Origin of the sequence: Citrobacter sp. R4 (assembly GCF_026719175.1) — a bacterium.
GTDB classification, from domain to species: Bacteria; Pseudomonadota; Gammaproteobacteria; order Enterobacterales; family Enterobacteriaceae; genus Citrobacter_A; species Citrobacter_A sedlakii.
Genome location: NZ_JAPPSU010000001.1, coordinates 1091773 through 1135986, shown reverse-complemented (window position 1 = coordinate 1135986; position 44214 = coordinate 1091773). Strand labels below are relative to the sequence as shown.

The following is a 44214-nucleotide window of genomic DNA, read 5'->3' as shown; positions in this document are numbered from 1 at the left end:
CTGGTCTGACGGCGCTTACTGCTGAATTCACTGTCGGCGAAGGTAAGTTGATGACTCATGATGAACCCTGTTCCATGGCTCCAGATGACAAACATGATCTCATATCAGGGACTTGTTCGCACCTTCCCTAATCGCTGCCGTGTAATCGGGCGGGGAATGGCACAAATCTGTCAATTTTCCCGTACTGAGCTTTTTTCAGTTATGATTATGAAACTTATCGTTAAAAGAGGTGTTCATGCTGTCGATTGCAAAACGTACTGCAACAGGTGCGGGATTATTGCTGGTTATGCCCATCGCCGTATGGGTTTCTGGATGGCGCTGGCAGCCGGATCACAGTGGCGGGTGGTTGAAAATGCTGTACTGGATAACCGAAACGGTAACTCAACCCTGGGGAATCATCACGCACGTTATACTCTGCGCCTGGTTTCTGTGGTGCCTGCGTTTTCGTCTTAAGGCAGCGGTGATGCTCTTTGCTATTCTCGCAGCGGCGATCCTGGTGGGGCAGGGTGTTAAGTCGTGGGTTAAAGAGAAAGCCCAGGAGCCGCGTCCTTTCGTTATCTGGCTGGAAAAAACGCACAATATACCGGTCGATGAGTTCTACACTTTAAAACGTAAGGATCGTGGGAATCTGGTGAAGGAGCAGCTCGCGACGCAGGAGAATATTCCGCTGTTTTTGCGTCAGCACTGGCAAAAAGAGACCGGCTTCGCATTTCCTTCCGGACATACCATGTTTGCCGCAAGCTGGGCGCTGCTGGCTGTGGGCCTGTTGTGGCCGCGCAGACGTACCGTCACGATTGCGATACTGCTGGTCTGGGCAACCGGGGTAATGGGGAGCCGCCTGCTGTTGGGGATGCACTGGCCGCGTGATTTGGTGGTTGCAACGCTGATTTCATGGGCGCTGGTAACCGTCGCGACATGGCTTGCGCAGCGGATTTGCGGCCCGCTTACGCCGCCGCCGGAAGAAGAGCAGGAGATTGCGCAACGTGAGCAGGAAAGCTGATCGCGGTTGAATTTCCGTCATTAGCCCTCAAATCCCTGTATGGCCTGACGCTTTTCCATTTCGCACACGCCGTGAAAATGGTAATTTAAAAGGCTAAATGCGAAACGTTGAACACGATTTATTCGCTTAAACCACATAACGGGAAGTAATGTGAAATATTTACTCATTTTCTTACTGGTGTTGGCGATTTTTGTTATCTCGGTAACATTAGGCGCGCAGAATGATCAGCAGGTGACGTTTAATTACCTGCTGGCGCAGGGGGAGTACCGTATCTCTACCTTGCTGGCTGTGTTGTTCGCCGCTGGTTTCGCTATCGGTTGGTTGGTCTGCGGCCTTTTCTGGCTGCGGGTTCGTGTTTCCTTAGCGCGCGCTGAACGTAAAATTAAACGCCTGGAAAACCAGCTTACGCCTGCCACTGACGTGGCGGTCGCGCCGGGTGCACCGGTCGTGAAGGAATAATCGTTTATGCTGGAGTTGTTGTTTCTGCTGTTGCCTGTCGCGGCCGTCTATGGCTGGTACATGGGCCGCAGAAGTGCGCAACAAACAAAACAGGAGGAGGCTAACCGTCTGTCTCGCGATTATGTCGCGGGGGTTAACTTCCTTCTGAGCAACCAACAGGATAAAGCGGTGGATCTGTTCCTCGATATGTTGAAAGAGGATACCGGCACCGTTGAAGCGCATCTCACCCTCGGAAACCTGTTCCGCTCCCGTGGCGAAGTCGACCGCGCTATTCGTATCCACCAGACACTCATGGAAAGCGCCTCGCTGACCTATGAACAGCGCTTGCTGGCCGTTCAGCAGTTGGGCCGCGACTACATGGCCGCCGGGTTGTACGACCGGGCGGAGGATATGTTCAATCAGTTGACCGACGAAACGGATTTTCGTGTCAGCGCGCTGCAACAACTCCTGCAGATTTATCAGGCCACCAGCGACTGGCAGAAGGCAATCGACGTTGCAGAGCGTCTGGTGAAGCTGGGCAAGGATAAACAGCGGATCGAAATTGCCCATTTCTATTGTGAACTGGCGTTGCAGCAAATGGGCAGCGACGACATGGATCGGGCGATGGCACTGTTGAAAAAGGGCGCCGCTGCGGACAAAAACAGCGCCAGGGTGTCTATCATGATGGGGCGCATCTGGATGGCGAAGGGCGACTACGCCAGGGCGGTGGAGTCACTCCAGCGGGTTATTGCGCAGGATAAAGAACTGGTCAGCGAAACGCTGGAAATGCTGCAGACATGCTACCAGCAACTGGGCAAAAATGACGAATGGGCGGAATTTTTGCGTCGCGCAGTCGAAGAAAACACCGGCGCTGCTGCCGAGCTGATGCTTGCCGATATTCTTGAAGCCCGGGAAGGTCACGATACCGCGCAGGTCTATATTACCCGTCAACTGCAGCGCCACCCGACGATGCGCGTTTTCCATAAGCTTATGGACTACCATCTTAATGAGGCGGAAGAGGGGCGCGCAAAAGAGAGCCTGATGGTGCTGCGCGACATGGTGGGCGAGCAGGTGCGCAGTAAGCCGCGCTACCGCTGTTCGAAGTGTGGGTTTACCGCGTATACGCTGTACTGGCACTGTCCGTCCTGTCGCGCCTGGTCAACGATCAAGCCAATACGCGGCCTTGACGGTCTGTAATTATTAAAAAAAATCGACTTTAGTTACAACATACTTTTCTGCTTTTCCTTGCCACTCCTCCGGCATCGCTGCGCTGAGGCGTTACAGAGGAGTAAAAGGCGTCTGTTAATTTCGCCTTTCGGCAGGTAGAATGCACGCCGTTTACCCATTTTCCCCCTCGCAAAAGGTCTGGTTATGACGGTTACTGCATCATCTACATCCCGCGCTGTTACTGATTCTCCCGTGGTTGTCGCTCTCGATTATAATAACCGTGACAAAGCCCTGGCATTTGTTGACCGTATCGATCCGCGCGACTGTCGCCTGAAGGTCGGTAAAGAAATGTTCACGCTGTTTGGCCCTCAGCTGGTTCGCGACCTTCAGCAGCGTGGCTTCGATATCTTCCTCGACCTGAAATTTCATGATATCCCGAACACCACCGCTCATGCGGTTGCCGCCGCGGCAGATCTGGGTGTGTGGATGGTAAACGTCCATGCGTCGGGCGGTGCGAGAATGATGACCGCCGCTCGCGAGGCGCTGTTGCCGTTGGGCAAAGATGCGCCATTGCTCATCGCCGTGACTGTGCTGACCAGTATGGAAGCCAGCGATCTGGCCGATATTGGCGTGACGCTGTCGCCCGCCGAGCACGCGGAGCGTCTGGCGGCGTTGACCCAGAAATGCGGTCTGGATGGCGTGGTGTGTTCCGCGCAGGAAGCGGTGCGTTTCAAACAGGCGTTTGGCGGCGCGTTTAAACTGGTCACGCCGGGGATTCGGCCGCAGGGCAGCGACGCAGGCGATCAGCGCCGCATTATGACGCCAGAACAGGCTTTAGCCGCAGGGGTGGATTTTATGGTCATCGGTCGTCCTGTTACTCAGTCCGCCGATCCGGCGCAGACATTAAAGGCGATCAATGCATCACTGAAGGCGGGGGAGTAAATGAACGATTCGAACAGCCGGCTGGTCTATTCAACAGACAGTGGGCGGATTACTGAGCCGAAAACCGCACCCGTACGGCCAAAAGGCGATGGCATTGTTCGTATTCAGCGCCAGACCAGTGGCCGGAAGGGCAAAGGGGTTTGTCTGATTACCGGCATTGATCTGGATGATGCAGCTCTGAACAAACTGGCCGCTGAGCTAAAGAAAAAGTGTGGCTGTGGCGGGGCGGTTAAAGAGGGCGTTATTGAAATTCAGGGCGACAAACGTGATTTAATTAAAACGCTGCTGGAAGCCAAAGGCATGAAGGTCAAACTGGCAGGCGGATAATGAAAAAGCCACGACAGAAATATCGTGGCTTTATAATTAATCGTTTACTAATGTGTAGCTCAGACCAGAAAAGATAATCGTATTATTATATCGAGCCGGTCAACCGTAGATATTTTACGATTATTTACCTACCTGATGGCCGATAACACCACCGACAGCGGCGCCGCCCAGCGTGCCCAGCGTGCTGCCATCAGTTAACACTGCGCCGCCTAATGCGCCGGCACCCGCACCGATAGCGGTGTTACGGTCACGTTTGGACCAGTTAGAGCAGGCGCTCAGAGACATTGCCAGAGTAATTGCCAGAACCGCGGCGGTCATTTTTTTGCTCGTTACTAACATAATACTTTCTCCTGAATTAACGATTCACGAAAGTTAGTTCTTTTTAACTATAGTTTACATATCCAGTCTTCGAAGAACATTCGTGAAACTTTATTGCGCAGGGTAATATCACGCAGGTGATAGTCACTTCCTGTTATATCGCTAATAATAATTTTACCTCGTCTGTCCGCAGGCAACAGGTAAATAGTCTTAATTCAGGTGTCGGAATTGTCTCAAGCGCAAATGATTTGCAGCGACAAATCATTTGCCCACCGATGCGCTAAGCCTCAACAATATTTACACGCAACCCTTTTTGTTCCATCAGCAGGCGATCGTCCCCGCTGATGCCGGAATCAGTGATGACCCGACTAAAGCGCTCAACGGGTCCCAGAGTATAGGGATGGACCACGCCGAATTTCGAACTGTCGGTCAGAACAATGGCTTCCGAGCCTTTTTCCAGTACTGCATTGACTACATCCGCACGCATCATATCGCGTCCGGTAAACCCGGTATCTGCCAGCCAGCCATCGATGCCGATAAACGCTTTACTGAAATGGACCTGCTGGATGAACTGGCGGGTCAGAGGGCCGACCATGCTTTCGCTTTTTTTCTGGTAAATGCCGCCAAGCAAAATGACCTCGCAAGGCGTCTCCTTTAACAGGTGAGCGATATAACTGCTTACCGTAATGATGGTGACATTTTTTTGCTCGGCCAGCGTTCTCGCTAACAGGGCATTACTGCTGCCGTTTTCAATAAACACCGTTTCGCCGGGATTTACCAGTGAAGCGGCAAACTCGGCAAGCTGACGCTTAAGGGTGAAGTTGGTCATCATTCTTGTTTCGACGTCTTCACTGTCCAGTGAAACCGCGAAGCCGTGGGCACGACGCAAATAGCTTTGCTTTTCCAGGGTATTGAGATCCTGGCGAATGGTCACTTCAGAAACACCGGTGATTTTTGCCAGTTCGGAAACGCTCATCTGGCCTTTATCGATCACCATCTGCAAAATCGATTGTTGTCGGGAATTCATAGTATTCGTTTTAATTGAGGTATGTATACCGGGGTTTAAAAACAGGCGGCGATGGCTCGCTCAGGTCGCCACCGCTTTCACAACGCGCGTAAAGGTCAGATCTCCCATGGCGCTTTGGGTTTGCCTGGCGATGACCCGCTTTCATCCTGCGCCAGGCTAAGTAATTCCGCTTTAAGTATTTCAAGATTGTGGATGGCGGAGTGGTAGTCGCCGGCGACCAGGATATCCAGCACGGTATCAATACGTTCGGCAACCCGTTTGGCGTCGATATCTGACATGGGGGATCCTTCGTGAGTAAGAGTATGGATTCAATGATGCAAAAAATGGCGACAAAAGAGAAGGGAAAATTACGCCGCGGCAGGATAACCGATATCAGGATATATTCTGCTATAACAGGCAGATACGGCGTGATTTCCTGCCGGTCAGCGCTGTGTTTTGTTGCGCCAGCGTTTGTACCAGCGTTCAAATGCCGCGGCGGGCATCGGCTTTGCAAATAAAAATCCTTGTCTTTCATTGATACCGTTTTTAGTCAGGTACGCGTCCTCTTTGGCGCTTTCCACCCCTTCGGCGATGACCTGAAGGTTGAGCGCCTGCGCCACGGCGACGATGGCGCGTACCATGGACTGGGAAGCGGTTTTTTTATGAATATCTCTGACGAACATGTGATCCAGCTTGATAGCGTCAATCGGAAAACGCGTCAGTTGTGAAAGCGACGAGTAGCCGGTACCGAAATCATCAAGATGAACCTGAGCGCCCAACTGGCTAAACTGCTCAATGACCGACAGGGCCAGCGTCTCGTTTTCAATCAGGCAGCTTTCCGTTAACTCAACGTCGATCGGGCAGTATTCGAAATTCAGCTCGTGTAAAACCTGTCTGAGGTCGGTGAAAATCGTCTGGTCGGCAAGCTGACGCGCCGAAATATTAACCGCCACGCGCAGGTGAATGCCTTTATCGCGCCATTTTGCCACCTGACGCACCACGTCGAGCAGTACCCACCGTCCAAGCGGTACAATCAGTCCCGACTCCTCGGCATAGGAGATAAATTCTCCTGGCGAAATCAAACCGCGCTCCGGCGACTGCCAGCGCACCAGCGCTTCAAGGCTGCGTACTTCACCGCGCCAGGTAATCTTTGGCTGATAATGGATCAGTAGCTGATCGTTTTCGAGCGCTTTGCGCAGATGCGTATCGAGCCAGAGGTATTCAAAGACCCGCTCATTCATTTCCGGTGAGAAGACGCAGAACTGACCGCGGCCGCCTTCTTTGGCCGTGTACATGGCGGTGTCGGCATTGCGGATCAGACTGTCACTGTCCTCGCCATGCAAGGGCGCCATCGCGATGCCCACGGAGCAGCCGGTATAGACCTCGATCAGACCGATGCGAAAGGGCTGGCGAAGGCGGGTCAGAATACGCGACGCGACGGCCTCAAGCGCCCCCTGAGAGGTGTGGGTGGCAAGCAGAATGAATTCGTCGCCGCCCAGCCGCGCCAGCAACTGGTTTTCTTCCATACAGCTCAGCAGAGCCAGGGAGACCGCCTGTAATAGCTGGTCGCCGAACATATGCCCATAAGCGTCGTTCACCTTTTTAAAATTATCCAGATCAAAATACACGATCCCGACCTGACCTGCGTGCGCATCCCCAACAGCGTCGTTGATCAGCTCATGGATGGCGTTGCGGTTAGGCAGTCCGGTGATAGTGTCAGTATTCGCCAGTACCCGCAAACGCTCCTGGGCGCGCCGCTCTTCGGTAATGTCGGTACCTGAACAAATGAGAAATATTTCATTCTTCCCGCTACCGCTATGGACGAACTTATTGCGAAATAAAAACAGACGCTGACCCTGGCGGGTTTTTACCCACCGTTCGACCTCATAAGAATTTCCGTTACGAAAAAAGCCGCTGATATTGCGTCGCGAAGCAGCGGCTTCACGGCGGCTCATAAACAGCCTGAAGACGCTCTGACCAATGACATCCTGCTCTTTAAGTCCGGTATATTCTTCGCACAGGCGGTTGAAGCGCTGAATATTGCCACGGCTGTCAAGGATCACAATGACCGAATTCGCTTCTGAAACCACCTGTTCGGCGAAGGACAGCCCCTTAGCCAGATCGCGCGCGACGGAGGGCGTGTCATGCCAGGCTGAGGCACTGCCTGCCCACTCGTGCTTATTGATTTTCCGACCCACCAGATGTACCTGCACCTCGCTGCTCTCGAGGGGTAACGTAATCAACAGGCTGGACGTGATAACGGTCATTTCGCGAATTCGTGCGGCCTGCCCGGGGGCGAGCGCAAGCGCCTCATCATGTTCTGCGGCTTCGGTAAGTGATAAATGCAGAACGTCGGCATCATCTGACAAGCGCCAGTAAGGACAGTGTGTGCCCAGAAAACGATACAACGTCGCGGATTCCCGACTCTCTTTCATGTTGCGCACCATCCCGTTTGACCGCCCGAACTTCGCAATGGAAAGGTTAACCGCGATAAATACAGGGTTTACCGTCGCTGCAGATCTTGTTTTATCTATCTCTTCATTTGTAATTCAGAACCGGGAAAAAGCACAGGCGAGGCGGAAAATATATCCCGATAGCGTTGATCGCGTGGCACAGGAAAGGTGTTAAGAGGGGAAGGCGAAAACCAGCAAACGGCCTTTCTTATTCAGAAAGGCCGTGTGAAAACTCAGGGTCAGGCGGCCGGACGGGCGATGATGCTGCGCGTTTCCATCCGCACTTCGGCGATGGTCACATCGATCACGTCCGTGACTTTATACACGGTCTCGCCTTTAATCTGTACGGTGCCGTTTTCCTGGCTGCAAACCATTTCGTCGCGGACGGCATGGAGGAACGGCGCCGGAATAAAGGCAACCGCGCCGTTATCCACCAGACGAACGCGCATACCGCCACGGCTGACATCAATGATTTCAGCCGCAAAACGGATGTCCGTGCCGGCTTTGTCGTTCAGGAAACGGGCGTACAGCCAGTCGCCAACGTCGCGTTCCGCCATACGGTTCAGGCGACGGCGTTCCGCCATCTGCACGGTGGTGTCGTCGTGCGGACGGGCAATGGTTTCACCTTTAATGACCGCTTTCAGCAGGCGATGGTTGATCATATCGCCATACTTACGAATCGGCGATGTCCAGGTCGCATACGCTTCAAGACCCAGACCAAAGTGCGGACCCGGCTCAATGCTGATTTCGGCGAAGGACTGGAAGCGACGAATGCGGCTGTCGAGGAAGCCGGACGGCTGTGCATCCAGTTCGCGACGCAGTTTGCAGAAACCTTCAAGGGTCAACACTTCTTGCGGATCGACATGGACGTCGTGATTTTTCAGCAGCGCCGACAGCGCTTCCGTATTCGCCGGATCAAAACCGGTATGCACGTTGTAAACGCCAAAGCCCAGTTTGTCACGCAGAACGCGGGCGGCGCATATATTGGCGGCGATCATCGCTTCTTCAACGATACGGTTGGCGATGCGGCGCGGCTCCGCGACGATATCCAGCACTTCACCTTTTTCACCCAGGATAAAGCGATAATCAGGACGGTCCTTGAAGACCAGCGCGTGGTGATGGCGCCACTCGCCGCGACGCAGGCAAATTTGCTGCAGCAGACGAATTTGATGCGCGATATCGTCGCTTTCAGGCTGCCAGCTACCAGCGTTTTCCAGCCAGTCAGAGACGCTGTCATAGGCCAGTTTGGCTTTTGACTCGATGGTCGCCGCGAAGAAAACCATATCGTCTTCAAGGGCGCCATCCGCCGCAATGGTCATGCGGCAGGCCAGCACAGGACGGACTTCGCGCGGACGCAACGAGCAGAGATCGTCAGAGAGTTCACGCGGCAACATCGGGATGTTGAACCCTGGCAGATAGTTGGTGAACGCGCGTATTTTCGCAGCGTTATCCAGTTTGCTACCTTCAGCGATCCACGCGGTCGGGTCGGCAATCGCAACGGTCAGCTGTAATTTACCGTCAGCCAGTTCTTCGGCATACAGCGCGTCATCCATATCTTCGGTGCTGGCGCTGTCTATAGTGACGAAATTCAGGGCGGTCAGATCCTGACGCGTTAAGCCTTCGTCGAGCATTTCAGTGGCCACGCCGTCCGGGGCTTCTTTTTCCAGATTGTGGCGCGCCAGCGTTACCCACCACGGCACAAAGTGGTCATCTGCGTAGGTAATGTACTGGGTTAACTCGGCATAGAAGGTGCGATCGCCTTTTAACGGATGGCGGCGCATCTCGGCGACCGCCCAGTCACCTTCTTTAAAGTCATGCTCTACGCCACGCGCGGCGCGACAGGGGATAGCATCTTTCAGCAGCGGGTGATCCGGAACAATAGACAGGCGATCGTTTTTGCCCTGAACTTTTCCGACAAAGCGGGTCAGGAAGGGTTCAACCAGTTCTTCCGGCTCAGCGGACTCGCGATCTTTTTCGCTGTGGATCACCGCGACAATCCGGTCGCCATGCATCACTTTTTTCATCTGCGGCGGCGGGATGAAGTAACTTTTTTGCGCATCGACTTCCAGGAAGCCAAAGCCTTTTTCCGTGGCTTTTACCACCCCTTCAGCGCGCGGCGTCTGGGAATGCAGTTGCTGTTTAAGCTGCGCTAGCAGCGGGTTGTCCTGAAACATATTTGTCTATTTTCGTGGCCAAAAGAGCGGCTGACAGTTTTACGCGAAACTACCTGGTGCGGCAAGCGCTCTTTATCTCTTTGCCGAGGTTAATGTGTCTCACCCAACGCGATTTTCAGGCGATTCAGCCATCCGCATAAACCGCACCACCCCAACAGGTTGATAGCATCAATGACGGACGCGCCGCGCTCGACGACCGGGGTGAAATGTGCGGCGCTAAAGCGGTCTGGCGCGCGCGTCAGTAATTGTAGCGCCTGAAACAAGGGTCGCTCAATCGGATGTTGTCGCTCCCAGCGTTCAATCTCATGTTCGCTCTGGCGCAGCATGGTGAGAGTCTCTGGCGAGATGCGCGGCGGCAACGCCTGCTCATTGAAGCAGCTTGCGCTACCGTTTATCCTCGCGGCCAGCAGCGCCGCGAAGTTATGCTCTGCGGTATCCGCACGGAGCGTACTGTGCAGCAATTTGCCGAGCAGTGTCAGCAGTACCGGCTGGTGCGCCAGAGCAGGGGCGAGCATCTGTAGCGCGGGCTGTGGTCGATCATGCGACGGATATTCATCTTGCTCCGCGCTGGCGTAGCGCAGTTTCACCAGATCCGGGTTTGCGACCCACACGCTCTCTTCCCGCTGAAACAGGTCTTCAGCGGCAAAGGCCTGAGTATTGAGGCCGGGTATCCAGCGCACAGCCTGACCGGACCAGGCCTGAAAAATCGCCACCATGCGCGCCTGGAAACCGACAAAGCCAATGATCTGATTAAACAGAGCCACATCCCAGGCGGACAGGCCGACGTCGGCTAAATGCTGGCGGGCACGCTGGTCGATCACCGAAGGTGAGCAGGCGAGTTGACGCGCATACTGCGTGATCTGCGCCAGCCGATGATTGCTTTCACGCGACGAATCCGGACCCGGCAGCGGCGTCAGGCGCGCGGCGTAATGATTACATAGGCGTTGCACGCCACACGCCTGCGCCACGGTTAAGGCGGTGCTCATGCGTTCATAAGCGCTAAAGGTATGCAGGCGGGTAAGTGGAACGTGATCGGGAAACAGTTCGTTCGCCAACTGGCGGGCGGGTTGCAGCCAGGAGTGAAAAGAATGCAGCATCTCGTCGGGAATCGTCAAATCCAGCAAAAAGCGGTCTTCTACGTGAGCCGCTTCCGGCACCAGTGGCAAAACGTCCTGCGGCCAGGTGCTGGACTGGGTCTCATGATACCACTGGTTTTTGCCGTTGAATTGGCGTTGTTCCATGGGCGTTCCTTGGTCTGTATGTGGCGACCCGGACACGTCGTGGCTATCTCACGCCGGATCGTTTTTGCTGCTTTATCCTGGCGTAAGCGGGGGAAGGGGAAAAAGATTGTTACGTGATAACAAAGATCAAAAAGGTATATTGCCGGGCAGAACGTGTTCATGGGCGGCAGAACGCCGCCCACAGAAAGGCTGAAAGCTTATTTCAGTTCCAGTTCGTTCATCGCGGCGATGCTGAAACCGCCGTCAACGTGAACGACTTCACCGGAGATACCACCGGACAGGTCGGAGCACAGGAATGCGGCGGAGTTACCGACATCTTCAATGGTGACGGTACGACGAATCGGGGTAACCGCTTCGCAATGCGCCAGCATTTTACGGAAGTCTTTAATGCCGGAAGCCGCCAGTGTACGGATCGGACCCGCAGAGATGGCGTTTACGCGCACGCCTTCCGGACCCATTGCATTCGCCATGTAACGCACGTTGGCTTCCAGAGAGGCTTTCGCCAGGCCCATCACGTTGTAGTTCGGGATCGCGCGCTCTGCGCCAAGGTAGGAAAGGGTCAGCAGGGCAGAACCCGGATTCAGCATAGCGCGGCACGCTTTCGCCATCGCCACGAAGCTGTAGGAGCTGATGTCATGGGCGATTTTGAAGCCTTCACGGGTTACCGCATTGACATAGTCGCCGTCCAACTGGTCGCCCGGAGCGAAACCGATGGAATGAACAAAACCGTCAAATTTCGGCCATGCTTTACCCAGTTCAGCGAACATGGCATTGATGCTTTCATCTTCCGCCACATCGCACTGCAGGACGATGTTCGAACCCAGTTGTGCGGCAAATTCTTCCACGCGGCCTTTCAGTTTGTCGTTCTGGTAGGTGAACGCCAGCTCAGCGCCTTCGCGATGCATCGCCTGAGCGATACCGTAGGCGATGGACAATTTGCTGGCAAGACCGGTGACCAGAATACGCTTACCGGAAAGAAAACCCATAGCTTAAATCCTTATGTTATTGTTGTGGCGCCCAGCCGCGTAAAGGGACGGGGCGTCGTTAAAACGCGGCGATTCTAACACGAGACGCCGGGAGAGTTAATCCGACCACTGCATGAAGCCGTTTTAGCGGTCTTTTCGCCACGCATCCGCGGTGAGCGCTTCGCCAAAATGACCGGCAATCAGTCGCTTTGTCAGGTCGTGGAGCGGTGAAGCCAGCACATCAGCGGTACTGCCGCGCTCCACCACTTCTCCCTGATGCATCACTAAAACCTGGTCGCTGATGTGCTTCATCATGCCAAGATGCTGGGTGACGTAAATATAAGAGATACCCTGTTTCTCCTGCAATTCCAGCATCAGGTTTATTAACTGCGAGCGCATCGACATATCGAGCGACGCCAGCGCCTCATCGGCAATGATCACTTTCGGGCGTAATATCAGCGCGCGCGCCAGTCCCAGACGCTGCTTTTGCCCTGGCGCCAGCATGTGCGGGTAATAACTGACGTGATCGGGCAGCAGACCGACCATGCGCATGGTTTCAATGATCTGTTTACGCCGCTGTTCCGCCTCCAGATTCGTATTCAGACGCAGTGGGAAATCGAGAATTTGCGAAATCCGCTGACGCGGGTTAAGCGACGTTGACGGATCCTGGAAAATCATGCGGATGCGCTGGCTGCGAAACGAATAATCGCCGAATTTAAGCGGGTGATCGTCGATCAGCAGTTCGCCGCCGCTCGGCTCGACCATCCCCGCCAGCATTTTCGCCAGCGTCGACTTACCGGAACCGTTCTCGCCGATAATCGCCAGCGTCTGGCGTTCACGCAGGGTAAAACTGAGTGGCTTTACCGCTTCTACCGTCTGGCGACGAAACCAGCCGGTGCGGTAGCGAAAGGTTTTACTCAGGTTGCGCACTTCGAGCAGGGTCTCAACCATGTCACTCTCTCTCCATGTTCAGCGGGAAATGACAAGCGTAGAGATGGTTTTTCGCTCCGGTCAGACGCGGTGTTTCAATACATTCTCGCTGCGCATACGGGCAGCGCGGCCCCAGACGGCAGCCTATCGGTAATTGTTCCAGCAACGGAATCGCCCCGGGCATGGTGTTCAAACGACTTTTATGCGGCATCGCGCTGCCAAAGTCAGGAATGGCGCGGATCAGCGCCTGGGTGTAAGGATGATGGGGAATAGTCACCAGTTCTTTACTTGGCGCCGTTTCCACCGTCTGCCCACAATACAGCACGTTAATTCTGTCTGCCCACTGGCTGAGCATCTGCAGGTCATGGCTGATCAGCAAAATGGTGGTATTGCTGTTCTGGTTCAGACGCGTCAGCAATCGGAAAATTTGCGCCTGGGTGGTCGGCTCCATCGCGTTTGTCGGTTCGTCGGCAATCAGCAGGCGCGGCTGGTTAGCCAGCGCGATGGCAATCATGACCTTCTGACACTCGCCGTCGGTCAGCTCATACGGGAAGCTGCGCATGGCGTCTTTATGATCTTTGATCCCAACGCGGTGCAGCAGTTCAATGGCACGACGCTTGCGCCAGCCGACACGTTGCCACCAGCGGCCTTTATAGGTCCAGGCCGGAATATTTTGCATCAACTGCCGACCGACGCGTTCTGACGGATCCAGACACGACTGCGGCTCCTGAAAGATCATCGAGACGTTATGTCCCACCAGCTTGCGCCGTTCGCGCGGAGAGAGGCGCAGCAGGTCGATATCGTCGAAGCGCATACGATCAGCGGTCACGCGCCAGTTATCTTTGGCGACGCCGCAGATCGCTTTGGCGATCAGACTCTTACCGGAGCCAGATTCACCCACCAGACCGCGGATCTCGCCTTCACTTAAGGTCATGCTCACGCGGTCGACGGCTTTTACCCATTCATCACCGGTTTTGAATTCAATGGTCAGGTTGCGGATATCCAGTAACGGCATTATTCGACCCCCGCAATAATCGCCCGGCGTACGCCGTCACCAAGCAGGTTGACCAACAGAACGCTAATCATGATCGCCGCGCCGGGCAGCATGACTGTCCAGGGCGCAACGTAAATCAGCTCCAGCGCATCGCCAAGCATCGCGCCCCATTCAGGAGAGGGGAGTTGCGCGCCAAGGTCGAGAAAACCGAGCGCGGCAATATCCAGAATCGCCATCGACAACGCGCGGGTGATTTCCGTCACCAACCCGGCGGTGATATTAGGCAGTACGGCAAACCAGAGAATGTTCAGCGTGGATGCGCCATCGAGGCGGGCGGCAATAACGTACTCTTTTTCCAGTTCGTCGTGCACCATACTGTAAACCGAACGTACCATTCTGGGCAGCAACGCCAGCCAGACGGCAAACATGGCGTGAACCAGATGCGGTCCTGCAAACGCCACGACGATAATGGCCAGCAGCAGTGACGGAATCGACAACAGCGTATCAAGAATATGGTTCAGCACGGCGGAGCGCAGGCCGTGTGTCGCCCCCGCAATCACCCCCAGCAGCAGGCCGCAAAGCGTCGCCGCCACGGTGACGATAAACGCGCCGCCCACTGTCGGCGCCGCGCCGCTTAACAGGCGACTTAGCACGTCCCGTCCTAAATCGTCGGTACCGAGGAAGAACGACACCTCGCCGTAGCGGGACCAGGACGGCGGCAACAGTTGATAGCCGAGGAATTGCTGGTCGATGCCATACGGCGCAAACCAACCGCCAAAGACGCACAGCAGCGCCAGACCCGCACAGCCGTACAGGCCAACCATCGCCGTGGCATCGCCATAAAATTTCCGCCACGCGGTGCGCAGCGTACCTGGCGGGCGCTTTTCGCTATAAACGCTATCGTAAGGCATACCATTCCTTATGTTTCAGAGGGTTAGCCATAGCACCCAAAATATCAGAAATCACGTTGACGATAATGACCAGCGATCCTATCACCATTACTCCTGCGGAGATCGCCGCGTAGTCCTGCTGGCGTATCGCATTAATCAGCCAGCGCCCCAGCCCCGGCCAGCTAAAGACCATCTCGGTAATCATTGCCAGCGTCAGCATGGTGGAAAACTGGAGGCCAAGGCGAGGAATCACCGGCGGCAGCGCATTGTGCAATACATGACGGCGCAAGATCGTGAAGCGGGAAAGACCGCGCGTGGCGGCGGCTTTGACGTAGTTCTGGTCGAATACCTCGATGGTGCTGATGCGCATTAAGCGGATCACTTCCGTGGTTGGCGCGACCGCCAGGGTTAACACCGGCAGCACCATATGGCGCAGCGCGCTCATGATCATCTCGTCGCGCCAGGGCGAATCAGAAATCCAGGCGTCGACAATCGCCAGCCCGGTAACGGGCTTCACTTCGTATAGCAGATCAAAACGACCGGATACCGGCAGCCAGCCGAGGGTCAGCGAAAAGAACAGCGTCAGCAACAGCGCCAGCCAGAAGACGGGAATGGAAAAGCCGAGCAGGGCGAGTGCGCTAATCAGTCGATCCTGCCATTTATTGCGCGTGATGCCCGCCAGCATCCCTACCGGGATCCCCACCATCAGCGCGAAGCCAAACGCCAGCGTACACAGCTCCATCGTGGCGGGAAACACCTCTTTAAGCTGTTCAGAGATCAGCTGTCCGTTAATGCTCGATACGCCAAAATCCCAGTGAAGAAGACCGCTGAACCAGAAGACCCACGCATTCCACAACGACGCGCCCTGAAGCGGCGCGTGTGGAGTAAAGTAGCTCAGGCTGAAGCCGATAAAGGTCAGGAAAAAAAGCGTGACCATCAGCAACAGGATGCGGCGTAAGGTGAAAATAATCATGGTTTACTCACCTCAACGGTTTTTTCACGCGAAACGCCCGCGAACGAGGCGTTGCCAAACGGACTCAGCACCAGCCCTTTAATATCGTAACGGTAGGCCTGCAGACGCAACGAAGAGGCCAGCGGCAGAATCGGCAGCTCTTTGGCGAGAATCGTTTGCGCCTCATCGTAGGCGTCAATGCGGGCGGAAAGCTGTTGCGATGACAGGGCTTTTCGCAGTACCCGATCAAACGTCGGATCACACCAGTGGGCGAAATTGGTTTGCGACTGGATTGCCGCACAGCTTAACAGCGGACGGAAAAAACTGTCCGGGTCGTTACTGTCGGTCGCCCAGCCGGACAATGTCAGATCATGATTCATGTCCATCAACCGCGCCTCCTGGAAACGCCCTTCAACCGGCACAATCACCACTTTCACGCCGACCTGCGCCATATCCGCCTGAATCAGTTCTGCGGTTTTCAGCGGGCTGGGGTTCCATGCCTGAGAGCTGGTCGGCACCCACAGATGCAGGGTGAGGTTTTCCAGCCCCAGCGCTTTCAACTGCTCGCGAGATTTCGCTGGATTGTATTCGGTAATTTTAGCCTCGTTGTCATAGGCCCACGAGGCGCGCGGCAAAATAGAAGCCGCCGTTTCCGCTGTGCCGTAATAAATTGACTGCATCAGACGTTGGTTATTGATCGACAACGCCAGCGCATGGCGGACCGCGGGGTTATTCAGCGGCGGTTTATCGGTATTAAACGCCAGATAGGCGATATTCATTCCCGGACGCAGGGTCAGGCGCAGACGGGGGTCATCGCGCAGAATTGTCAGTTGACTGGCGGCGGGCCAGGCCAACACATCACATTCGCCGGTGAGCAGCTTCGACAGGCGGCCAGTACCGCCGGACCCTAAATCCACGACCACCTGTGGCATCAACGGTTTGCCGCGCCAGAAACTGTCGTGCCGTTGCAGACGAATGAACTGGCCGGCGCGGTATTCCGACAGCTGAAACGGCCCGGTGCCGACCGGCTGCCTGTCGAGCAACTCCTGACGATCCTGCTTCGTTAACTGCGCCGCATATTCCGCGGACATCACCGACGCATAATGTGTGGCGAGGTGCCATAAAAACGAGGCGTCCGGCTGCGCCAGGCGAAACTCCACGGTATTACCGTCGATTTTGCGGACGCTCTGGACGTTATCCGCAAACTGCAGACTGTCGAAATAAGGGAAGTTGCCGCCGTTGACGTTATGCCATGGATGCTGGCGATCAAAAATGCGCTGGAAGGTAAACACCACGTCATCGGCGTTCAGCTTACGGGTTGGCGTAAACCAGGCTGTTTTCTGAAACGGGACGTCGCGGCGCAGATGAAAACGGTAGGTTGCGCCGTTATCCAGAACCTCCCAACGTTCCGCCAGTTCCGGCACCAGGCGATAGGTATAAGGATCGACATCCAGCAGTCGGTCATATAACTGCGCGGCAAGCGTGTCGACGATCAGTCCACTGCTCGCTTTTTGAGGGTTAAAGGTGTTGACCTGCCCACTGACACAATAAACGAAGCCGCTGTCGCGGATATCTTCATGCGAAGGCGCTTCAGGCGCAGCAGCAGCCTGACCACGCAGGAGTCCAGCCATCACGATCAGAGACGATATAACCAGGCGCATAATTTTTAAGGGATTATATATAAAGTATCTATCTTACTAATATTTAATAACATTTGCTATTACCGTTTGTATTTTGGGGCATCATGGGGCAGACGTGTTGGCAATCGCGCGTTCAGCATCGCGACCTGATCAGCATTCATACCGGCTATCCATTTTGACTATACCTCATAAACCATCTTAGCATTCTCATGCCCCATATGACTCGCAATAAACGATAAGTTGGCTTTTGCAGACAGCAACCAACACGCGTAAGTATGCCGAGATTGATATGGCGGATGCCGCCGAATACCTGAACGCCTGGTTATGTCAAAATGGCGGATCGTTCGGGTTGAGAGAGACACCCAAACGCACCATACAGGAACTTTCTATTGAAACCTTTGCTTTGCAATGTGCGATTAACGCAGAAACTGCCTGCGAAAGCCAGATTGCGGAACGTTCGGCCCTCATGTCTGAAATGGCCTTGTGGGTCGGCAAAGGGTAAACATAAACGCGGAATTGACAGTAAAGCCCGGCCTGCCGGGCGATAATTATCTCCGCTGTCGCGCCTGATCACCTTTCCATTCTTTAAACGATGCCTCCAGTATCCAGAGGCACTGTGCACCTTCGAAAGTCCTGAGTAGCGCACTACGCGTTCGCATATAAAAAACGTCAATTTCTTCAACGGTTCTTTCAGTTGGGACGGTGCAGACAAGATTGCTGCCAATCATGTGCGGCCAGTCATGTGCATCGATTTTTTGCAATGCCCGTAACGCGCCAGGTGTGTTTGATGTGAGCGCGCTTGCAAGGGCATCCTCCAGTTCCTGCGCCTGCTTGACATTTGCCGTCGCTGCGAGAGATGCAATCTGCTCCAGACTTGCCGGATCCCCGCTGGCAACACCACTTACGATTTTATCCCAGTCGCTTCCTTTCGACAGCGCCGGAAATGAAAGACAGGCCGACAGTAGCAGAGCAAGCCGCAGCCTCATCGCACCACCTCTATACTTCCCCCGTCACGCAGAATATTTCGACGCGTTGAGAGCGACATAATAATGCAGCCCTCAGAGGCGAATCCTGCCGGACCGTGCTTGCGTTCGCCATGTATTCTGAATTCCGAACGCCTGAAACTTTCACCCGACGTTTGTTCAAGAATAATAGTGACCGGGCCTTTTGAATTAGAATGCCCCGTGATTTTATATGTCCCGCGAGGGAGTGGACCCAACCCCTTAACATGCTGACGATCCGGATTGTTTTTGTTTGTCAGCGCACCGGAATAGCCAGTCTCGATCAACTTCCCGTCCTTGTACATTTTCCCCGTGCTTTGCTCATATTTCCAACCCATATTTTTGCTCCTATGCGGTTTTCCTGTCATTCCAGCTATCCGAGTGAATAATATTTCCGTCAGCAAAGCGCCAGGTGATTTTCTCGTATAGCAATTCGACGAGTTCAATGTGATTATGTCTCTCATAATCAGGGCTTTTGACATCGAGCATCATCGGACAAACGCTCACAATCGTTACTCCCTCCATCAGGACTGAAAAATACTCGACCTCCTGTCCGGCATCGTTAATTTTATATAATTTAACCTCAGCGGATTTTAGCCGCTGACCTGTGGTAACGGCCTTGTAAAGATACGGGCTGGAAGAGTCTATTTCTTTATCAAAAGAAAACGGGGAATGAGCGCGCAAACTGGTCGCCTTACCAGTGTGTTTATCTGTAGGCTGCAAAACACCATGATTAAAGCCGATGATTTCGATACTTCCGTCACGATCCCTTACGTCTACCGAACCCTTAATATCTTCACCGCCATCGTCTTTCAGCCAGAGATAGGCTGGTATCGCCATTCTTAAAACTCCATTTCTGCTGTTAAAAATAGTAATAAACACTTTATTATTCGAACGTGCAGCACACTAAATGCTATAGCTTTGACGTATAGCTTTTTGATATTCATATAAAAAATGTAAAACTTGAAATATATAAACCCTGGCGGATTGTTGTGCAAAATTGAGAGTTTCGAAGGGTGGATTGTGTGGGGGGGGGAAACGCGATTGGGGCAGGAAAAGGGGCACTAAAATGACTCGCATTGTCTTCGTGTCAATTATTATAACTCTATTTTTAATAATAAAATGTTGATTTCTAAGGGGCGTTAAAAAATAATTTTTAAGGTTTTTAGATTCGATTTGCAACGTGTATCGCACTTTGGCCCGTCAGGTAAAAATGGCTGTAGGTAACTGACGCAAAACTGCGCAAATTCGCCGTGAAAACGCTAAATCTGATGCTTTTTAAGCAACGCGCGCAACTGGTGGTAGGTCAGACCGAGCAGTTCAGCCGCCCGTTTCTGATTAAATCTCGCCTGTTGCAGGCTCAGTTGCAGCAGGTTTTTTTCCTGCTGTTGCTGATATTCGCGCAAATCCATAGGCAGGGAGGGGACCGACGCGGGAGCGTCAGTCTGTGACGGGAGGCGGCTTTCCTCACGTTTGAACGGATCGAGAACGATCTCATCGAGCGGCGCGTCGCTGGTGCCATGACGGTATACAGAACGTTCAACGACGTTTTTTAATTCACGGATGTTGCCGGGCCAGGCGTAGGTCATGAGCGTTTCTCTGGCGTGGTCGGTGAAACCGGGGAATAACGGCAGACGTATTTCACGGCACATCTGAATGGCAAAATGTTCCGCCATCAGCATGATATCGGCCTGCCGTTCGCGCAGAGGCGGCAATTGCACAACATCAAACGCCAGGCGATCCAGCAGGTCTGCGCGGAATGTGCCTTCTTTCACCATCGCCGGTAGGTCGGCGTTGGTCGCACAGACCAGCCGCACGTTCACCTGTAATGGCTGGCTGCCGCCGACACGCTCCAGTTCACCGTATTCAATGACGCGGAGCAGCTTTTCCTGCACCAGCATCGGCGCGGTGGCGAGCTCATCGAGAAACAATGTCCCGCCATCGGCGCGTTCAAAGCGGCCGGGATGCCGTTTTTGCGCCCCGGTAAATGCGCCAGCTTCGTGACCGAACAGTTCGCTGTCGAGCAAATTTTCATTGAGCGCGGCGCAATTGAGAGAAATAAACGGCCCCTGCCAACGGGAAGAGAGATAATGCAGGCGGTTAGCGATAAGCTCTTTACCGGTGCCGCGTTCACCGATGATCAGGACCGGTTTATCCAGTGGCGCCAGACGTGAAACCTGTTCGAGAACCTCGAGAAAACTGTTGGCCTCGCCTAAAAGATTGTCTTTGTATTCTGTCATGATGAATTTCGCCACTTGTTGGTGTATTTCACCACTTTACGCTGTTTTTGTGCCGAGGTAAAACTGTACGTTACTTGATATTTCAGTGAGTTAAAAAGTTGGCACGAGGATTGTATTACATATTCAGCAGGGCATCGCCCGACATCAAAAAATATGAGGACTGAATTATGGGTATTTTTTCTCGTTTTGCCGACATCGTGAACGCCAACATCAACGCGCTGCTTGAAAAAGCGGAAGATCCGCAGAAGCTGGTTCGCCTGATGATTCAGGAGATGGAAGACACACTGGTTGAAGTTCGTTCCAATTCCGCTCGCGCGCTGGCAGAAAAGAAACAGCTATCCCGCCGTATTGAGCAGGCCACCGCGCAGCAGACCGAGTGGCAGGAAAAAGCGGAGCTGGCGCTGCGTAAAGATAAAGACGACCTGGCGCGTGCCGCGCTGATCGAAAAACAGAAGTTGACCGATCTGATCGTGACGCTCGAGCAGGAAGTGGCGCTGGTGGAAGATACGCTGACGCGCATGAAGAAAGAGATTGGCGAGCTGGAAAATAAACTCAGCGAAACCCGCGCCCGCCAGCAGGCGTTGATGTTGCGCCATCAGGCGGCCAGTTCTTCCCGCGATGTTCGCCGCCAGCTCGACAGCGGCAAGATCGATGAAGCGATGGCGCGCTTTGAATCTTTTGAACGTCGCATCGATCAAATGGAAGCTGAAGCGGAAAGCCACAGCTTTGGGAAGAAACCGACGCTGGACCAGCAGTTCGCTGACCTGAAAGCCGATGATGAGATCGGCGAGCAACTGGCGCAACTGAAAGCCAAAATGCAGCAAGACAAGCAATAATAATACCTGGCGGCGCCCGAACGCGCCGCCGCTCATCACCTGTAAGGAGTACACATGAGCGCGCTATTTCTGGCCATTCCGCTAACCATTTTCGTGCTGTTTGTGCTGCCGATTTGGTTATGGCTGCATTACAGCAACCGTTCCGGTCGCGGCGAACTCTCGCAGAGCGAGCAACAGCGTTTAGTCCAACTTACCGACGACGCCAGGCGAATGCGTGAACGTATTCAGGCGCTGGAAGCGATTCTTGACGCGGAACATCCGAACTGGAGGGAACGTTAATGGGAGGCATTAACCTGAACAAAAAATTATGGCGCATCCCCCAACAAGGGATGGTACGCGGCGTGTGCGCGGGCATCGCGCAATACCTCGACGTGCCGGTGAAACTGGTGCGCATTCTGGTGGTGCTGTCGATCTTTTTTGGTCTGGCATTCTTTACCCTGGTTGCCTACATCGTGCTGTCTTTTGTGCTTGATCCGATGCCGGACAACCTGGCCGCAGGCGAAAACCAGCCTACCAGCGGAGAACTGCTGGATGCGGTTGATAAAGAGCTGGCGGCGGGGGAGAAGCGCCTGCGTGAGATGGAGCGCTATGTCACCTCGGATACGTTTACGTTACGTAGCCGTTTCCGTCAGCTGTAATGAATTCAGTGAGGGCTAAGATGAATAATCGCTGGCAACGCGCCGGGCAAAAGGTGAAACCCGGTATGAAAATAGCAGGTAAGCTGGTACTTCTGACGGCGCTGCGTTACGGTCCGGCAGGTGTGGCGGGCTGGGCAGTGAAGTCCGTCGCCCGTCGTCCGCTGAAAATGTTGCTGGCGCTCGCGCTTGAACCCTTATTAAGCCGGATGGCTGCAAAAATATCAAAACGTTATTCCAAAAATTAATCCTGTCGATTACGGGCCGCCCGGTCCGTAACAAATAAATCACAATTTAAAAATTAATTTGCGGCAGCTCACAAATACGATTTTTGGGCTGCCAAAATGGTTTTTTTTCGCCGCGAAAACCCCGTGCCCTGCATTGACAGCTAATTTTACCGGGAGTAGTCTCTTGCGTCATGGGACCGCTACCACGGAAAAATCAAGTGAAGCACAAAATTCAGGAATGCCTCAGCTTTGTCTATGAAGATTCATGGACGCATCGTCATGATGAAATGCTCAACGCGCGAATAGAAAACGCGCGAAAGGTTATTACGAAAAATCGTAAACCACACTGGGATGAAAGTGATGTGGTATTGATTACTTACGCCGACCAATTTCACAGTGAAAAAGAAAAACCACTGCCTACATTTAATCGGTTCTATTCCCGGTGGTTGGCGTCAATATTCTCCCATGTCCATCTGCTGCCCTTTTATCCCTGGTCTTCTGACGATGGATTCTCGGTCATCGATTATTATAAGGTCGCCGAAGAAACAGGGGACTGGCAGGATATCGCGGCGTTAAATACATCCTGTCAATTGATGTTTGATTTTGTCTGTAATCATATGTCGGCGAAAAGCGAGTGGTTCGCACATTATTTACAGCAGACGCCGGGATTTGAACAATTCTTTATTGAAATGGATCCGCAGACCGATCTGAGCGCAGTCACGCGTCCGCGCGCATTACCGCTGCTGACGCCGTTTACTCTGAAAGATAATAGCGTGCGTCATTTATGGACCACCTTCAGCGAAGATCAGATCGACCTCAACTATGCTAATCCGGATGTATTGCTGGCGATGGTCGACGTGCTGCTGACTTACCTTGAACACGGGGCTGATTATGTGCGTCTCGACGCAGTAGGCTTTATGTGGAAAACGCCGGGCACGAGCTGCATTCATCTGGAAAAGACCCACCGGTTGATTAAGCTGTTTCGCGCTATCGCCGATGACGTCGCGCCTGGCACGGCAATTATCACGGAAACCAACGTTCCGCATAAAGACAACATTTCCTATCTGGGCAACGGGCTGGACGAAGCTCACATGGTCTATCAGTTTTCGCTGCCGCCGCTGGTTCTGCACGCCGTGCACCGCCAGGACACCCGCGCGCTCAGTCAGTGGGCGCAGTCGCTGACGCTGCCGTCACAGCAGACCACCTGGTTTAACTTTCTTGCCTCTCACGATGGCATTGGTCTGAATCCGCTACGCGGATTGCTGCCGGAAGACGATATTTTAGCGTTAGTCACCGACCTGCAAAAACAAGGGGCGTTGGTTAACTGGAAGAATAACCCGGACGGTACGCGCAGCCCGTATGAAATCAATGTCACCTACATGGATGCGTTAAGTTCGCGCGACAGCAACGATTCACAACGTCTGGCGAAATTTATGCTGGCCCATGCGCTGTTATTGACCTTTCCGGGTGTGCCGGCCATCTATATTCAAAGTATTCTCGGCTCACGTAATGATTACGAGGGCGTGGAAAAATTAGGTTATAACCGGGCGATTAACCGTAAGAAATATCAGCGCGAAGCGATTGAAAATGAATTAATGGCAGAGGATTCGCTGCGTCATCAGGTATATCAATCTTTATCGCGGCTGGTGAAGATTCGCCGAAATAATCACGCCTTCCATCCGGAAAGTGATTTTACCATTTGCAGTATTACGCCTGCGGTAATGAAAATCGTTCGCGCGGCGAATACCGACGAAAAAATCACGGCTTTATTTAACTTCAGTGATTGCATTCAGACCGTTGACGCGGGGGTAAACTCCGGCATCGATTTAATGACGGAAACCCTGGTTTCCGGCGAAACATTAACGCTGCAACCCTGGCAGGTTATGTGGATTAAAAAATAAAAGGAACATCTGATGCTTAAAACAAAAATTGTGCTGTTATCAGCACTGGTTTCCTGCGCCCTGATTTCAGGCTGTAAGGAAGATAAACCCGACCATGTGACGATTGAATTTATGCACTCGTCTGTCGAACAGGAGCGTCAGGCCGTTATTACTACGCTTATTGAACGGTTTGAAAAAGCGAATCCTGAGATCACCGTGAAGCAGGTTCCGGTGGAAGAAGACGCCTATAACACTAAGGTCATTACGCTTGCGAGAAGCGGGTCACTGCCGGAAGTGATCGAAACCAGCCATGACTACGCGAAAGTGATGGACAAAGAGCAGCTCATTGACCGGGAAGCGGTGACGAATGTCATCCAGACCGTGGGCGAAAATGCTTTTTATGACGGGGTGCTGCGGATTGTCCGCACCGAAGACGGCAGCGCGTGGACCGGGGTGCCGGTGAGCGCCTGGATCGGCGGCATCTGGTATCGCAAAGACGTGCTGGCTAACGCCGGACTCAACGAACCGAAAAACTGGCAGGATCTGCTGAATGTCGCCCAGACCCTGAACGATCCGGCGCATAAGAAATATGGCATCGCGTTGCCCACCGCGGAAAGCGTGCTGACCGAGCAGTCTTTCTCCCAGTTCGCACTCTCAAATAAAGCGAATGTGTTTAACGCTGAGGGACACATCACGCTCAACACGCCGGAGATGACCCGCGCGCTGAGCTATTACCGCGATCTGGCAGCCAATACCATGCCAGGTTCCAACGACATCATGGAGGTGAAAGACGCTTTCATGAACGGCACCGCGCCAATGGCGATGTATTCGACGTATATTCTGCCAGCCATCATGAAGGAGGGCGATCCGCAGAACATCGGGTTTGTGGTGCCAACCGAAGAGACGTCGGCGGTTTACGGCATGTTGACTTCGCTGACCATTACCAGCAGCCAGAAAGAAGAAGAAACCGAAGCGGCCGAGAAATTTGTCGCGTTCATGGAACAAGCCGACAACATCGCCGACTGGGTGATGATGTCGCCGGGCGCGGCGCTGCCGGTGAACAAAGCGGTGGTGGGCACCAAAACCTGGCAGGACAACGGCGTCATCAAAGCGCTGGGCGAGCTGCCGGGGCAACTGATTGCGGAACTGCCGAACATTCAGGTGTTTGGCGCGGTAGGGGACAAAAACTTTACCCGTATGGGCGATGTGACGGGATCCGGTGTCGTCAGTTCGATGGTGCATAACGTGACAGTCGGCAAAGCTGATCTGTCCTCAACGCTTCAGGAAAGCCAGAAAAAACTGGATACCCTGATTGAGCAGCGTTAATGGCTAAGAGGAACGCAGTTATGACCCGATTATTTTCAGGTCGATCCGATATGCCTTTTGCGCTGCTGCTCCTGGCGCCCAGCCTGTTGCTGCTGGGCGGCCTGGTGGCCTGGCCGATGATATCGAACATCGAAATCAGCTTTTTGCGCTTGCCGCTAAACCCGCGCATCGACGCCACCTTTGTGGGGTTGAGCAACTACATTCGCATCCTTTCCGATCCCGGATTTTGGCACTCGCTGTGGATGACGGTGTGGTACACCGCGCTGGTGGTGGCAGGCAGTACCGTGCTCGGGCTGGGCGTAGCGATGTTCTTCAACCGTGAATTCCGCCTGCGCAAGACGGCGCGTTCACTGGTGATCCTCTCCTACGTGACGCCGTCGATTTCGCTGGTGTTCGCCTGGAAGTACATGTTCAACAACGGCTACGGCATTGTGAACTATCTCGGCGTGGATCTGCTGCATCTCTACGATCAGGCGCCGCTGTGGTTCGACAATCCCGGCAGCAGTTTCGTGCTGGTGGCGTTGTTCGCCATCTGGCGCTACTTCCCGTATGCGTTTATCTCGTTTCTGGCGATTTTGCAGACCATTGATAAGTCACTGTACGAAGCGGCGGAAATGGACGGCGCTAATGCCTGGCAACGTTTTCGCATTGTCACGCTGCCAGCGATTATGCCCGTACTGGCGACGGTGATTACGCTGCGCACCATCTGGATGTTCTACATGTTCGCCGACGTGTATCTGTTGACCACCAAGGTCGATATTCTCGGGGTCTATCTCTACAAAACGGCCTTTGCCTTTAATGACTTAGGGAAAGCGGCAGCGATCTCGGTGGTGCTTTTCATCATTATCTTCGCCGTCATTTTGCTGACCAGAAAACGGGTGAACCTCAATGGCAACAAATAAACGCAAACTCGGACGTGTCGTTTTTTACTGCGGCCTGATCATCTTTCTTATTATCACGCTGTTTCCTTTTTTCGTGATGCTGATGACGTCGTTCAAAAGCGCGAAAGAGGCGATTTCGCTGCATCCGACGCTGTTGCCGCAGCAGTGGACGCTGGAACACTATGTCGACATTTTTAACCCGCTGATTTTTCCTTTTGTCGATTACTTCCGCAACAGCCTGGTGGTGTCGGTGGTGTCGTCGGTCGTGGCCGTGTTTCTGGGGACGCTGGGCGCGTATGCGCTCTCCCGCCTGCGCTTTAAAGGGCGGATGACCATCAACGCCAGCTTTTACACGGTGTACATGTTCTCCGGCATTTTGCTGGTGGTGCCTCTGTTCAAGATCATCACCGCGCTCGGGATTTACGACACCGAAATGGCGTTGATCGTCACAATGGTGACCCAGACCCTGCCGACCGCCGTGTTCATGCTGAAAAGCTACTTCGACACCATTCCGGATGAGATCGAAGAAGCGGCGATGATGGATGGGTTGAACCGTCTGCAAATTATTTTCCGTATTACCGTTCCGCTGGCGATGTCGGGGCTGGTGTCGGTCTTTGTCTACTGCTTCATGGTGGCGTGGAACGACTATCTGTTCGCCTCCATTTTCCTCTCCAGCGCCAGCAACTTCACGTTGCCGGTGGGACTGAACACCCTGTTCAGCACGCCAGATTACATCTGGGGACGCATGATGGCGGCGTCGCTGGTGACGGCACTTCCTGTCGTCATTATGTATGCGCTTTCCGAACGTTTTATTAAGAGTGGTTTGACCGCTGGTGGCGTGAAGGGCTAAGGCGGCCAGTTTTTAATCAAGGAGTTGTAGATGAAAAAGTTAGTCGCAACAGCGCCGCGTGTGGCGGCCCTGGTGGAATATGAAGACCGGGCTATTGAGGCTCATGAGGTGCGGATCCGCGTGCGCTTTGGCGCGCCGAAGCACGGTACGGAAGTGGTCGACTTTCGCGCCGCCAGCCCGTTTATTGACGAAGATTTCAACGGTGAGTGGCAAATGTTTATGCCGCGTCCGGAAGGCGCGCCGCGAGGTATCGAATTTGGCAAGTTCCAGCTTGGCAATATGATCGTTGGCGACATTATCGAATGCGGTAGCAACGTCACCGACTATGCGGTGGGCGACAGCGTCTGCGGCTACGGTCCGTTGTCCGAAACGGTCATCATCAATGCAGTGAATAATTACAAGCTGCGCAAAATGCCGGCAGGTCGTTCGTGGAAAAACGCCGTGTGTTACGACCCGGCGCAGTTTGCGATGAGCGGCGTGCGCGATGCGAACGTGCGCGTGGGCGACTTCGTGGTGATCGTCGGGCTCGGCGCCATTGGTCAGATCGCGGTGCAACTGGCGAAAAAAGCGGGCGCGTCCGTGGTGATTGGCGTTGACCCGATCGCCCATCGTTGTGATATCGCCCGTCGTCATGGCGCCGATTTCTGCCTTAACCCAATCGGCACCGACGTGGGGATGGAGATCAAAAAGCTGACCGGTAAGCAGGGCGCTGATGTGATCATCGAAACCAGCGGCTATGCTGACGCGTTGCAGTCCGCGCTGCGCGGACTGGCCTACGGTGGCACTATCTCCTACGTCGCTTTCGCGAAACCGTTCGCCGAAGGGTTCAACCTCGGTCGCGAAGCGCACTTCAACAACGCCAAAATCGTCTTCTCGCGCGCCTGTAGCGAACCGAATCCGGACTATCCGCGCTGGAGCCGTAAACGTATCGAAGAAACCTGCTGGGAACTGCTGATGAATGGGTATCTGAACTGCGAAGACCTGATCGACCCGGTGGTGACGTTCGCAGACAGCCCGGAAAGCTATATGCAGTACGTCGACAGACATCCGGAAAAGAGCATCAAAATGGGCGTGACGTTTTAAGGGACAGGACGACAAAAATGAAAATTGGAACGCAGAACCAGGCATTTTTTCCGGAAAACATTCTGGAGAAGTTTCGTTATATCAAAGAGATGGGCTTCGACGGCTTCGAAATCGACGGCAAACTGCTGGTCAACAACCTCGACGAAGTCAAAGCGGCAATCAAAGAAACCGGCCTGCCGGTGACCACGGCCTGCGGCGGCTACGATGGCTGGATTGGCGACTTTATTGAAGAGCGTCGTCTGAACGGTCTTAAGCAGATTGAGCGCATTCTGGAAGCGCTGGCTGAAGTCGGCGGGCAAGGGATCATCGTCCCGGCAGCCTGGGGAATGTTCACCTTCCGTCTGCCGCCGATGACCTCGCCGCGCAGCCTGGAAGGCGACCGCAAAATGGTCAGCGATTCACTGCGTTATCTCGACAAAGTGGCAGAACGCACCGGGACGGTCGTTTATCTGGAGCCGCTTAACCGCTATCAGGATCACATGATCAACACGCTGGCGGATGCACGTCGTTACATCGTGGAGAACGACCTGAAGCACGTGCAGATCATCGGTGATTTCTACCACATGAATATTGAAGAAGACGATATGGCGAAGGCGCTGCACGATAACCGCGACCTGCTGGGGCACGTGCATATTGCTGACAACCACCGCTATCAACCGGGGACCGGCACGCTGAATTTCAAAATGCTGTTCGACCAACTGCGCGCGGATCAGTATCAGGGCTATGTGGTGTACGAAGGGCGCGTCCGGGCGGATAACCTGCCGGAAGCCTACCGTCAGTCTTTGGCCTGGTTGCGTACCTGCTAAGAGGTTTCCGTGAAAAGTGCAATGACAAGCTCCCCGCTGCGTGTGGCCATTATTGGCGCAGGACAGGTAGCGGATAAGGTTCATGCTTCGTACTACTGCACCCGCGAGGATCTGGAACTGGTGGCTGTCTGTGACAGCCGCCTGTCTCAGGCGCAATCGCTGGCAGAAAAATACGGTCATGCGCAGGTCTGGGACGATCCGCAGCGCATGCTGCAAAGCGTAAAGCCGGATATCGTGAGTATCTGTTCGCCAAACCGTTTTCACTATGAACATACCATGATGGCGCTGGAAGCCGGGTGCCACGTGATGTGCGAAAAACCCCCGGCCATGACCCCGGAACAGGCGCTGGAAATGTGCAATACCGCGCGCCGGATGGGCAAAGTACTGGCGTATGATTTCCATCACCGTTTTGCTCTCGACACGCAACTGTTACGCGAGCAGGTGACGACAGGCGTGCTCGGCGAAATTTATGTCACCAATGCCAGAGCGCTGCGCCGCTGCGGCGTGCCCGGCTGGGGCGTCTTTACGAATAAAGCGCTGCAGGGCGGCGGCCCGTTGATCGACCTTGGCGTACATATGCTGGATGCGGCAATGTACGTTCTGGGATTCCCGCTGGTGAAACGCGTTACCGCGCACAGCTTTCAGAAGATCGGCACCCGGAAAAATAACGGTCAGTTCGGCGAATGGGATCCCACGACCTATACCGTGGAAGATTCGCTGTTCGGCACCATTGAATTTCATAACGGCAGTATTCTGCGCCTCGAAACCTCTTTTGCACTGAATATTCCTGAACAATCAATAATGAATGTGAATTTTTGCGGCGATAAAGCAGGCGCAACGCTGTTCCCGGCGCAGGTCTACACCGATCACAACGGCGAACTGGCTATTCTGACGCAGCGGGAGCGCGCCGATGATCAACGCCATTATCGCAGTATGGAAGCTTTCGTGAACCACGTTCAGGGTGAACCGGTCACCATCGCCGATGCCGAGCAGGGCTTTGTGATCCAACAGCTGGTCGCGGCGCTGTATGAATCTGCCGAAACAGGGATGTGCGTTGAATTATGAGTAAACCAGTGATGTTATCCGATCCGGGTTTTTGCCCGCACAGCCTGAATAAATACGCCTCGCTGATGGCGACAGGCAACGGTTATCTGGGGATCCGCGCCAGCCACGAAGAAGGCTACACGCAGCAGACGCGCGGGATGTATCTTGCCGGACTTTATCACCGGGCCGGCAAAGGGGAAATCAATGAACTGGTGAACCTGCCGGATGTGATTGGCGTCGATATTCAGCTCAACGGGGACATTTTCTCCCTGCTTAGCGGCACGATTGAAAGCTGGCGGCGCGAACTGGATGTTAGCTGTGGCGAGCTGACGCGCGCACTGGTCTGGCGCGCGCCCGGCGGCGCGCGTTTCGCCATCGAGAGCCGCCGCTTCGCTTCCGTGACGCAACTGCCGCTGGTGGCGATGCAACTGTCCATCACGCCGCTGGACGCGGCGGCGACGGTATCTGTGTCCACCGGCATCGACGCCACTCAGACCAACCATGGCCGCCAGCATCTGGATGAAACGCAGGTGCGGGTGTTTGGCCAGCATCTTCTGCAAGGCATTTATTCCACCCAGGATGGCCGCAGCGATATTTCTGTCTCGACCTGGTGTCGCGTGCAGGGCGAGGTGCAGTCCTGTTTTACGGCGAAAGAGCGTCGCCTGTTGCAGCATAACACCGCGCAGGTCGCCCAGGGCGAACGGTTGACGCTGGAAAAGTTCACCTGGATTGAGTGGACCAGCAGTCGCAATCTGTCACTGGATACCTGGGCCCGCCAGGGACGACGCGCGCTGGAAAACTGCGCGCTGCAGGGTTATGAGGCCTTACTGACGGAGTCCGCCGCCAACTGGGGCGACTGGTGGCAGCGCTGTCGGGTCGAGGTCGCCAGCCATGACAATTCGGATCAGCGGGCGCTGGATTTTGCGCTCTATCATCTGCGAAGCATGACGCCAGCCCATGACGAGCGCAGCAGCATCGGTGCGAAAGGCATGACCGGCGAAGGCTACAAAGGCCATGTTTTCTGGGATACCGAAGTCTTTTTACTGCCGTTCCACCTGTTTACCGAGCCGGAAGTGGCGCGCAATCTTCTGCGCTACCGCTGGCACAACCTGCCGGGCGCCCGTGAAAAAGCGCGGCGCAATGGCTGGCATGGCGCGCTGTTTCCCTGGGAGAGCGCCCGCAGCGGCGAAGAAGAGACACCGGAATACGCGGCCATTAACATCCGGACCGGGCTGCGTCAGAAGGTGGCTTCCGCGCTGGCGGAACATCACCTGGTCGCTGACATCGCATGGGCGGTGGTCGCTTACTGGCAGGCAACGGGCGATGACCAGTTTATGGCACGCGAAGGACTGACGCTGCTCCAGGAAACAGCGCGGTTCTGGATGAGTCGTGCGACAGACGTCAACGGACGGCTGGAAATTCATGACGTGATTGGCCCGGATGAATATACCGAGCACGTCAACAACAACGCGTTCACCAACTACATGGCGCATTACAACGTCGCCCAGGCGCTGCGATTTTCCCGCCGCTTTGGCTGTACGGATGAGGCGTTTCTTCATCGCGCCGCGCATTTTCTCGCGCACCTTTGGCTGCCGGAGGCAGGGGAGGACGGAGTACTGCCGCAGGATGACACCTTCCTGAGTAAGCCGGTCATCGATCTCACGACATATAAGGCGAAAGCGGGCAAGCAGACTATTCTGCTCGATTACTCGCGGGCGGAAGTCAACGAGATGCAGATCCTCAAGCAGGCTGATGTCGTGATGTTGACCTACATGCTGCCTGAGCGGTTTTCGACCGATGTCTGCCTGCGCAACCTGAACTTCTATGAACCGCGAACGATTCACGATTCCTCATTGAGCAAATCGATTCACGGTATTGTGTCCGCGCGCTGTGGCGATGCCGAACAAGGTTATCGTTTCTGGCGAGAAGGGACGCTAATCGATCTTGGTGACGATCCGCACAGCTGCGATGACGGCATTCATGCGGCGGCAACGGGAGCGATCTGGCTTGGTGCGATCCAGGGCTTCGCCGGATTAAGCGTACGCGAAGGCGAGTTGCACCTTAACCCTGCGTTACCAGACGCCTGGCGGCAACTGACCTTCCCACTTCGGTGGCAGGGAAGCGAACTGCGCATTTCGCTGTCGAGACAGGAAGCGCGTATCAGTAGCACTCGTCCGGTGACCCTATGGCTGAACGGGACGGCGCTGACCGTTAACGGTGAGCAGACCTGTTCCCTCGCTGACTTTATTTTGCCCACCAATGGGACCGCTACCACACAAAAGGAGGGTGAATGAAACTACAGGCGATAGTGTTCGATCTCGATGGGGTGATCACCGACACCGCGCATCTGCATTTCCTTGCCTGGCAACAGGTCGCCGCAGACATCGGGATCGCGATCGACGAGGAATTTAACGACACCCTGAAAGGGATAAGCCGGGGGGAGTCATTGCTGCGTATTTTACGTCACGGCGGGAAAGAGGGGGAATTCAGCGAGCAGGCGCGCGAGGCGCTGGCGGCACGTAAGAATGCGCTTTACGTTCACTCTCTGCGCGATTTAACCGCCGATTCCATCCTGCCGGGGATCCGTGAACTGCTCGGCGAACTGCGCGCGCGACAGATAGCAATTGGCCTGGCGTCAGTCTCCCTGAACGCCCCCACCATTCTCAGGGCGCTGGAAATTGAACACTTTTTTGATTATTGCGCCGATGTCGGAAAAGTAGCCCGTTCCAAACCGGATCCGGCGATTTTCCTCGCCGCGTGTCAGGGACTGGGCATACCGCCGCAGGCCTGTATCGGAATCGAAGACGCACAGGCTGGAATCGATGCGATCAATGCCAGCGGCATGCGCTCGGTAGGCATTGGCTCGGGCTTGACGGGCGCAGGTTTGCTGCTTCCGGCGACAGACTCTCTGACGTGGCCGTGCTTATCGGCTTTCTGGCAACACGACAAGTAAAGGAATCACTATGGCACAGCTCTCGTTGCAACATATTCAGAAGATTTACGACAACCAGGTTCACGTAGTGAAAGATTTTAACCTGGAGATCGAAGACAAAGAGTTCATCGTTTTTGTCGGTCCGTCAGGCTGTGGTAAATCCACCACGCTGCGCATGATTGCCGGACTGGAAGAGATCAGCGCTGGCGATCTGCTGATCGACGGCAAACGGATGAACGATGTTCCGGCAAAATCGCGCAATATCGCGATGGTCTTTCAGAACTACGCGCTGTATCCGCACATGTCCGTGTACGACAACATGGCGTTTGGGCTGAAAATGCAGAAGATTGACCCGACCATTATTGATGAACGCGTCAACTGGGCGGCGCAGATCCTTGGCTTGCGGGACTATCTGAAGCGCAAACCGGGCGCGTTGTCCGGCGGTCAGCGTCAGCGCGTAGCGTTAGGACGCGCTATTGTGCGTGAAGCCGGGGTGTTCCTGATGGATGAGCCCTTGTCGAACCTCGATGCCAAACTGCGTGTGCAGATGCGCGCGGAAATCAGCAAGCTGCATCAGAAGCTGAACACCACCATGATTTACGTGACGCACGACCAGACGGAAGCGATGACCATGGCGACGCGTATCGTCATTATGAAAGACGGGATAGTACAACAGGTGGGCGCGCCGAAAACGGTTTATAACCACCCGGCAAATATGTTTGTCGCGGGATTTATTGGCTCACCGGCAATGAATTTTATTCGCGGCGCGATCGACGGCAATCAGTTTGTAACCGAAACCCTGAAATTAACCATTCCGGAAGACAAATTACAGGGGCTGAGAGCAAAAGGCTACGAACATAAAGCGGTGGTGATGGGTATTCGTCCTGAGGATATTCATCCCGAGTCGCAACAGGAAAATAGCGTGGCGGCAAAAATAAGCGTCGCAGAACTGACCGGCGCGGAATTTATGCTGTACACCACCATTGGGGGGCACGAGTTGGTGGTCCGTGCCGGAGCGGTTAATGATTATCACGCAGGAGACAATATCACCATTCATTTTGATATGGCGAAATGCCATTTCTTTGACGCAGAAACTGAATTCGCTATTTAACGAGAAAACTTGCCGGGAGAACCTGTTCTCCTGGCTTTAGCTCATTTTATTTATCTGTATTTATACAAGGAATAATAATGAAAACCTTACTGTCCTCTACTGCGCTGCTGATGTGCGCAGGAATGGCCTGCGCGCAGGCTGCAGAAAATAATGACTGGCATTTTAATGTCGGCGCCATGTATGAAATCGAAAACGTCGAAGGCCAGGGTGAAGATATGGATGGGCTGGCTGAACCCTCCGTCTATTTCAACGCCGCCAACGGGCCGTGGAAAATCTCGCTGGCGTATTATCAGGAAGGGCCGGTTGATTACAGCGCGGGTAAGCGCGGCACCTGGTTTGACCGCCCGGAACTGGAAGTGCGTTATCAGTTTCTGGAAAGCGACGACGTCAATTTTGGTCTGACCGGCGGTTTCCGTAATTACGGCTATCACTACGTTAATGAACCGGGTAAAGACACCGCGAATATGCAGCGCTGGAAAGTGTCACCGGACTGGGATATTAAGATTAGCGATAACGTGCGCTTTGGCGGCTGGTTGTCCCTGTATCAGTTCGTTAATGATTTATCGACAACCGGTTATTCCGACAGCCGCGTCGAAACGGAGACGGGTTTTACATGGAATATTAACGAAACGTTCTCCCTGGTGACCAATTATTACCTTGAACGCGGTTTCAATATCGACAAGTCGCGGAACAACGGTGAATTCTCGACGCAGGAAATTCGCGCCTATCTACCGGTGGCATTAGGCAACACCACGCTGACGCCATACACCCGTATTGGTCTTGATCGCTGGAGCAACTGGGACTGGCAGGACGACATCGAACGCGAAGGTCATGATTTCAACCGCCTCGGTATGCTGTACGCCTATGATTTCCAGAATGGATTATCCATGACGCTGGAATATGCGTTTGAATGGCAGGATCACGATGAAGGCGAGCGGGATCATTTCCACTACGCCGGTGTCGGCGTGAATTACGCTTTCTAATTGTCAACGCACGGCCGGATGGCGGCGCAGCGCTGACAGGCGTTATGGATAACGCACTCACTCACGGGGCAGAATACGCCCCGTTTTTACGCCAGCGATCCCGCAAGAGCGATTTGGGTCGTGACGGTGATATGTTGCAGACCCTTTTTGCCGCGAATTAATTTAAACAGCAAAGCGCAACTTTCTTCCCCAAGTTCCTGCGTTGGCACATCAATTCCGCCCGGCGGCGGCGTCAGAATAAACGACAGCATTTCATTACTGTAGCCCACCACGGCGAGCTGCTGCGGAATGGCAATATTCAATTCCGCTGCCGCACGATAAAGGCTCATTAATTTCAGGCTGTCCGTGGCGAAGACGGCATCCGGTAATGTGCTCTGGCTCAGCAAGGCCCTGGCGGCGCATAGCGCGGACTCATGGGTGTAACCGCCGTCGATAATCCACTCATCGCGGATCGTCAACTGGTGTGCCTGAAGGCTGGACTTATAGCCATTCACCCGGTCAACGGAAACGTGATAATCCAGCGGCGCGTGCAGGCAGGCGATAAGCCGGTGGCCGCTGTTGATCAACGCATCGGTTAGCGCAATGCTGTCGCGGTAATTATCGGTATCGACAGAATAGACATGATCGTACTGACCCTCCACTTTGCCAATAACCACCACCGGAATATCGTATTTATCCAGCCGCGCGAAAAAGGACTCATCCGCAGGTGAGCTGAGCATAATAATGCCCTTGATCATTTTCTGCTTAATTTTGCTCTCACATTTTTGCAGGTCGTCTTCACTGCTGCGTGACGTCTGCAAAATCACGTCGAAACCTTCTTCTTCGGCCTTGGCGGTAATGGCATGCAGCACTTCAGAGAAGAACGGATTTCCGGCGGTGGTTTTGGTGGAGCGGGTGGATATGACCATAATGGCGTCAAAGCCAGAGGAGGTCAGGGCGCGGGCCAGTTTGTTGGGCTGATACTGTAATTCGTCGATGGCGCGCAGGACTTTTTCCCGCGCTTCGGGCGATATATTGGTTTGCTTATTAAGTACTCGGGAAACCGTCGACTTCGACACACCCGCAACGCGGGCAATATCATAAATAGTGGGCGACATAATTCAGGAACTCCATCAGAGAGTTAATGCCACCCATCTTATGGAGTTAGCCAGTCGTTGACAACATAACGTGTTGGATAATCAACAACCTGACCTGAAACAGGAAGGTTTTACGCCCGGTGTTTATGACGGCGCTGCGTTGAGGCCGGATATTGCAACAGGGCCGCTGCGGGACGTACCGGACGTCGAACCAATTCCCCCCCGCAGTTCGGGCAACTGCCGTGAAGCCGCTGAGTCACGCAATCACTGCAAAAGGTACATTCGAACGAACAGATAAAGGCTTCCGTTGATTCTGGCGGCAGATCGCGATCGCAGCATTCGCAGTTAGGGAGAAGTTCGAGCATGGTGTTCTCCGGGTTAAGGGAAAAATCATCGAAAGTATAGATGACCCACAGGCCACGCAGAATAAAACCTGCTATTACACCAGGATCACCATGAAAAGGATACCACGATCTGTTTATAGCGTTTGCGGGCACCACCTTCTACATCGCTCCGATGCTTAGTGAAAAAGGTGCCTGCGCTGGATTTTGAGGGTTATTTTATAATCAACCACCCGGTTGGAAATGCTGCTGCCTAACTCATTTAGGATCAGAGATTTGCAACGTTATGATAAACTTTTTGAACATCATCGTCATCTTCAAGGGCATCAACAAGCCCTTCAAAAATTGCTAAATCTTCTGGTGAAAGTTCAATTTCTGATTGAGCGATCATTTCTAATGATGTTGTTGTGAATTCAGTGATTCCAGCCGCTTTTAACGCTGCAATGCCTTTGTGAAGGTCTGTGGATTCAGTATAAATAACGATGTTTCCGTCTTCTTCGGTGACATCACGAACATCAACTTCAGCATCAAGCAAAATTTCAAAAATACGGTCAGGGTCTGTTCCTTTAAATACAATCACGCCGGTATTGTCAAACATATAACTGACAGAACCTGCCGCCCCGATATTTCCGCCATTTTTATTGAAAATTGTGCGGACATTCGCAATCGTACGATTAACATTTGACGTCAACGTTTCAGCGATAATCATTGAACCATTGGGCCCAAAGCCTTCATAACGTCCCTGGACGAACGTTTCATCTCCGCCACCTTTGGCTTTATCAATGGCTTTATCGATAACGTGTTTTGGAACCTGCGCTTGTTTCGCACGTTCAATAACGAATTTTAGAGATGAGTTTAATTCTGGGTCGGGTTCACCTTGTTTCGCTGCAGCATAGATTTCCACACCGAATTTTGCGTATACTTTAGACGTTGCACCGTCTTTAGCCGTTTTTTTAGCAACGATATTGGCCCATTTACGTCCCACTGGAATTCGCTCCTCGAAAAATTATTTACATTACTTGCAGATTAATAATCTGCGTTTTTTCTATCGTATTATATCATGATATGTAAATATTCGTCTATGAATATTAAAATATGCCGTGTATACGGAGTGTTACTTTTGTTTTGCCAACAGTAAATATGGTGTGAATATAATTTGATAATGTTCTTCTGAGTGTTTTTTCTGTTCTTAATACTTGAGCCGTAATAAGAACAGATAAGACACGAACTGATACGAAGCCGACGCCCCGTCCACAGCCGCTTGATAATCAACAACCTGCCCCCATCATAACCGGTATACGTTATAATTTTTTCTGGCCTTCAGGCATAACGGGATGGCGATGAAGAGACTCACCAATGAACTCAATGCGCTGGTCAATCGCGGCGTCGACCGGCATTTACGCCTGGCGGTTACCGGACTGAGCCGGAGCGGAAAGACAGCGTTTATCACCGCGCTGGTTAACCAACTGCTCAACATTCATGCCGGGGCGCGTTTGCCCTTGCTCAGTGCGGTGCGTGAAGAACGCCTGCTTGGCGTAAAACGGGTGCCGCAGCGTGATTTCGGCATTCCGCGTTTCACCTACGATGAAGGGCTGGCGCAGCTGTATGGCGAGCCGCCGACCTGGCCGACGCCAACCCGTGGCGTCAGTGAAATTCGCCTCGCGCTGCGCTACAAATCCAATGACTCGTTACTGCGTCATTTCAAAGACACATCAACGCTGTATCTGGAAATTGTCGATTACCCGGGGGAGTGGCTGCTCGACTTGCCGATGCTGGCGCAGGATTACCTCAGTTGGTCGCGGCAAATGACCGGGCTGCTTCAGGGGCAGCGCGCAGAATGGTCGGCGACGTGGCGCAAGCTCAGCGAAGGTCTGGATCCCCTGGCGCAGGCCGATGAAAATCGGCTGGCGGAGATTGCCGCCGCCTGGACTGATTACCTTCACCAGTGCAAGCAGGAAGGGCTACATTTTATCCAGCCCGGCCGTTTCGTGCTGCCCGGTGATATGGCCGGCGCGCCGGCGCTGCAGTTTTTCCCGTGGCCGGACGTCGATGCCTGGGGAGAGTCAAAACTGGCGCAGGCGGATAAACACACCAACGCCGGCATGCTGCGCGAACGCTTCAATTATTACTGCGAAAAGGTCGTAAAGGGGTTTTATAAAAATCATTTCCTGCGTTTCGATCGCCAGATTGTCCTGGTTGATTGTCTGCAACCGCTGAACAGCGGACCACACGCATTCAATGATATGCGTCTGGCCTTAACGCAACTGATGCAAAGCTTCCATTACGGTCAACGCACGCTGTTCCGGCGGCTGTTTTCGCCGGTGATTGATAAGCTGCTGTTTGCGGCGACCAAAGCGGACCACGTGACACTCGACCAGCACGCCAATATGGTCTCGCTTCTACAACAGCTGATTCAGGACGCCTGGCAGAACGCGGCCTTTGAGGGGATCAGCATGGACTGTCTGGGGCTGGCTTCCGTTCAGGCAACCACCAGCGGGCTGATTGACGTGAACGGCGAAAAAATCCCGGCCCTGCGGGGGAATCGCTTAAGCGATGGCGCGCCGCTGACTGTCTACCCGGGTGAGGTGCCTGCACGTCTGCCCGGGCAGGCTTTCTGGGACAGTCAGGGCTTTCAGTTTGAGGCGTTTCGTCCGCAAAAAATGGATGTCGACAAACCGCTGCCGCACATTCGCCTGGATGCCGCGCTGGAATTTTTAATAGGAGATAAATTGCGATGAGCGAGCCGTTAAAACCGCGTATCGATTTCGCCGGTCCGCTTGAGCCGGAGCAGGATCCGGTGTTCAGGGCGCAACAGACGTTTAGCGAGGCACAGGCGCAAAGCTTCGCTCCGGCTAACATCGACGAACCGCTGGAAGAAGAAGGGCAAGCCGAAGCGGTGATTGACGCAGCATTGCGCCCAAAACGCAGCCTGTGGCGCAAAATGGTCATGGGCGGGCTGGCGCTGTTTGGCGCCAGCGTCGTGGGCCAGGGTGTCCAGTGGACGCTCAATGCCTGGCAAACTCAGGACTGGGTGGCGCTGGGTGGGTGTGCTGCCGGCGCATTGATTATCGGCGCGGGCGTGGGTTCTGTGGCGACGGAATGGCGACGTCTGTGGCGCTTACGCCAGCGCGCCCATGAACGCGACGACGCCCGGGAACTGCTGCACAGCCACGGAACCGGGAAAGCCCGCGCGTTTTGTGAAAAGCTGGCCCGGCAGGCGGGAATCGATCAATCACATCCGGCGCTACAGCGGTGGTACGCCTCGATACACGAGACCCAGAACGATCGTGAGATCGTCAGCCTGTATGCGCATCTGGTGCAACCGGTGCTGGATGCGCAGGCAAGACGTGAAATCAGCCGTTCGGCGGCGGAGTCTACGCTGATGATCGCCGTCAGTCCGCTGGCGCTGGTGGATATGGCGTTTATCGCCTGGCGTAACCTACGGTTGATTAACCGTATCGCCGCGCTGTACGGCATTGAGTTGGGCTATTACAGCCGTTTGCGTCTGTTCCGTCTGGTCCTGCTGAACATCGCCTTTGCCGGCGCCAGCGAACTGGTGCGAGAGGTCGGTATGGACTGGATGTCGCAGGATCTTGCCGCCCGCTTATCCACGCGCGCCGCGCAGGGGATTGGCGCCGGACTGCTGACCGCGCGTCTGGGCATCAAAGCGATGGAACTTTGCCGCCCGCTGCCGTGGATGGAGGATGATAAACCGCGACTGGGCGATTTTCGTCGTCAGCTTATTGGGCAGGTGAAAGAGACCTTGCAGAAAAACGCCGCTGCCCGGGAAAAATCCTGACCAGACAGGCGTTGACCGCGTATCTTTACGCCGAAACGCCTGTTTTTCCATCATGCTGTCAATATTTGTTGACAGAATCCTTCCTGCTATCCGAATCCTGGCTTATCATCTTATTTAACGTTCTTTATTCAGGTGAAGGTTCTCCCCATGCGTCTGGAAGTCTTTTGTGAAGACCGTCTTGGTCTGACCCGTGAATTACTCGACCTGCTGGTGCTGCGCGGCATTGATTTACGCGGTATAGAGATAGATCCGATTGGGCGAATTTACCTCAATTTTGCCGAACTGGAGTTCAATCACTTCAGCAGTCTGATGGCGGAGATTCGCCGTATATCCGGCGTGACGGACGTGCGAACGGTGCCGTGGATGCCTTCTGAGCGAGAGCATCTGGCGCTGAGCGCGCTGCTTGAAGCCCTGCCGGAACCGGTTCTGTCGCTCGATCTGAAAAGCAAAATCGACATGGCGAACCCGGCAAGCTGTCAACTTTTTGCGCTCAACCTGGAGCGGATGCGCAATCATACCGCTGCCCAACTGATCAACGGTTTTAACTTTCAGCGCTGGCTGGAGGGAAATCCGCAAAATTCGCACAACGAGCACGTGGTCATTAACGGCCAGAATTTCCTGATGGAAATCACCCCGGTGTATCTGCAGGGCGAAGCCGAGCAGCAGATGCTGACCGGCGCGGTAGTGATGCTACGCTCGACCATCCGTATGGGCCGCCAGCTGCAAAACCTGGCGACGCAGGACGTCAGCGCGTTCAGCCAGATCATCGCCGTCAGCGCTAAGATGAAGCATGTGGTAGAGCAGGCGCGTAAGCTGGCGACCCTCAGCGCGCCGCTGCTGATTACCGGCGATACCGGTACGGGAAAAGATTTGTTTGCCTATGCTTGCCATCAGGCCAGCCCGCGCGCGGGGAAACCCTATCTGGCGCTCAACTGCGCGTCGATCCCCGAGGACGCCGTTGAAAGTGAGCTGTTTGGTCACGCGCCGGAAGGCAAAAAAGGCTTTTTCGAACAGGCGAACGGCGGTTCGGTCCTGCTTGACGAGATTGGCGAGATGTCGCCGCGGATGCAGACTAAACTGCTGCGCTTCCTGAACGACGGCACGTTCCGCCGTGTCGGAGAAGATCACGAAGTGCGCGTTGACGTACGTGTGATCTGCGCTACCCAGAAAAACCTTGTTGAGCTGGTGCAGAAAGGGGTGTTCCGGGAAGATCTTTACTATCGTCTTAACGTGTTGACCCTGAATCTGCCGCCGCTGCGCGACTGCCCGCAGGACATCATGCCGTTGACCGAACTGTTCGTGGCGCGTTTTGCCGACGAGCAGGGCGTACCGCGTCCTAAACTCTCTGCCGACTTAAGCACGGTCCTGACCCGTTACGGTTGGCCGGGCAATGTGCGACAGCTTAAAAATGCCGTTTATCGCGCGCTGACCCAGCTTGAGGGTTATGAACTGCGGCCGCAGGATATTTTATTGCCGGATTACGACGCCTCCGCCGTGGCGGTAGGCGAAGACGCAATGGAAGGTTCGCTGGATGAAATCACCAGCCGCTTTGAGCGTTCGGTGTTAACCCAGCTTTATCGTAACTATCCGAGCACGCGCAAACTGGCAAAACGGTTGGGCGTGTCGCATACGGCTATCGCCAATAAGCTGCGGGAATATGGGCTGAGCCAGAAGAAGGGTGAAGAATAAAGGGGAAGGGGAATCGCTCTGGAAGGCCTGATTGCGTTATCCGCATCAGGCCTGTGGGGCGCCGGTAGGCCGGATTAAGTATCAACCGCTATCCGGCGCACCCGTTGGCAATTATGCTTTCAGCACGTCCAGCGCCGCAGCATAATCAGGCTCGTGAGTGATTTCGTTTACCAGTTGGCTGAAAATCACGTTGTCGTTCTCATCAATCACCACCACGGCACGCGCAGCCAGGCCTTTCAGCGGGCCATCGGTGATTTCTACACCGTAGTTTTTCAGGAACTCAGGGTTGCGCAGGGTAGAAAGCGTAACAACGTTGCTCAGGCCTTCCGCGCCGCAGAAGCGAGACTGGGCGAACGGCAGGTCCGCAGACACGCACAGCACAACGGTATTCTCGATCTCGGTGGCCAGTTGGTTAAACTTACGTACCGATGCCGCGCAAACGCCGGTATCGATGCTCGGGAAAATGTTCAGCACTTTACGCTTGCCCGCATACTGGCTCAGCGCGACGTCGGACAGATCTTTTGCCACGAGGGTAAAAGGCTGCGCCTTGCTACCCGCTTGTGGAATGGCGTTGGCGACTGCAACCGGGTTGCCCTGGAAATGTACGGTTTGTGACATGGTTATCTTCCTGTTTACATATAGTTAACGTCGTAGCTAGTTTATGCCAACAGCCGATAACACGGCAAACGCTATTTCTGCGTAACGCACAAACGACCACGTTTTCGCATGAGGAGAAAAGATGAGAGCAGTAAAGGTATACGAGGAAGCCTGGCCGTTACACACTCCCTTTGTGATTGCCCGCGGCAGCCGAAGTGAAGCGCGGGTGGTGGTGGTTGAACTGGAAGAAAATGGCGTGAGAGGGATCGGGGAATGCACGCCGTATCCGCGCTACGGCGAAAGCGACGCGTCTGTCCTTGCGCAAATCATGAGTATCGTTCCGCAACTGGAAAAGGGACTGACCCGGCAAGCACTTCAGCAGGTACTTCCTGCTGGCGCGGCGCGTAATGCCGTTGACTGCGCGTTATGGGATCTTAGCGCTCGCCAGCAGCAGCAAACGCTTGCCGACGCTGTCGGCGTTACGCTGGACGCGGAGATCACCACGGCGCAAACGGTGGTGATCGGTACGCCAGAACAGATGGCCGCCAGCGCGGCGGCACTGTGGGAAACGGGCGCGCGACTGTTAAAGGTGAAACTGGATGACAGGTTGATTAGCGAGCGGATGGTGGCGATTCGTTCGGCTGTGCCGGAGGCGACGCTTATTGTCGATGCCAATGAGTCCTGGCGTGCGGAAGGCCTGGCGGCGCGCTGCCAGCTGTTAGCGGATCTCGGTGTGGCCATGCTTGAACAGCCGCTCCCGGCCCAGGATGACGTTGCGCTGGAGAATTTTATCCATCCTTTACCCCTCTGTGCCGACGAGAGTTGCCATACCCGCAGCAGTCTCAAGGCGCTGCGCGGACGCTATGAAATGATCAACATAAAACTGGATAAAACCGGAGGACTGACCGAGGCGCTGACGCTGGCGACAGAGGCTCGCGCGCAGGGTTTTTCGCTGATGCTGGGCTGTATGCTCTGTACATCGCGGGCGATCGGCGCGGCGCTACCGCTCACGCCGCAGGTCACGTATGCCGATCTCGATGGCCCCACCTGGCTGGCCGTTGACGTGGAGCCGTCGCTGCACTTTACGACAGGACAATTGCATCTTTAGGGTGCCAGCGCAGTAGACCGGACATCGCCTGGAGGTAGATCTCGCTGGCCTCATCTGCTGAGATCGGCGGGAATTCCGCAGTGATGCAATGCAAATTCAGGTCCGCGCACCAACTGCCGAAAGACCCGGGCGTTTCATAGCCCACGCTGGTCACCAGCGGCAGGGAAAATGCCTCCGCCAGCCATTCCCCCAGCTCGCTGCTGGCAGGATCTTCAATACAGGCCAGCGGGTCGTGAAACGACACCACCCACGCGGGATGAATCTGATGAATGAGCTGGCAAAGCGCCTGCGTTTCCGGCTCTGAACCCGGATGGTCTCCCGTTAATAGCACC

46 protein-coding genes and 1 pseudogene (1 of these 47 only partly in view) are annotated in these 44214 nt (G+C 54.3%); 25 read left to right on the top strand and 22 right to left on the bottom strand.

Annotated elements, in window-relative coordinates:
* Positions 1 to 235 precede the first annotated feature (235 nt).
* The 5 genes from pgpB to yciH all read left to right on the top strand — a co-directional run bounded on the left by pgpB (position 236) and on the right by yciH (position 3874).
* On the top strand, positions 236 to 1000 hold the full coding sequence (gene pgpB, locus OOJ60_RS05390; RefSeq protein WP_205612084.1) for a phosphatidylglycerophosphatase B: 765 nt from the start codon (positions 236 to 238) through the stop codon (positions 998 to 1000).
* Between the two features lie 150 nt (positions 1001 to 1150).
* Entirely contained in the window at positions 1151 to 1459 is a 309-nt protein-coding gene (locus OOJ60_RS05385) for a LapA family protein (RefSeq protein WP_205612083.1), read from the top strand.
* Positions 1460 to 1465: 6 nt separating this feature from the next.
* Positions 1466 to 2635, top strand: coding sequence for a lipopolysaccharide assembly protein LapB (gene lapB / locus OOJ60_RS05380; RefSeq protein WP_042283429.1), 1170 nt, complete (start codon positions 1466 to 1468; stop codon positions 2633 to 2635).
* Between the two features lie 174 nt (positions 2636 to 2809).
* Positions 2810 to 3547 carry an orotidine-5'-phosphate decarboxylase gene (gene pyrF, locus OOJ60_RS05375; RefSeq protein WP_199957688.1) on the top strand — a complete coding sequence of 246 codons (738 nt, stop codon included), beginning with the start codon at positions 2810 to 2812 and terminating at the stop codon, positions 3545 to 3547.
* The gene (gene yciH / locus OOJ60_RS05370; protein WP_199957689.1) at positions 3548 to 3874 is read left to right on the top strand and encodes a stress response translation initiation inhibitor YciH; all 327 of its coding nucleotides are present in this window, start codon (positions 3548 to 3550) and stop codon (positions 3872 to 3874) included.
* A 120-nt stretch (positions 3875 to 3994) separates the two neighbouring features.
* Here yciH and osmB read toward each other — a convergent pair whose 3' ends face one another.
* The 13 genes and pseudogenes from osmB to OOJ60_RS24740 form a co-directional block, all read right to left on the bottom strand.
* Complete coding sequence (gene osmB / locus OOJ60_RS05365) at positions 3995 to 4213, bottom strand: osmotically-inducible lipoprotein OsmB (protein WP_042283417.1); 219 nt, start codon at positions 4211 to 4213, stop codon at positions 3995 to 3997.
* A gap of 259 nt (positions 4214 to 4472) precedes the next feature.
* Positions 4473 to 5219: a DNA-binding transcriptional regulator YciT gene (gene yciT / locus OOJ60_RS05360; RefSeq protein WP_199957690.1), complete on the bottom strand. Its 747-nt coding sequence runs from the start codon at positions 5217 to 5219 to the stop codon at positions 4473 to 4475.
* A gap of 95 nt (positions 5220 to 5314) precedes the next feature.
* On the bottom strand, positions 5315 to 5497 hold the full coding sequence (locus OOJ60_RS05355; RefSeq protein WP_042283411.1) for a YciZ family protein: 183 nt from the start codon (positions 5495 to 5497) through the stop codon (positions 5315 to 5317).
* A gap of 144 nt (positions 5498 to 5641) precedes the next feature.
* Positions 5642 to 7633: a cyclic di-GMP phosphodiesterase gene (pdeR, locus tag OOJ60_RS05350; RefSeq protein ID WP_205612082.1), complete on the bottom strand. Its 1992-nt coding sequence runs from the start codon at positions 7631 to 7633 to the stop codon at positions 5642 to 5644.
* Between the two features lie 257 nt (positions 7634 to 7890).
* The gene (locus OOJ60_RS05345; RefSeq protein WP_205612081.1) at positions 7891 to 9825 is read right to left on the bottom strand and encodes an exoribonuclease II; all 1935 of its coding nucleotides are present in this window, start codon (positions 9823 to 9825) and stop codon (positions 7891 to 7893) included.
* 89 nt (positions 9826 to 9914) lie between these two features.
* Entirely contained in the window at positions 9915 to 11066 is a 1152-nt protein-coding gene (locus OOJ60_RS05340; RefSeq protein WP_205612080.1) for a carboxymuconolactone decarboxylase family protein, read from the bottom strand.
* Positions 11067 to 11263: 197 nt separating this feature from the next.
* Positions 11264 to 12052, bottom strand: coding sequence for an enoyl-ACP reductase FabI (gene fabI / locus OOJ60_RS05335; protein ID WP_042283398.1), 789 nt, complete (start codon positions 12050 to 12052; stop codon positions 11264 to 11266).
* A gap of 123 nt (positions 12053 to 12175) precedes the next feature.
* Positions 12176 to 12982, bottom strand: coding sequence for a peptide ABC transporter ATP-binding protein SapF (gene sapF / locus OOJ60_RS05330; RefSeq protein WP_042283394.1), 807 nt, complete (start codon positions 12980 to 12982; stop codon positions 12176 to 12178).
* A gap of 1 nt (position 12983) precedes the next feature.
* Complete coding sequence (gene sapD, locus OOJ60_RS05325; RefSeq protein ID WP_060571283.1) at positions 12984 to 13976, bottom strand: peptide ABC transporter ATP-binding protein SapD; 993 nt, start codon at positions 13974 to 13976, stop codon at positions 12984 to 12986.
* Positions 13976 to 14866, bottom strand: a complete 891-nt coding sequence (gene sapC / locus OOJ60_RS05320) for a peptide ABC transporter permease SapC (protein ID WP_042283387.1) — start codon at positions 14864 to 14866, stop codon at positions 13976 to 13978. Before sapC ends, sapD begins: the two co-directional genes overlap by 1 nt.
* Positions 14853 to 15818, bottom strand: a complete 966-nt coding sequence (sapB, locus tag OOJ60_RS05315) for a peptide ABC transporter permease SapB (RefSeq protein ID WP_042283384.1) — start codon at positions 15816 to 15818, stop codon at positions 14853 to 14855. The genes sapC and sapB overlap by 14 nt, the downstream gene beginning before the upstream one ends.
* Complete coding sequence (sapA, locus tag OOJ60_RS05310) at positions 15815 to 17458, bottom strand: ABC transporter substrate-binding protein SapA (RefSeq protein ID WP_042283382.1); 1644 nt, start codon at positions 17456 to 17458, stop codon at positions 15815 to 15817. The genes sapB and sapA overlap by 4 nt, the downstream gene beginning before the upstream one ends.
* 59 nt (positions 17459 to 17517) lie before the next feature.
* Positions 17518 to 17760, bottom strand: a pseudogene (locus OOJ60_RS24740) (site-specific integrase); the annotation flags it as partial.
* On the opposite strand from OOJ60_RS24740, the gene OOJ60_RS24735 reads away from it, so the two are divergent.
* A complete protein-coding gene (locus tag OOJ60_RS24735; protein ID WP_320338982.1) occupies positions 17685 to 17939 on the top strand; it encodes a hypothetical protein in 255 nt (84 codons plus the stop codon). The pseudogene OOJ60_RS24740 and the gene OOJ60_RS24735 sit on opposite strands and share 76 nt — an antisense overlap.
* 46 nt (positions 17940 to 17985) lie before the next feature.
* On the opposite strand, the gene OOJ60_RS05300 is transcribed toward OOJ60_RS24735, so the two are convergent.
* The 4 genes from OOJ60_RS05300 to pspF all read right to left on the bottom strand — a co-directional run bounded on the left by OOJ60_RS05300 (position 17986) and on the right by pspF (position 20678).
* A complete protein-coding gene (locus OOJ60_RS05300) occupies positions 17986 to 18423 on the bottom strand; it encodes a hypothetical protein (RefSeq protein ID WP_205612079.1) in 438 nt (145 codons plus the stop codon).
* On the bottom strand, positions 18420 to 18776 hold the full coding sequence (locus OOJ60_RS05295) for a tlde1 domain-containing protein (RefSeq protein ID WP_205612078.1): 357 nt from the start codon (positions 18774 to 18776) through the stop codon (positions 18420 to 18422). The genes OOJ60_RS05300 and OOJ60_RS05295 overlap by 4 nt, the downstream gene beginning before the upstream one ends.
* Positions 18777 to 18786: 10 nt before the next feature.
* Entirely contained in the window at positions 18787 to 19278 is a 492-nt protein-coding gene (gene tssD / locus OOJ60_RS05290; protein WP_205612077.1) for a type VI secretion system tube protein TssD, read from the bottom strand.
* Positions 19279 to 19700: 422 nt separating this feature from the next.
* The gene (gene pspF / locus OOJ60_RS05285; protein WP_205612076.1) at positions 19701 to 20678 is read right to left on the bottom strand and encodes a phage shock protein operon transcriptional activator; all 978 of its coding nucleotides are present in this window, start codon (positions 20676 to 20678) and stop codon (positions 19701 to 19703) included.
* A 167-nt stretch (positions 20679 to 20845) separates the two neighbouring features.
* Here pspF and pspA point away from each other — a divergent pair, with 167 nt between their 5' ends.
* The 15 genes from pspA to OOJ60_RS05210 all read left to right on the top strand — a co-directional run bounded on the left by pspA (position 20846) and on the right by OOJ60_RS05210 (position 35272).
* The gene (gene pspA, locus OOJ60_RS05280; RefSeq protein WP_042283362.1) at positions 20846 to 21514 is read left to right on the top strand and encodes a phage shock protein PspA; all 669 of its coding nucleotides are present in this window, start codon (positions 20846 to 20848) and stop codon (positions 21512 to 21514) included.
* Positions 21515 to 21568: 54 nt separating this feature from the next.
* Positions 21569 to 21793, top strand: a complete 225-nt coding sequence (pspB, locus tag OOJ60_RS05275; RefSeq protein ID WP_042283359.1) for an envelope stress response membrane protein PspB — start codon at positions 21569 to 21571, stop codon at positions 21791 to 21793.
* Entirely contained in the window at positions 21793 to 22152 is a 360-nt protein-coding gene (gene pspC, locus OOJ60_RS05270; RefSeq protein ID WP_060571274.1) for an envelope stress response membrane protein PspC, read from the top strand. Before pspB ends, pspC begins: the two co-directional genes overlap by 1 nt.
* 20 nt (positions 22153 to 22172) lie before the next feature.
* On the top strand, positions 22173 to 22397 hold the full coding sequence (gene pspD, locus OOJ60_RS05265) for a phage shock protein PspD (protein ID WP_042283355.1): 225 nt from the start codon (positions 22173 to 22175) through the stop codon (positions 22395 to 22397).
* Between the two features lie 197 nt (positions 22398 to 22594).
* Entirely contained in the window at positions 22595 to 24277 is a 1683-nt protein-coding gene (locus OOJ60_RS05260) for a sugar phosphorylase (protein WP_205612075.1), read from the top strand.
* Between the two features lie 12 nt (positions 24278 to 24289).
* Positions 24290 to 25582, top strand: coding sequence for an ABC transporter substrate-binding protein (locus OOJ60_RS05255; RefSeq protein WP_205612074.1), 1293 nt, complete (start codon positions 24290 to 24292; stop codon positions 25580 to 25582).
* A gap of 20 nt (positions 25583 to 25602) precedes the next feature.
* On the top strand, positions 25603 to 26484 hold the full coding sequence (locus tag OOJ60_RS05250) for a carbohydrate ABC transporter permease (protein ID WP_205612073.1): 882 nt from the start codon (positions 25603 to 25605) through the stop codon (positions 26482 to 26484).
* Positions 26471 to 27313: a carbohydrate ABC transporter permease gene (locus OOJ60_RS05245; RefSeq protein ID WP_205612072.1), complete on the top strand. Its 843-nt coding sequence runs from the start codon at positions 26471 to 26473 to the stop codon at positions 27311 to 27313. The genes OOJ60_RS05250 and OOJ60_RS05245 overlap by 14 nt, the downstream gene beginning before the upstream one ends.
* A gap of 30 nt (positions 27314 to 27343) precedes the next feature.
* A complete protein-coding gene (locus OOJ60_RS05240) occupies positions 27344 to 28396 on the top strand; it encodes a zinc-dependent alcohol dehydrogenase (protein WP_060571271.1) in 1053 nt (350 codons plus the stop codon).
* Between the two features lie 17 nt (positions 28397 to 28413).
* Positions 28414 to 29202 carry a sugar phosphate isomerase/epimerase family protein gene (locus OOJ60_RS05235; RefSeq protein WP_042283336.1) on the top strand — a complete coding sequence of 263 codons (789 nt, stop codon included), beginning with the start codon at positions 28414 to 28416 and terminating at the stop codon, positions 29200 to 29202.
* Between the two features lie 9 nt (positions 29203 to 29211).
* On the top strand, positions 29212 to 30267 hold the full coding sequence (locus OOJ60_RS05230) for a Gfo/Idh/MocA family protein (RefSeq protein ID WP_205612070.1): 1056 nt from the start codon (positions 29212 to 29214) through the stop codon (positions 30265 to 30267).
* Positions 30264 to 32540: a glycoside hydrolase family 65 protein gene (locus tag OOJ60_RS05225; protein WP_205612069.1), complete on the top strand. Its 2277-nt coding sequence runs from the start codon at positions 30264 to 30266 to the stop codon at positions 32538 to 32540. The genes OOJ60_RS05230 and OOJ60_RS05225 overlap by 4 nt, the downstream gene beginning before the upstream one ends.
* Entirely contained in the window at positions 32537 to 33199 is a 663-nt protein-coding gene (pgmB, locus tag OOJ60_RS05220) for a beta-phosphoglucomutase (RefSeq protein WP_205612068.1), read from the top strand. Before OOJ60_RS05225 ends, pgmB begins: the two co-directional genes overlap by 4 nt.
* Positions 33200 to 33209: 10 nt before the next feature.
* Positions 33210 to 34289: an ABC transporter ATP-binding protein gene (locus OOJ60_RS05215; protein WP_181823116.1), complete on the top strand. Its 1080-nt coding sequence runs from the start codon at positions 33210 to 33212 to the stop codon at positions 34287 to 34289.
* Between the two features lie 77 nt (positions 34290 to 34366).
* Positions 34367 to 35272 carry an OmpG family monomeric porin gene (locus OOJ60_RS05210; protein WP_042283326.1) on the top strand — a complete coding sequence of 302 codons (906 nt, stop codon included), beginning with the start codon at positions 34367 to 34369 and terminating at the stop codon, positions 35270 to 35272.
* Positions 35273 to 35358: 86 nt separating this feature from the next.
* On the opposite strand, the gene OOJ60_RS05205 is transcribed toward OOJ60_RS05210, so the two are convergent.
* From OOJ60_RS05205 to OOJ60_RS05195, 3 genes are all read right to left on the bottom strand, one after another.
* Positions 35359 to 36369 (bottom strand): LacI family DNA-binding transcriptional regulator, encoded by a 1011-nt coding sequence (locus OOJ60_RS05205; RefSeq protein ID WP_205612067.1) that lies wholly within the window; start codon positions 36367 to 36369, stop codon positions 35359 to 35361.
* Positions 36370 to 36479: 110 nt separating this feature from the next.
* Entirely contained in the window at positions 36480 to 36713 is a 234-nt protein-coding gene (locus OOJ60_RS05200; RefSeq protein ID WP_205612066.1) for a DUF1272 domain-containing protein, read from the bottom strand.
* Positions 36714 to 36957: 244 nt separating this feature from the next.
* Positions 36958 to 37674, bottom strand: a complete 717-nt coding sequence (locus tag OOJ60_RS05195) for a YebC/PmpR family DNA-binding transcriptional regulator (RefSeq protein WP_042283320.1) — start codon at positions 37672 to 37674, stop codon at positions 36958 to 36960.
* Positions 37675 to 38029: 355 nt separating this feature from the next.
* Between OOJ60_RS05195 and OOJ60_RS05190 the strand changes: the two genes are divergently transcribed.
* The 3 genes from OOJ60_RS05190 (at position 38030) to tyrR (ending at position 42177) form a co-directional block, all read left to right on the top strand.
* Positions 38030 to 39427, top strand: a complete 1398-nt coding sequence (locus tag OOJ60_RS05190) for a YcjX family protein (protein ID WP_042284697.1) — start codon at positions 38030 to 38032, stop codon at positions 39425 to 39427.
* Positions 39424 to 40488, top strand: a complete 1065-nt coding sequence (locus tag OOJ60_RS05185; protein WP_181823119.1) for a YcjF family protein — start codon at positions 39424 to 39426, stop codon at positions 40486 to 40488. Before OOJ60_RS05190 ends, OOJ60_RS05185 begins: the two co-directional genes overlap by 4 nt.
* A gap of 147 nt (positions 40489 to 40635) precedes the next feature.
* Complete coding sequence (gene tyrR, locus OOJ60_RS05180) at positions 40636 to 42177, top strand: transcriptional regulator TyrR (protein WP_205612065.1); 1542 nt, start codon at positions 40636 to 40638, stop codon at positions 42175 to 42177.
* Positions 42178 to 42288: 111 nt separating this feature from the next.
* On the opposite strand, the gene tpx is transcribed toward tyrR, so the two are convergent.
* Entirely contained in the window at positions 42289 to 42795 is a 507-nt protein-coding gene (gene tpx / locus OOJ60_RS05175) for a thiol peroxidase (protein WP_042283311.1), read from the bottom strand.
* Between the two features lie 121 nt (positions 42796 to 42916).
* Here tpx and ycjG point away from each other — a divergent pair, with 121 nt between their 5' ends.
* Positions 42917 to 43882: an L-Ala-D/L-Glu epimerase gene (gene ycjG, locus OOJ60_RS05170; RefSeq protein ID WP_205612064.1), complete on the top strand. Its 966-nt coding sequence runs from the start codon at positions 42917 to 42919 to the stop codon at positions 43880 to 43882.
* Here ycjG and mpaA read toward each other — a convergent pair.
* A protein-coding gene (gene mpaA / locus OOJ60_RS05165; RefSeq protein WP_205612063.1) for a murein tripeptide amidase MpaA crosses the window boundary here: on the bottom strand, positions 43857 to 44214 show its end. Its footprint extends 371 nt past the window's final position; 358 of the gene's 729 nt are visible here — the last part of the coding sequence; its start codon lies off the right edge, out of view; its stop codon occupies positions 43857 to 43859. The two genes, ycjG and mpaA, sit on opposite strands and share 26 nt — an antisense overlap.

Coding starts and splice junctions, on each gene's coding strand:
- pgpB (WP_205612084.1), top strand. CDS start 236: ATGCTGTCGATTGCAAAACGTACTGCAACAGGTGCGGGATTATTGCTG.
- lapB (WP_042283429.1), top strand. CDS start 1,466: ATGCTGGAGTTGTTGTTTCTGCTGTTGCCTGTCGCGGCCGTCTATGGC.
- pyrF (WP_199957688.1), top strand. CDS start 2,810: ATGACGGTTACTGCATCATCTACATCCCGCGCTGTTACTGATTCTCCC.
- yciH (WP_199957689.1), top strand. CDS start 3,548: ATGAACGATTCGAACAGCCGGCTGGTCTATTCAACAGACAGTGGGCGG.
- osmB (WP_042283417.1), bottom strand. CDS start 4,213: ATGTTAGTAACGAGCAAAAAAATGACCGCCGCGGTTCTGGCAATTACT.
- yciT (WP_199957690.1), bottom strand. CDS start 5,219: ATGAATTCCCGACAACAATCGATTTTGCAGATGGTGATCGATAAAGGC.
- OOJ60_RS05355 (WP_042283411.1), bottom strand. CDS start 5,497: ATGTCAGATATCGACGCCAAACGGGTTGCCGAACGTATTGATACCGTG.
- pdeR (WP_205612082.1), bottom strand. CDS start 7,633: ATGAAAGAGAGTCGGGAATCCGCGACGTTGTATCGTTTTCTGGGCACA.
- OOJ60_RS05345 (WP_205612081.1), bottom strand. CDS start 9,825: ATGTTTCAGGACAACCCGCTGCTAGCGCAGCTTAAACAGCAACTGCAT.
- OOJ60_RS05340 (WP_205612080.1), bottom strand. CDS start 11,066: ATGGAACAACGCCAATTCAACGGCAAAAACCAGTGGTATCATGAGACC.
- fabI (WP_042283398.1), bottom strand. CDS start 12,052: ATGGGTTTTCTTTCCGGTAAGCGTATTCTGGTCACCGGTCTTGCCAGC.
- sapF (WP_042283394.1), bottom strand. CDS start 12,982: ATGGTTGAGACCCTGCTCGAAGTGCGCAACCTGAGTAAAACCTTTCGC.
- sapD (WP_060571283.1), bottom strand. CDS start 13,976: ATGCCGTTACTGGATATCCGCAACCTGACCATTGAATTCAAAACCGGT.
- sapC (WP_042283387.1), bottom strand. CDS start 14,866: ATGCCTTACGATAGCGTTTATAGCGAAAAGCGCCCGCCAGGTACGCTG.
- sapB (WP_042283384.1), bottom strand. CDS start 15,818: ATGATTATTTTCACCTTACGCCGCATCCTGTTGCTGATGGTCACGCTT.
- sapA (WP_042283382.1), bottom strand. CDS start 17,458: ATGCGCCTGGTTATATCGTCTCTGATCGTGATGGCTGGACTCCTGCGT.
- OOJ60_RS05300 (WP_205612079.1), bottom strand. CDS start 18,423: ATGAGGCTGCGGCTTGCTCTGCTACTGTCGGCCTGTCTTTCATTTCCG.
- OOJ60_RS05295 (WP_205612078.1), bottom strand. CDS start 18,776: ATGGGTTGGAAATATGAGCAAAGCACGGGGAAAATGTACAAGGACGGG.
- tssD (WP_205612077.1), bottom strand. CDS start 19,278: ATGGCGATACCAGCCTATCTCTGGCTGAAAGACGATGGCGGTGAAGAT.
- pspF (WP_205612076.1), bottom strand. CDS start 20,678: ATGACAGAATACAAAGACAATCTTTTAGGCGAGGCCAACAGTTTTCTC.
- pspA (WP_042283362.1), top strand. CDS start 20,846: ATGGGTATTTTTTCTCGTTTTGCCGACATCGTGAACGCCAACATCAAC.
- pspB (WP_042283359.1), top strand. CDS start 21,569: ATGAGCGCGCTATTTCTGGCCATTCCGCTAACCATTTTCGTGCTGTTT.
- pspC (WP_060571274.1), top strand. CDS start 21,793: ATGGGAGGCATTAACCTGAACAAAAAATTATGGCGCATCCCCCAACAA.
- pspD (WP_042283355.1), top strand. CDS start 22,173: ATGAATAATCGCTGGCAACGCGCCGGGCAAAAGGTGAAACCCGGTATG.
- OOJ60_RS05255 (WP_205612074.1), top strand. CDS start 24,290: ATGCTTAAAACAAAAATTGTGCTGTTATCAGCACTGGTTTCCTGCGCC.
- OOJ60_RS05250 (WP_205612073.1), top strand. CDS start 25,603: ATGACCCGATTATTTTCAGGTCGATCCGATATGCCTTTTGCGCTGCTG.
- OOJ60_RS05245 (WP_205612072.1), top strand. CDS start 26,471: ATGGCAACAAATAAACGCAAACTCGGACGTGTCGTTTTTTACTGCGGC.
- OOJ60_RS05240 (WP_060571271.1), top strand. CDS start 27,344: ATGAAAAAGTTAGTCGCAACAGCGCCGCGTGTGGCGGCCCTGGTGGAA.
- OOJ60_RS05235 (WP_042283336.1), top strand. CDS start 28,414: ATGAAAATTGGAACGCAGAACCAGGCATTTTTTCCGGAAAACATTCTG.
- OOJ60_RS05225 (WP_205612069.1), top strand. CDS start 30,264: ATGAGTAAACCAGTGATGTTATCCGATCCGGGTTTTTGCCCGCACAGC.
- pgmB (WP_205612068.1), top strand. CDS start 32,537: ATGAAACTACAGGCGATAGTGTTCGATCTCGATGGGGTGATCACCGAC.
- OOJ60_RS05215 (WP_181823116.1), top strand. CDS start 33,210: ATGGCACAGCTCTCGTTGCAACATATTCAGAAGATTTACGACAACCAG.
- OOJ60_RS05210 (WP_042283326.1), top strand. CDS start 34,367: ATGAAAACCTTACTGTCCTCTACTGCGCTGCTGATGTGCGCAGGAATG.
- OOJ60_RS05205 (WP_205612067.1), bottom strand. CDS start 36,369: ATGTCGCCCACTATTTATGATATTGCCCGCGTTGCGGGTGTGTCGAAG.
- OOJ60_RS05200 (WP_205612066.1), bottom strand. CDS start 36,713: ATGCTCGAACTTCTCCCTAACTGCGAATGCTGCGATCGCGATCTGCCG.
- OOJ60_RS05190 (WP_042284697.1), top strand. CDS start 38,030: ATGAAGAGACTCACCAATGAACTCAATGCGCTGGTCAATCGCGGCGTC.
- OOJ60_RS05185 (WP_181823119.1), top strand. CDS start 39,424: ATGAGCGAGCCGTTAAAACCGCGTATCGATTTCGCCGGTCCGCTTGAG.
- tyrR (WP_205612065.1), top strand. CDS start 40,636: ATGCGTCTGGAAGTCTTTTGTGAAGACCGTCTTGGTCTGACCCGTGAA.
- tpx (WP_042283311.1), bottom strand. CDS start 42,795: ATGTCACAAACCGTACATTTCCAGGGCAACCCGGTTGCAGTCGCCAAC.
- ycjG (WP_205612064.1), top strand. CDS start 42,917: ATGAGAGCAGTAAAGGTATACGAGGAAGCCTGGCCGTTACACACTCCC.